Source organism: Nonomuraea sp. NPDC003804 (genome assembly GCF_040610675.1).
Lineage (GTDB): Bacteria > Actinomycetota > Actinomycetes > Streptosporangiales > Streptosporangiaceae > Nonomuraea.
On the sequence record NZ_JBEXMT010000004.1, the window covers coordinates 264,392 to 318,713 of the forward strand.

The 54,322-nt window shown below is 72.1% G+C and carries 60 protein-coding genes (2 of these 60 cut by a window edge); 29 read left to right on the forward strand and 31 right to left on the reverse strand.

Annotated features, from left to right (window positions below; genetic code table 11):
- Both ABZX22_RS07380 and ABZX22_RS07385 read right to left on the reverse strand, forming a co-directional pair.
- A protein-coding gene (locus tag ABZX22_RS07380; RefSeq protein WP_354906732.1) for a pentapeptide repeat-containing protein crosses the window boundary here: on the reverse strand, positions 1-421 show its 5' portion. 392 nt of this gene lie to the left of the window's left edge; the window shows 421 of its 813 coding nt (coding positions 1-421); its start codon is at positions 419-421; its stop codon lies beyond the left edge, outside the window.
- A gap of 17 nt (positions 422-438) precedes the next feature.
- Complete coding sequence (locus ABZX22_RS07385; protein ID WP_354906845.1) at positions 439-1,401, reverse strand: bifunctional riboflavin kinase/FAD synthetase; 963 nt, start codon at positions 1,399-1,401, stop codon at positions 439-441.
- 113 nt (positions 1,402-1,514) lie between these two features.
- On the opposite strand from ABZX22_RS07385, the gene ABZX22_RS07390 reads away from it, so the two are divergent.
- Positions 1,515-2,501, forward strand: coding sequence for an SAM-dependent methyltransferase (locus ABZX22_RS07390; protein WP_354906733.1), 987 nt, complete (start codon positions 1,515-1,517; stop codon positions 2,499-2,501).
- A gap of 19 nt (positions 2,502-2,520) precedes the next feature.
- Here ABZX22_RS07390 and truB read toward each other — a convergent pair whose 3' ends face one another.
- From truB to rimP, 8 genes are all read right to left on the reverse strand, one after another.
- Positions 2,521-3,381 (reverse strand): tRNA pseudouridine(55) synthase TruB, encoded by an 861-nt coding sequence (truB, locus tag ABZX22_RS07395; protein ID WP_354906734.1) that lies wholly within the window; start codon positions 3,379-3,381, stop codon positions 2,521-2,523.
- Positions 3,363-4,505: a bifunctional oligoribonuclease/PAP phosphatase NrnA gene (locus tag ABZX22_RS07400; RefSeq protein WP_354906735.1), complete on the reverse strand. Its 1,143-nt coding sequence runs from the start codon at positions 4,503-4,505 to the stop codon at positions 3,363-3,365. The genes truB and ABZX22_RS07400 overlap by 19 nt, the downstream gene beginning before the upstream one ends.
- Positions 4,502-4,978, reverse strand: coding sequence for a 30S ribosome-binding factor RbfA (rbfA, locus tag ABZX22_RS07405; RefSeq protein ID WP_354906736.1), 477 nt, complete (start codon positions 4,976-4,978; stop codon positions 4,502-4,504). The genes ABZX22_RS07400 and rbfA overlap by 4 nt, the downstream gene beginning before the upstream one ends.
- 21 nt (positions 4,979-4,999) lie before the next feature.
- Entirely contained in the window at positions 5,000-5,296 is a 297-nt protein-coding gene (locus tag ABZX22_RS07410; protein WP_354906737.1) for a DUF503 domain-containing protein, read from the reverse strand.
- Between the two features lie 497 nt (positions 5,297-5,793).
- Complete coding sequence (gene infB, locus ABZX22_RS07415; RefSeq protein WP_354906738.1) at positions 5,794-8,886, reverse strand: translation initiation factor IF-2; 3,093 nt, start codon at positions 8,884-8,886, stop codon at positions 5,794-5,796.
- Between the two features lie 125 nt (positions 8,887-9,011).
- Entirely contained in the window at positions 9,012-9,308 is a 297-nt protein-coding gene (locus tag ABZX22_RS07420; RefSeq protein WP_354906739.1) for a YlxR family protein, read from the reverse strand.
- Positions 9,292-10,296: a transcription termination factor NusA gene (gene nusA / locus ABZX22_RS07425; RefSeq protein ID WP_354906740.1), complete on the reverse strand. Its 1,005-nt coding sequence runs from the start codon at positions 10,294-10,296 to the stop codon at positions 9,292-9,294. Before nusA ends, ABZX22_RS07420 begins: the two co-directional genes overlap by 17 nt.
- Before the next feature lie 11 nt (positions 10,297-10,307).
- Positions 10,308-10,811 carry a ribosome maturation factor RimP gene (gene rimP / locus ABZX22_RS07430; RefSeq protein WP_354906741.1) on the reverse strand — a complete coding sequence of 168 codons (504 nt, stop codon included), beginning with the start codon at positions 10,809-10,811 and terminating at the stop codon, positions 10,308-10,310.
- Between the two features lie 310 nt (positions 10,812-11,121).
- On the opposite strand from rimP, the gene ABZX22_RS07435 reads away from it, so the two are divergent.
- The 4 genes from ABZX22_RS07435 (at position 11,122) to ABZX22_RS07450 (ending at position 12,771) form a co-directional block, all read left to right on the forward strand.
- Positions 11,122-11,556, forward strand: a complete 435-nt coding sequence (locus tag ABZX22_RS07435; protein ID WP_354906742.1) for a hypothetical protein — start codon at positions 11,122-11,124, stop codon at positions 11,554-11,556.
- A 178-nt stretch (positions 11,557-11,734) separates the two neighbouring features.
- A complete protein-coding gene (locus ABZX22_RS07440; RefSeq protein WP_354906743.1) occupies positions 11,735-12,193 on the forward strand; it encodes a ferritin-like domain-containing protein in 459 nt (152 codons plus the stop codon).
- Positions 12,194-12,291: 98 nt separating this feature from the next.
- Positions 12,292-12,498: a DUF4236 domain-containing protein gene (locus tag ABZX22_RS07445; protein ID WP_354906744.1), complete on the forward strand. Its 207-nt coding sequence runs from the start codon at positions 12,292-12,294 to the stop codon at positions 12,496-12,498.
- 66 nt (positions 12,499-12,564) lie between these two features.
- Positions 12,565-12,771 carry a DUF4236 domain-containing protein gene (locus ABZX22_RS07450; protein ID WP_354906745.1) on the forward strand — a complete coding sequence of 69 codons (207 nt, stop codon included), beginning with the start codon at positions 12,565-12,567 and terminating at the stop codon, positions 12,769-12,771.
- On the opposite strand, the gene ABZX22_RS07455 is transcribed toward ABZX22_RS07450, so the two are convergent.
- The 3 genes from ABZX22_RS07455 to ABZX22_RS07465 form a co-directional block, all read right to left on the reverse strand.
- Positions 12,768-13,622, reverse strand: a complete 855-nt coding sequence (locus tag ABZX22_RS07455) for an alpha/beta hydrolase (protein ID WP_354906746.1) — start codon at positions 13,620-13,622, stop codon at positions 12,768-12,770. The two genes, ABZX22_RS07450 and ABZX22_RS07455, sit on opposite strands and share 4 nt — an antisense overlap.
- 176 nt (positions 13,623-13,798) lie before the next feature.
- Entirely contained in the window at positions 13,799-15,544 is a 1,746-nt protein-coding gene (locus ABZX22_RS07460; protein WP_354906747.1) for a proline--tRNA ligase, read from the reverse strand.
- 57 nt (positions 15,545-15,601) lie between these two features.
- Positions 15,602-16,162 carry a hypothetical protein gene (locus ABZX22_RS07465; protein WP_354906748.1) on the reverse strand — a complete coding sequence of 187 codons (561 nt, stop codon included), beginning with the start codon at positions 16,160-16,162 and terminating at the stop codon, positions 15,602-15,604.
- A gap of 172 nt (positions 16,163-16,334) precedes the next feature.
- Between ABZX22_RS07465 and ABZX22_RS07470 the strand changes: the two genes are divergently transcribed.
- On the forward strand, positions 16,335-17,255 hold the full coding sequence (locus ABZX22_RS07470; RefSeq protein WP_354906749.1) for an acyl-CoA dehydrogenase family protein: 921 nt from the start codon (positions 16,335-16,337) through the stop codon (positions 17,253-17,255).
- Here the strand turns inward: ABZX22_RS07470 and ABZX22_RS07475 are convergent.
- Positions 17,252-17,725: a hypothetical protein gene (locus ABZX22_RS07475; protein ID WP_354906750.1), complete on the reverse strand. Its 474-nt coding sequence runs from the start codon at positions 17,723-17,725 to the stop codon at positions 17,252-17,254. The two genes, ABZX22_RS07470 and ABZX22_RS07475, sit on opposite strands and share 4 nt — an antisense overlap.
- A gap of 160 nt (positions 17,726-17,885) precedes the next feature.
- On the opposite strand from ABZX22_RS07475, the gene ABZX22_RS07480 reads away from it, so the two are divergent.
- From ABZX22_RS07480 to ABZX22_RS07505, 6 genes are read left to right on the forward strand one after another with little or no spacing between them, the layout of a single operon-like run.
- Positions 17,886-18,932, forward strand: coding sequence for an LLM class flavin-dependent oxidoreductase (locus ABZX22_RS07480; protein WP_354906751.1), 1,047 nt, complete (start codon positions 17,886-17,888; stop codon positions 18,930-18,932).
- A complete protein-coding gene (locus ABZX22_RS07485) occupies positions 18,929-19,921 on the forward strand; it encodes a hypothetical protein (RefSeq protein WP_354906752.1) in 993 nt (330 codons plus the stop codon). Before ABZX22_RS07480 ends, ABZX22_RS07485 begins: the two co-directional genes overlap by 4 nt.
- A 51-nt stretch (positions 19,922-19,972) precedes the next feature.
- Positions 19,973-21,433: an AMP-binding protein gene (locus tag ABZX22_RS07490; protein WP_354906753.1), complete on the forward strand. Its 1,461-nt coding sequence runs from the start codon at positions 19,973-19,975 to the stop codon at positions 21,431-21,433.
- A gap of 32 nt (positions 21,434-21,465) precedes the next feature.
- Complete coding sequence (locus ABZX22_RS07495; protein ID WP_354906754.1) at positions 21,466-22,611, forward strand: long-chain fatty acid--CoA ligase; 1,146 nt, start codon at positions 21,466-21,468, stop codon at positions 22,609-22,611.
- A gap of 21 nt (positions 22,612-22,632) precedes the next feature.
- Positions 22,633-23,943: an FAD-dependent oxidoreductase gene (locus ABZX22_RS07500; RefSeq protein WP_354906755.1), complete on the forward strand. Its 1,311-nt coding sequence runs from the start codon at positions 22,633-22,635 to the stop codon at positions 23,941-23,943.
- 32 nt (positions 23,944-23,975) lie between these two features.
- Positions 23,976-25,121 (forward strand): aldolase, encoded by a 1,146-nt coding sequence (locus ABZX22_RS07505; RefSeq protein ID WP_354906756.1) that lies wholly within the window; start codon positions 23,976-23,978, stop codon positions 25,119-25,121.
- Positions 25,122-25,223: 102 nt separating this feature from the next.
- Here ABZX22_RS07505 and ABZX22_RS07510 read toward each other — a convergent pair whose 3' ends face one another.
- The 3 genes from ABZX22_RS07510 to ABZX22_RS07520 all read right to left on the reverse strand — a co-directional run bounded on the left by ABZX22_RS07510 (position 25,224) and on the right by ABZX22_RS07520 (position 27,464).
- Positions 25,224-25,901: a copper homeostasis protein CutC gene (locus ABZX22_RS07510; RefSeq protein WP_354906757.1), complete on the reverse strand. Its 678-nt coding sequence runs from the start codon at positions 25,899-25,901 to the stop codon at positions 25,224-25,226.
- Between the two features lie 74 nt (positions 25,902-25,975).
- Complete coding sequence (locus ABZX22_RS07515; protein ID WP_354906758.1) at positions 25,976-26,554, reverse strand: GNAT family N-acetyltransferase; 579 nt, start codon at positions 26,552-26,554, stop codon at positions 25,976-25,978.
- Positions 26,555-26,741: 187 nt separating this feature from the next.
- Positions 26,742-27,464 carry a GntR family transcriptional regulator gene (locus ABZX22_RS07520; RefSeq protein WP_354906759.1) on the reverse strand — a complete coding sequence of 241 codons (723 nt, stop codon included), beginning with the start codon at positions 27,462-27,464 and terminating at the stop codon, positions 26,742-26,744.
- 291 nt (positions 27,465-27,755) lie between these two features.
- On the opposite strand from ABZX22_RS07520, the gene ABZX22_RS07525 reads away from it, so the two are divergent.
- Positions 27,756-27,953 carry a hypothetical protein gene (locus ABZX22_RS07525; RefSeq protein ID WP_354906760.1) on the forward strand — a complete coding sequence of 66 codons (198 nt, stop codon included), beginning with the start codon at positions 27,756-27,758 and terminating at the stop codon, positions 27,951-27,953.
- Between the two features lie 162 nt (positions 27,954-28,115).
- Here ABZX22_RS07525 and ABZX22_RS07530 read toward each other — a convergent pair whose 3' ends face one another.
- The gene (locus tag ABZX22_RS07530; protein WP_354906761.1) at positions 28,116-28,466 is read right to left on the reverse strand and encodes a zinc ribbon domain-containing protein; all 351 of its coding nucleotides are present in this window, start codon (positions 28,464-28,466) and stop codon (positions 28,116-28,118) included.
- A complete protein-coding gene (locus ABZX22_RS07535; protein ID WP_354906762.1) occupies positions 28,463-29,602 on the reverse strand; it encodes an acetyl-CoA acetyltransferase in 1,140 nt (379 codons plus the stop codon). Before ABZX22_RS07535 ends, ABZX22_RS07530 begins: the two co-directional genes overlap by 4 nt.
- Positions 29,603-29,719: 117 nt before the next feature.
- Between ABZX22_RS07535 and ABZX22_RS07540 the strand changes: the two genes are divergently transcribed.
- The 7 genes from ABZX22_RS07540 to ABZX22_RS07570 are packed head-to-tail and all read left to right on the forward strand — an operon-like array spanning position 29,720 to position 35,702.
- Entirely contained in the window at positions 29,720-30,343 is a 624-nt protein-coding gene (locus tag ABZX22_RS07540) for a flavin reductase family protein (RefSeq protein ID WP_354906763.1), read from the forward strand.
- Positions 30,340-31,440: an acyl-CoA dehydrogenase family protein gene (locus ABZX22_RS07545; protein ID WP_354906764.1), complete on the forward strand. Its 1,101-nt coding sequence runs from the start codon at positions 30,340-30,342 to the stop codon at positions 31,438-31,440. The genes ABZX22_RS07540 and ABZX22_RS07545 overlap by 4 nt, the downstream gene beginning before the upstream one ends.
- Positions 31,437-32,195 carry an SDR family oxidoreductase gene (locus tag ABZX22_RS07550; protein WP_354906765.1) on the forward strand — a complete coding sequence of 253 codons (759 nt, stop codon included), beginning with the start codon at positions 31,437-31,439 and terminating at the stop codon, positions 32,193-32,195. The genes ABZX22_RS07545 and ABZX22_RS07550 overlap by 4 nt, the downstream gene beginning before the upstream one ends.
- Before the next feature lie 29 nt (positions 32,196-32,224).
- On the forward strand, positions 32,225-32,581 hold the full coding sequence (locus ABZX22_RS07555; RefSeq protein ID WP_354906766.1) for a PadR family transcriptional regulator: 357 nt from the start codon (positions 32,225-32,227) through the stop codon (positions 32,579-32,581).
- Entirely contained in the window at positions 32,578-33,579 is a 1,002-nt protein-coding gene (locus ABZX22_RS07560; RefSeq protein WP_354906767.1) for a hypothetical protein, read from the forward strand. Before ABZX22_RS07555 ends, ABZX22_RS07560 begins: the two co-directional genes overlap by 4 nt.
- Positions 33,580-33,610: 31 nt before the next feature.
- Positions 33,611-34,912, forward strand: coding sequence for a DUF2252 domain-containing protein (locus tag ABZX22_RS07565; protein ID WP_354906768.1), 1,302 nt, complete (start codon positions 33,611-33,613; stop codon positions 34,910-34,912).
- A gap of 43 nt (positions 34,913-34,955) precedes the next feature.
- Complete coding sequence (locus tag ABZX22_RS07570; RefSeq protein ID WP_354906769.1) at positions 34,956-35,702, forward strand: SDR family oxidoreductase; 747 nt, start codon at positions 34,956-34,958, stop codon at positions 35,700-35,702.
- A gap of 3 nt (positions 35,703-35,705) precedes the next feature.
- On the opposite strand, the gene ABZX22_RS07575 is transcribed toward ABZX22_RS07570, so the two are convergent.
- The 6 genes from ABZX22_RS07575 to ABZX22_RS07600 all read right to left on the reverse strand — a co-directional run bounded on the left by ABZX22_RS07575 (position 35,706) and on the right by ABZX22_RS07600 (position 39,565).
- Positions 35,706-36,047: an RNHCP domain-containing protein gene (locus tag ABZX22_RS07575; RefSeq protein WP_354906770.1), complete on the reverse strand. Its 342-nt coding sequence runs from the start codon at positions 36,045-36,047 to the stop codon at positions 35,706-35,708.
- Positions 36,048-36,276: 229 nt separating this feature from the next.
- Positions 36,277-37,074: a hypothetical protein gene (locus ABZX22_RS07580; RefSeq protein ID WP_354906771.1), complete on the reverse strand. Its 798-nt coding sequence runs from the start codon at positions 37,072-37,074 to the stop codon at positions 36,277-36,279.
- 87 nt (positions 37,075-37,161) lie between these two features.
- Entirely contained in the window at positions 37,162-37,419 is a 258-nt protein-coding gene (locus ABZX22_RS07585; protein WP_354906772.1) for a hypothetical protein, read from the reverse strand.
- A 62-nt stretch (positions 37,420-37,481) separates the two neighbouring features.
- Complete coding sequence (locus ABZX22_RS07590; RefSeq protein WP_354906773.1) at positions 37,482-37,739, reverse strand: hypothetical protein; 258 nt, start codon at positions 37,737-37,739, stop codon at positions 37,482-37,484.
- Between the two features lie 162 nt (positions 37,740-37,901).
- Complete coding sequence (locus ABZX22_RS07595; protein WP_354906774.1) at positions 37,902-38,807, reverse strand: SDR family oxidoreductase; 906 nt, start codon at positions 38,805-38,807, stop codon at positions 37,902-37,904.
- A 14-nt stretch (positions 38,808-38,821) separates the two neighbouring features.
- Positions 38,822-39,565, reverse strand: coding sequence for an SDR family oxidoreductase (locus tag ABZX22_RS07600; RefSeq protein WP_354906775.1), 744 nt, complete (start codon positions 39,563-39,565; stop codon positions 38,822-38,824).
- Positions 39,566-39,610: 45 nt separating this feature from the next.
- On the opposite strand from ABZX22_RS07600, the gene ABZX22_RS07605 reads away from it, so the two are divergent.
- The 4 genes from ABZX22_RS07605 to ABZX22_RS07620 are packed head-to-tail and all read left to right on the forward strand — an operon-like array spanning position 39,611 to position 42,819.
- On the forward strand, positions 39,611-40,342 hold the full coding sequence (locus ABZX22_RS07605; protein WP_354906776.1) for an enoyl-CoA hydratase family protein: 732 nt from the start codon (positions 39,611-39,613) through the stop codon (positions 40,340-40,342).
- Between the two features lie 8 nt (positions 40,343-40,350).
- Positions 40,351-41,124, forward strand: a complete 774-nt coding sequence (locus ABZX22_RS07610) for a CoA-transferase (protein WP_354906846.1) — start codon at positions 40,351-40,353, stop codon at positions 41,122-41,124.
- Complete coding sequence (locus tag ABZX22_RS07615; protein ID WP_354906777.1) at positions 41,111-41,794, forward strand: CoA-transferase; 684 nt, start codon at positions 41,111-41,113, stop codon at positions 41,792-41,794. The genes ABZX22_RS07610 and ABZX22_RS07615 overlap by 14 nt, the downstream gene beginning before the upstream one ends.
- Positions 41,791-42,819: a nitronate monooxygenase gene (locus ABZX22_RS07620; RefSeq protein ID WP_354906778.1), complete on the forward strand. Its 1,029-nt coding sequence runs from the start codon at positions 41,791-41,793 to the stop codon at positions 42,817-42,819. The genes ABZX22_RS07615 and ABZX22_RS07620 overlap by 4 nt, the downstream gene beginning before the upstream one ends.
- Before the next feature lie 86 nt (positions 42,820-42,905).
- Here ABZX22_RS07620 and ABZX22_RS07625 read toward each other — a convergent pair whose 3' ends face one another.
- The 3 genes from ABZX22_RS07625 to ABZX22_RS07635 all read right to left on the reverse strand — a co-directional run bounded on the left by ABZX22_RS07625 (position 42,906) and on the right by ABZX22_RS07635 (position 45,678).
- On the reverse strand, positions 42,906-43,577 hold the full coding sequence (locus ABZX22_RS07625; RefSeq protein ID WP_354906779.1) for a pentapeptide repeat-containing protein: 672 nt from the start codon (positions 43,575-43,577) through the stop codon (positions 42,906-42,908).
- Between the two features lie 4 nt (positions 43,578-43,581).
- Positions 43,582-45,090 carry a glycoside hydrolase family 3 N-terminal domain-containing protein gene (locus tag ABZX22_RS07630; protein WP_354906780.1) on the reverse strand — a complete coding sequence of 503 codons (1,509 nt, stop codon included), beginning with the start codon at positions 45,088-45,090 and terminating at the stop codon, positions 43,582-43,584.
- Between the two features lie 174 nt (positions 45,091-45,264).
- Positions 45,265-45,678, reverse strand: a complete 414-nt coding sequence (locus ABZX22_RS07635; protein WP_354906781.1) for a DoxX family protein — start codon at positions 45,676-45,678, stop codon at positions 45,265-45,267.
- Between the two features lie 88 nt (positions 45,679-45,766).
- On the opposite strand from ABZX22_RS07635, the gene ABZX22_RS07640 reads away from it, so the two are divergent.
- Positions 45,767-46,237, forward strand: coding sequence for a MarR family transcriptional regulator (locus ABZX22_RS07640; RefSeq protein ID WP_354906782.1), 471 nt, complete (start codon positions 45,767-45,769; stop codon positions 46,235-46,237).
- Here the strand turns inward: ABZX22_RS07640 and ABZX22_RS07645 are convergent.
- Positions 46,234-47,370, reverse strand: coding sequence for an acetyl-CoA C-acetyltransferase (locus ABZX22_RS07645; protein ID WP_354906783.1), 1,137 nt, complete (start codon positions 47,368-47,370; stop codon positions 46,234-46,236). The two genes, ABZX22_RS07640 and ABZX22_RS07645, sit on opposite strands and share 4 nt — an antisense overlap.
- A gap of 97 nt (positions 47,371-47,467) precedes the next feature.
- Here ABZX22_RS07645 and ABZX22_RS07650 point away from each other — a divergent pair, with 97 nt between their 5' ends.
- Complete coding sequence (locus ABZX22_RS07650; protein WP_354906784.1) at positions 47,468-48,133, forward strand: TetR/AcrR family transcriptional regulator; 666 nt, start codon at positions 47,468-47,470, stop codon at positions 48,131-48,133.
- Entirely contained in the window at positions 48,130-48,855 is a 726-nt protein-coding gene (locus tag ABZX22_RS07655) for a DNA alkylation repair protein (protein WP_354906785.1), read from the forward strand. Before ABZX22_RS07650 ends, ABZX22_RS07655 begins: the two co-directional genes overlap by 4 nt.
- On the opposite strand, the gene ABZX22_RS07660 is transcribed toward ABZX22_RS07655, so the two are convergent.
- A complete protein-coding gene (locus ABZX22_RS07660; RefSeq protein ID WP_354906786.1) occupies positions 48,797-49,630 on the reverse strand; it encodes a LysR family transcriptional regulator in 834 nt (277 codons plus the stop codon). The genes ABZX22_RS07655 and ABZX22_RS07660 overlap by 59 nt on opposite strands.
- 45 nt (positions 49,631-49,675) lie before the next feature.
- On the opposite strand from ABZX22_RS07660, the gene metE reads away from it, so the two are divergent.
- Positions 49,676-51,814, forward strand: a complete 2,139-nt coding sequence (gene metE / locus ABZX22_RS07665) for a 5-methyltetrahydropteroyltriglutamate--homocysteine S-methyltransferase (RefSeq protein ID WP_354906787.1) — start codon at positions 49,676-49,678, stop codon at positions 51,812-51,814.
- Here the strand turns inward: metE and ABZX22_RS07670 are convergent.
- Complete coding sequence (locus ABZX22_RS07670) at positions 51,780-53,723, reverse strand: ATP-binding domain-containing protein (RefSeq protein WP_354906788.1); 1,944 nt, start codon at positions 53,721-53,723, stop codon at positions 51,780-51,782. The genes metE and ABZX22_RS07670 overlap by 35 nt on opposite strands.
- Positions 53,724-53,936: 213 nt before the next feature.
- Here ABZX22_RS07670 and ABZX22_RS07675 point away from each other — a divergent pair, with 213 nt between their 5' ends.
- Positions 53,937-54,322: the start of a LysR family transcriptional regulator gene (locus ABZX22_RS07675; RefSeq protein ID WP_354906789.1), read on the forward strand. 565 nt of this gene lie beyond the right edge of the window; the window shows 386 of its 951 coding nt (coding positions 1-386); it begins with the start codon at positions 53,937-53,939; the stop codon falls past the right edge of the window.

Here is a 54,322-nt window from a genome sequence, read left to right on the forward strand (position 1 = left end):
CGCCGATGAGCTCCTCGATCTCGTCGGCGGCCCGGCCCAGCTCCCCGTGGACGGCCTCGGCCGCCGGCCAGCCCAGCGCCTCGGTGACGTAGTAGAGCAGCTCGTGCAGGTCGCGCATGACGGGGAAGACCTCGCCGGCCCGGCCCGCCAGACCCGCCTGGGTGACCTGCTGGCCGGCGCCGAAGCAGTCGTAGACGGTGCAGCCGGGGAAGCCCTTGTCCCTCAGCCGGGCGTGGATGCCGCAGCGGTGGTCGGCGCGCAGGTTCGGGCACGCCGTCCCGGCAGGCTTGTCGATCGCGAAGTCGGCCGAGGCCGCGAACGCCGGCACGACGCAGCACAGGCCGGCGCAGCTCGCGCAGTCGGCACGCAGCGACGCCAGGGCCCGGCGGCCGCCGGCTCCCTCGTCCCCATGGTGTCCCACAGATGTTCCTCAGGTGCTCAGGCGGGGTGCGGCCGTCCGCCGGTCAGGCGGCGGACCTCGGCCACGTCGGCATGGATCTGGTCGATGAGCGCCTCGATGGAGTCGAACCTGGTGTTGCCGCGCAGGCGTGCGCCGAAGTCGACGGCCACGTGCATGCCGTACAGGTCGAGGTCGTCCCGGTCGAGCGCGTAGGCCTCCACCGTCCGCGGCACGCCCTCGAAGGTGGGGTTGGTGCCGACCGAGATGGCGGCGGGCCAGACGCAGCCGTCGTAGCCGGCCGGCAGGTTGCCGACCGCGACGCACCGCAGCCAGCCCGCGTAGACGCCGTCGGCGGGGATGGCGGTGTTGGGCGCGGTCTCGACGTTGGCCGTGGGGAAGCCGAGCTGGCGGCCGCGCTGGTAGCCGCGCACGACGACGCCCTCCACCCGGTGCGGGCGGCCCAGCGCCTCGGCCGCGGACTCGACGTCGCCCGCGGCGACGAGCTCGCGGACCAGAGTGGATGAAACACCGGACACCAGGGGGATCTCCTCGACCGTGAAGTCGTACTTGTCGCCCAGCTCGCGCAGGGTCGCGGGGTCACCGGCGGCCTTGTGGCCGAAGGCGAAGTTCGCGCCGACCACGACCGCCGCCGCGCGCAGCCGTTCGGCGAGCACGCTCTGGGCGAAGTCGGCGGGGCTGAGGCGCGACAGCTCCATCGTGAACGGCACCACAAGCACCTCGTCGACGCCCAGCGCGGCCAGCAGCTCGGCCCGCTGCCGCGCGGTGGTCAGCCGGGGCGGCTGGGTGCCGGGCCTGACGACCTCGGCGGGATGCGGCTCGAACGTCAGCGCCACGCACGGCAGACCGAGCGAGCGGGCGACGGCCACGGCGCGCTCGACCACCCGCCGGTGACCGAGGTGCACGCCGTCGAACACGCCGACAGTGACGACGGATCTTCCCGACTCCTGCACGCCCGCGCCCCATTCGCTCTCGTGGCGGATCAACCACCCTCAAGCGTGCCATGCCGCGCGGGGTGTTTCGCAACGGGGTGACGGCGGGTGCCGGTGTTCCGACCGGGAGCAGGCGAAACAGCCCAGGCGGTACCATCCGCTGCATGTCCCGATACGCCTTGCTGATCCTGCCCGCCTTCAACCGGGTCTACGGCGAGAGCGCCGTCCGCCTGACACGCAGCGAGCTGGAGGTCTTCGCGGCCGTCTCCGACGTGGAGGAGACGCGGATCGGCGGCGTGCCGTACGTGACGTTCGAGGCCGACGAGCCCGACCTCGGGCTGCTGTCGAACCTGTCGTCCGTCTACGCGATCTTCGGCATCGAGGGCGACCTGCTGCGGCCCCTGCAGATGCGCCCGCTCGACCGGCTCTCCAGCGACCTCATCACCATCCAGAAGTACGCGGGCAAGACCAACGAGCACTTCACCAAGCTGCTGCTCAACGTCACCGTGCTGGCCTCCGACTTCCCGCTGGACGGCCACCTGTCGGTGTTCGACCCGATGTGCGGCCGCGGCACCACGCTCAACCAGGCCCTCATGTACGGCTACGACGCCTACGGCATCGACGTCGACGGCAAGGACTTCGACGCCTACAGCGGCTTCCTCAAGACGTGGCTGAAGAACAAGCGGCTCAAGCACACCGCCGAGACCGTGCCGGTCAGGCGGGAGCGGACGCTGATCGGCCGGCGGCTCAACGTGTCGTTCGGGCTGTCGAAGGAGGCGTTCAAGGCGGGCGAGACGCAGCAGGTGGCCGTGGTCAACGCCGACACCCTGCGCGGCCGCGAGTTCTTCAGGCCGCGCTCGTTCGACGTCGTCGTGACCGACGCGCCGTACGGCGTGCAGCACGGCAGCAAGGGCGCGACGGGCCTGTCCCGCAGCCCGCTCCAGCTCATCGCCAAGGCGGTGCCGGTGTGGGCGGAGCTGCTACGGCCGGGCGGGGCGATCGGCATCGCCTGGAACACCTACGGCGGGTCGCGCGACGACCTCGCCGCCATCCTGGCCGCGCACGGGCTCGAGGTGTGCGACTACCCCGACTTCGCCCACTGGGTGGACCAGGCGATCGTCCGCGACATCATGGTCGCCCGCAAGCCGTAGCCGGCTGCTGGGGAGCCGGTCAGCCGGCGAAGACCGCCAGGGGGCGAGCGGTTCGCCCCTGCTCCTCCACCAGCGCCAGCAGCTCCCCGTCCGGCCCGAACACCCCGATCGGCCCCTTGCCGAGCCCGGCCGACGGCAGCCGCCCGCCGTGCGAGACCACCCGCGCCTCCTCGGCGGTCACGTCCCGCCGGGGGAAGGCCGCCGACACGGCCGCGCCGATCGGCAGCACCACGCATTCACCGGCCAGCTCCTCGATCGTCCTGGCGAGGGACAGGTCGTACGGCCCCACCCTGGTGCGCCGCAGCGACGTCAGGTGACCGCCGACCCCGAGCGCCGCCCCCAGGTCCCTGGCCAGGGCCCTGATGTAGGTCCCGCTGGAACACCTGATCGTCGCCCTGATGTCGGGCCCGTCGATGGACTCGACGGCGAAGTCGTACACGGTGACCGGCCGGGCGGCCAGCTCGACCTCCTCGCCGGCCCGCGCCCGCTTGTAGGCGCGCTCGCCGTTCACCTTGATCGCCGACACCTGCGGAGGCACCTGCATGATCCGTCCGGTCAGCGCCTCGATGCCCTTGCGCACGGCCTCGGCCGTCACACCGTCCGTCGCCGCGGTGGCGATGACCTCGCCCTCGGCGTCGTCGGTGTTGGTGGTGACGCCCAGCCTGATCGTCGCCTCGTAGACCTTCTCGGTCAGCGCGAGGTGTCCCAGCAGCCGGGTCGCCTTCTCCACGCCGATCACCAGCACGCCGGTGGCCATCGGGTCGAGCGTGCCGGCGTGCCCGACCCGCCGGGTGCCCGCGATGCGCCGCATCTTGCCGACCACGTCGTGGGAGGTCCAGTCGGCGGGCTTGTCCACGATGATCAGACCGCTCTCGGCCATCTACTCTTCCTCAGCAGTTCTCGAAACCGGTCCATCGTCACGTCAACGCCGTCGTGGGAGGTGAATCCCGCCGCGTACCGGTGGCCGCCGCCGCCGAGCGCCGTGCAGATCGCGCCGACGTCGACCCCGCCCTTGGAACGGGTGGACACCTGCCACACGCCGTCGTCGTCCTGTTTCAGCACCACCGCGACGTCGGCCTCGTCGGTGCGGCGGATCACGTCGATGATCGCCTCCACCTCAGAGTACGGCAGGCCGTAGGCGGCCCTGTCGGTGTGGGTGACATACGTCCACACCAGGTCGTCGTCCAGCACCACGCGGTCGAGGGCCGCGCCGAGCACCTTCAGGTACCCGAACGGGGAACGGTCCCACAGCTCGCGGGCGATCTCGTCGGTGCGCAGCCCGGCCGCCACGAGCCTGGCCGCCATCAGGTGCGCGGCAGGCGTCGTCGAGGAGTGGCGGAACGAGCCGGTGTCGGTCACCAGCCCGACGTACAGCAGCGTCGCCATGTCGCGGTCGAGCGGCTGCCCGAGGCGCCGGATCAGCTCCTCGGTGAGGACGGCCGTCGCCGCCACACCGGGGTCGATGAGGCTCACGGTGCCGAAGCCGTCGTTGGAGGCGTGGTGGTCGACGACGATCACCTCCCGCGCCTTGCCCGCGTTGGCCGCCAGCAGCCCGAGCCGGTCGAGCGTCGAGGAGTCGAAGGTGATCATCACCTCGGGCTCGGCGGGGAAGGCGGAGGGGACCGTGAGCAGATCCTGCGCGGGCAGGAACCGCAGCAGCCTGGGAACCGCGAACCTGCGCTCGCCGAAGGAGGCGACCACCCGCTTGCCCATCGCGACCAGTGCCTTGGCCGCGGCCAGCATCGAGCCGAGCGCGTCGCCGTCGGGCGAGATGTGGCAGGCCAGCGCCACCTCGTCGGCGTCGCGGATCAGCTCGAGCGCCCGGTCCCACACCGCTTCGGGGATCGCCTGCGGTGCTCCCGCGACCGGACCGCCCGCCTGCGTGCTCAGGCCCGCACGTTCGGGGGCGCCGGCGGACGCGGGGCGCGCCGAACCGCCGCCCGCCGTACCCGGAGGAGGTCCGGCGGACCGGCGGCGGGTCTCGTCACGCACGTCCGGCGTCACGTCGCGGAGTATCCCGCGCGATCGGAGACTTCGTCCTCGTCCTCGTCCTCGTCGAGCTCCGGCTTCTTGTACGGGTCGGCCTCACCCGCGTAGGCGGCGCCCTCGGCCCGCCTGGCCACCTCCGCGTCACGCTCCTTCGCCGCCGCGAACAGTTCGTCCATCTGGCGGGCGCTGTCGGGCAGCGGGTCGTGCTTGAACGTCAGCGTCGGAGTGAAGCGGACGCCGGTCTGCCTGCCCACCTCCGAGCGGATGATCCCCTTCGCGCTCTCCAGCGCCGCGGCGCTGTCGGCGCGCTCGGCCTCGGAGCCGAACACCGTGTAGAAGACCGTCGCCTCCCGCAGGTCAGCGGTGATACGTGTGTCGGTCACGGTCACGAAGCCCAGGCGCGGGTCCTTGATCCGGCGCTCCAGCATCTCGGCGACGACCTGCTGGATGCGGTCGGCGAGCTTGCGTGCCCGTGCGGCGTCCACCATCTTGATCCCCCTAGTGTTCGGTCAGTCTTCGTCGTTGTAGAGCCGCTGCCTGGCCGACAGCAACTCGATATCGGGGCGGTAGGCCACCAGCCGCTCGCAGGCGTCCATCACCTCGCCGCAGTTGCCCGCGGTGGCGGAGACGACGGCGATGCCGATCTCCGCCCTGCGGTGCAGGTCGAGATGGCCGGTCTCGGCGACGGCGACGCTGGGGAAGCGCCGCTGCACCTCGGCGACGATGGGACGCACCACGGATCGCTTCTGCTTCAGCGAGTGCACGTCGCCGAGCAGGATGTCCAGGGTCAGGGCACCGACATACATCGTTGGCAACCACCGCAGGTCCGATGTCCGGTCGCGGGCGAGGCCGTCCGGGCGGGCCGCGGTGGAGAGCCCTGTCCGGTTCCTCGCACGCTCCGCGCGCCCGGGCCGTCCCCTGGCGTGCGGCGGTGCCGTCCGTGCGGACACGATCGGCACCAGTATCGACAACGTACCCGTACGAGCGGTTAGTCCGGTTCGTAGGGGTGAGACTGCACACCTCGCCGGCTCGTCCGGCTTCCGCCCTCGGGCGACGCCCGCCGCGGAGCGCGGCGGGCGCGTCGGGTCCGCCTGCGGCCCGGCGGCACCGGGCACGGCGGCCCGGACTCGGGCCGCACCCTGCCGGCGGGCAAGCCCCGCGGCCCAGGGACACGCTCGTCCACGACGGCCGCTCAGAGCCGCGGCGCCCGGGAACAGGTCCCGGGGCCAGGGTGGGAGAGCCGCAAGAACGCCGGCGTGCGAGGGGCGCCCGGCGAAGGCCTCGCCGGGCGCCCTACCGTGCGTCACACGCGCGGCTTCTCCCGCATCTCGTACGTCTCGATGACGTCGTCGAGCTTGATGTCGTTGTACCCGACACCGATACCGCACTCGAAGCCCTCGCGGACCTCGGTCGCGTCGTCCTTGAAGCGACGCAGCGACGACACGGTGAGGTTGTCGGCGATGACGACACCGTCCCGGATGAGCCGGGCCTTGCTGTTGCGCACGATCGTGCCCGTGCGGACCAGCGAACCGGCGACGTTGCCGATCTTCGGCACCTTGAAGACCTCGCGGACTTCGGCGGTGCCCATCTGGACCTCTTCGAACTCGGGCTTGAGCATGCCCTTGAGCGCCGCTTCGATCTCCTCGATCGCCTGGTAGATGACCGAGTAGTAGCGGATGTCGACGCCCTCGCGCTCGGCCAGGTCGCGGGCCCGGGGCTCGGGCCTGACGTTGAAGCCGATGATGACCGCGTTGTCGTCGGCGACGGCCAGGTTGACGTCGTACTCGGTGATCGCACCGACGGCGCGGTGCAGGACACGGAGCCTGACCTCGTCGCCGACGTCGATCTTGAGCAGGGCGTCTTCCAGGGCCTCGACCGAACCGGACACGTCACCCTTGATGATGAGCTTGAGCTCGTCGACGCGGCCCTTCTCGAGATCGCTGAACAGCTCCTCGAGGGTGCGGCGACGGCTCGACTTCGCCATGTCGGCGCTGCGCTTGCGCGCCGCGCGCTGCTGGGCGATCTGCCTGGCCATCCGGTCGTCGGAGACGACGATGAAGTTGTCTCCGGCGCTCGGCACGGCCGTCAGACCCATCACCAGGACGGGGAAGGACGGCGTGGCCTCGTCCACCGGGTCGCCGTTGTCGTCGAGCATCGCCCGGACGCGGCCGAAGGCCTCGCCACAGACGATCGAGTCGCCGACGCGCAGCGTGCCGCGCTGGACCAGGACGGTCGCGACGGGGCCGCGGCCCTTGTCCAGGCGCGCCTCGATGGTGATGCCCTGGGCGTCCATCGACGGGTTGGCCCGCAGGTCGAGCTCGGCGTCCGCGGTGAGCAGGATGGCCTCGAGCAGGTTCTCGATGCCGGTCCCGTTCTTGGCGGAGATGTCGACGAACAGGGTCGAGCCGCCGTACTCCTCGGCCACCAGGCCGTACTCGGTGAGCTGGGCCCTGACCTTGTTGGGGTCGGCGCCCTCCTTGTCGACCTTGTTGACCGCGACCACGACGGGCACGTCGGCCGCCTGGGCGTGGTTGAGCGCCTCGATGGTCTGCGGCTTCACACCGTCGTCGGCCGCGACCACCAGGACGGCGATGTCGGTGGCCTTGGCACCACGGGCACGCATGGCGGTGAACGCCTCGTGACCGGGGGTGTCGATGAAGGTGATGCGCCGGTCTTCGCCCTCGTGCTCGGTGGAGACCTGGTAGGCACCGATGTGCTGGGTGATGCCACCGGCCTCGCGCGCCACCACGTTGGTGTTGCGGATGGCGTCGAGCAGCTTGGTCTTACCGTGGTCGACGTGACCCATGACGGTCACCACCGGCGGACGCGCCGCGAGGTCGCCCTCGTCGCCCTCGTCCTCGCCGAACTCGATGTCGAAGGCCTCGAGAAGCTCGCGGTCCTCCTCCTCCGGGCTGACGACCTGGATGTTGTAGTCGAGCTCGGCGCCCAGCAGCTGCAGGGTCTCCTCGTTGACCGACTGCGTGGCGGTCACCATCTCGCCGAGGTGCAGCATGATCTGCACCAGCGACGCGGGGTTGGCGCCGATGCGGTCGGCGAAGTCGGACAGCGACGCACCACGCGGAAGCCTGATCGTCGCGCCGTTGCCGCGCGGAACCTGCACGCCGCCGATCGACGGCGCCGACATGTTGTCGAACTCCTGACGCCTCTGGCGCTTGGACTTGCGACCACGCGCCGGACGGCCGCCAGGACGGCCGAACGCGCCTGCGGTACCGCCGCCGCGACCGCGACCGCCACCACCGGGACGGCCGGCGAAACCACCGCCGCCACCGCCACCACCGGTGCCGGTGCGCGGGCCTGCGCCGCCGCCGCCACCGGGACGACCGGCGAAACCGCCGCCGCCACCGCCGCCGGGACGACCACCGCCGCCACCGGGACGGCCGGCGAAGCCGCCGCCACCACCGGGACGCCCGCCACCGCCGCCGGGACGGCCCGCGCCGCCACCGGGAGCGGCAGGACGGCCCTGCGGCATCATCATCGGGTTGGGACGCGGACCACCGGGACGGGGACCACCCGCACCGGGACCGGGACGCGGACCACCGGCACCAGGACCGGGACGCGGTCCGCCGGCGCCGGGAGCGCCCTGGCCACGACCGGCGGGCGGACGCGGCATCGCGCCGTCGCGCGGACCGCCGTCACGCGGGCCACCGGGACGCGGGCCGCCCTCGCGGGGACCGCCGTCACGCGGGCCACCCGGACGCGGCGGGCGCTGGCCCATGCCGGTCGCGTTGGACGAGAACGGGTTGTTGCCGGGACGGGGGCCGGGACGCGGACCGGGCTTGGGACCGGGACGCGGGCCGCCGTCACGCTGGCCGCCGGGACCGGACTGACCGCCCGGGCGCGGCGCGCCCTGCTGCTGGCCACCAGGACCGGCGGGACGGCCGCCCTGCTGGCCGGGACGCGGACCGGGACGCGCGGCGGGGCCGGGACGAGGACCGGGCGTGGGGCGCGGACCCTCGAAGCGAGGCGCCTGCGGGGCCTCGCGCGGCTGCTCGGTGCGCGCGGCCTCCGGCTGCGTCTGGTGAGGCATCGGAACCGGCGGACGCGGGGTGCCGCCGGCGGGACCGGGGCGCGGCCCCGGCTTCGGAATCGGGCCCGGACGCGGGCTCGACGAGACAGGCGCCTCAGGGGCGCCACTGCCGGCCTGGGCGTCGCCCGGCCGGGGGGCAGCCCTCGGCGGCTGCGGCTTGGACGGCGAACCGCCGCCCTTCGTGGGCTTGGATACGCCCAAAGCTTCGGTGAGCCTGCGGACTACCGGCGCTTCTATGGTCGAGGACGCCGAACGGACGAACTCTCCCATCTCCTGGAGCTTGGCCATCACGACCTTGCTCTCGACGCCGAACTCCTTAGCGAGCTCGTATACCCGGACCTTCGCCACTGCACTCCCTTACTCGGCCCGGGAGGCTGGCAGTGCCGTCCGGACCGTCGTTACCTTGACGTCTTCATCGCCGCGTGCTCATCAGGCGCTCATAGCAATCTGACTCCGCCCATCAACTCGGCGTCCTACATGACATGTGGTTCTCCCTCCAGGTGCGCTCGCAGTCGCGAGACGTCAAGCGGCCCCGGCACGCGAAAAGCGCGCGGAAACGCTCGGCGACGCTCGGCGAGCTCCAGACAGCTCAGGTCAGGATGCAGCGATGCACCCCGGCCAGGGAGCTGTCCGCGCAGGTCAGGGACCACATGGTCCTTGACCAGCACCAGACGGAGCAGCTCGGACTTAGCCGTGCGAACCCTGCAGCCCACGCACGTTCTCAGCGGGGCCGCCTGGCCACCATATTCCAGCTTACCGCTTGGACGCATCTACGGAACCGGCGGGATCATCCGCCTGGGTGTCCGGACGAATGTCGATCCGCCATCCCGTCAGCCGTGCGGCGAGCCGGGCGTTCTGCCCTTCCTTGCCGATGGCCAGGGAGAGCTGGTAGTCGGGCACGGTGACCCGCGCCACCCTGCCGTCCAGGTCGAGAACCTCGACATGAGAAACGCGCGCCGGCGACAGGGCATTCCCGACGAAGTCCGCGGGGTCCTCCGACCAGTCGATGATGTCGATCTTCTCGCCGTGCAGCTCGGTCATCACGTTGCGCACGCGCGAGCCCATCGGACCGATGCACGCGCCCTTGGCGTTGACGCCCGACTTGCGGGAACGCACCGCGATCTTGGTGCGGTGTCCCGCCTCGCGGGCGACCGCCGCGATCTCGACGGTGCCGTCGGCGATCTCGGGCACCTCCAGCGCGAAGAGCTTCTTCACCAGGCCGGGGTGGGTGCGCGACAGCGTCACCGAGGGGCCCTTGTGGCCCTTCTTCACCTGCACCACGTAGGCGCGGATGCGCTCGCCGTGGACGTAGTCCTCCCCTGGCACCTGCTCGTTGTGGGGCAGCACGGCCTCGATCTTGCCGAGGTCGACGAGCACCACGCGCGGGTCCTGGCCCTGCTGGATCACGCCGGAGACCAGCTCGCCCTCGCGGCTGGCGAACTCGCCGAAGTTGATCTCGTCTTCGGCGTCGCGCAGCTGCTGCAGGATGACCTGCTTGGCGGTGGTGGCCGCGATGCGGCTGAAGTTGCCGGGGGTGTCGTCGTACTCCCTGACGATGTCGCCGTCGTCGTCGAGCTCGGCGGCGTAGATCGTGACGTGCCCGGTGGCACGGTCGAGCTCGGCCCTGGCCTTCGCCGCGGCGCCCTCCGTGCGGAAGTAGGCGATCAGCAGCGCGTCCTCGATCGCCTTCACGACCAGGTCGAAGGAGATGTCCTTCTCCCGCTCAAGGCTGCGCAGGACGCTCATGTCGATGTCCACGAGGCTCCCCCTTAGCCCTCGTCGCCGTCGTCGTCGAGGTCGTCTTCCTCGTCCTCGAACCGGCGGAATTCCACCTGCACCCGTCCTCGGGCCAGGTCCTGATAGTCGATCCTGCGCAGCGCGCCCGCGACGTCGATCTCCACACCGTCGTCGTCGGCGCCGAGGACGCGGCCCTCGACCAGGCCGCCGTCACGCAGCTCCGCCTTGACCAGGCGTTTGGCCGCGCGGCGCCAGTGGCGCGGCTCGGTGAGTGGGCGGTCGACGCCCGGCGAGGAGACCTCGAGCGTGTAGGGCGCCTGGCCCATCGTGTCGTCGCCGTCGAGCGTGTCGGACACGGCCTGGCTGACCTCGGCGATGTCGTCGAGCGTCACCCCGCCGTCCTTGTCGACGACCACGCGCAGCACGCTTCGCCTGCCCGCGCGGGTGATCGTCACGTCCTCCAGGTCGAGACCTGCGGTGGCGACGACGGGCTCCAGGAGCTTCATCAGGTGGTCGCGGGATGATGCGCTGCCCATATCGACCTCCCTATTGTGTTGCGATCCATGACCGCCCGTGGTGGCGGCCGCTCAGTCGACGACTGCTCATACCCTATCCGTACCAGGGCACGGAAAGAGCGCCACTCGACACGCTCGAGCGGCGCGGGCTCACGAGAGCGAGACCCTACCGCACCTCGGCATCACACCTCGGCATCGCACCGCGGCACGACAGGCGGAACGCGCCAACGGCCCGCCCCACCCCTTACGATGCACTGTGCCTTCCTCATCCGACCGGAGGTCGTCCTCACCTCCCCTGTCCCGGCGCGCCGTGCTCGCCGGGAGCGCGGCGATGGCGGCGCTCTCCGGCTGTACGGCCGGCACCCCCGAGCCTGCCGCCCCGAAGGCGCCCGACCCTGAGCATCTCCTGCTGCGCGAGCTGATCGCCGGCAAGGAGCGCACGATCGATCTCTACACCGTCCTGGTGAAGGCCGGCGAGACGAAGCTGGCGCCGTTCCTGGCCCGGCACGAGGAGCACCTGGCCGAGCTGCGCCGGCGGCTGCCCGCCGAGCCGGCGCCCGCCGTCTCGGCCACCCCTTCGGCGCCGCCGTCGCCGTCGAAGAAACCGGCCAGGGTGTCGCTGAGCAGGCTGCGCGAGGCCGAGCGGAAGGCGGCCGCCACGCGCGCCCGCCAGCTCGGCGCCGCCTCCCCCGCCCTGGCCCAGCTGATCGCCAGCATCGGCGCCTGCGAGGCGCTGCACGCGCAGGCGCTGCCGAGGTCGCTGTGAGCGCCGCCGGATCCCCCGGATGCCCCGCCCCCGGCACGGCGCGGCGCATGCGGGTTCCGCAGGCGAGGCGCACGGGGCCTCTTCAGGCGAGGCACACGGAGGCTCTTCGGGCGAGGCACACGGAGGCTCTTCAGGCGGTGCTCATGGGGACGGCAGGCGAGGCCGGAGGGAGTCCGCGGTGACAGACGTGCAGGCCGTGAACAAGGCGCTGGCCGCCGAGCACGCGGCCGTCTACGCCTATGGCCTGATGGGCGCGCGCACGACGGGCGACCTGCGTGACAAGGTGACGGCCGCCTTCGACGCCCACCGGGCCAGGCGCGACCAGTTGCGCGCGCTCGTCTCGGCCGCGGGTGGCAAGCCCGCCGAGCCGGAGGCGGCCTACACGCTGACCTCCGTGCCCGGCTCCGCGGCGGCGGCCGTCCGGCTGGCCGTCCAGGTGGAGGCGGGGATCACGGCGGCCTACCTGGAGCTGGCCGCCGCGAGCGAGCCGGCGACGCGCCGCCTGGCGGCGCTGGCCATGCAGGAGTCGGCCGTCAGGTCGTACGGCTTCCGCCCCGCGGTCAGCACGGCCTTCCCCGGCATGCCCCCGCGCGCCGGGGCGCCGCCGGCGACCCCGGCGCCGACGCCGAGCCGCTGACACCCCGCTCGCCCCGGGCGGGCGCGTGAACCCTCTCGCCCTCGGGACAGGTTGGAAACGATCGTCATGGGTAGCCGGGGCGGGTCACATTCCCCCCGATGGAGGCATTCATGGGCTGGAGCTTCAAGAAGTCCATCAACATAGGCCCGTTCCGACTCAACCTGTCCCGTGGCGGGGTCGGCCACAGCTGGGGCGCCAGGGCCTTCCGCGTGACGAGGACCGCCGACGGGCGGCGGACGTTGTCGGTGAATCTGCCGGGCGGCTTCCACTGGCGCAAGACCCTGGGGCGCAGCGGTCACCGCTGACCTGGGAACTCTGCCGTGGTGCCGGTCGTTTTCCCGGCACCACGGACTTTTCCCCTAGGAGGATCGATGGGCTGGCACTACCGCAAGTCGATCAAGGTGGGACCGTTCAGGATCCACCTGTCTCGGCACGGGGTCGGGCACAGCTTCGGCAACCACAGGTTCCACGTGAGCACCACCCCTGACGGCCGCCGCCACCTCACGCTCCGGCTGCCGGGCGGCTTCCACCTCAGCAAGTCCCTCGGCGGTCGCCGGCACCGCCACTACCGCTACTAGCGCGGCAGGCGGGCCAGGAAGTCGCGGGAGAGGGCGATGATCTCCGTCAGGTTCGTCTCCAGCGCCCAGTGCCCGCCTTCCAGCAGGTGCAACTCGGCGTCGGGCAGGTCGCGCAGGTAGGCGCGGGCCGCACCCTCCGGCATGTAGCCGTCCTGCGGCCCCCAGACGATCAGCGTCGGGGGCCGGTGCTCCCCGAGATAGGCCTGGTAGCGGGGGAACCATTCGAGGTTCTCCTTCAGCCCCTCCATGAGCCCCACGGCGATCTCGCGCCGCGTGGGCGTGTCCATCAGCGGCCACGACAGCCGCCACAGGTCGGGGCTGATCCGCTCGACCAGGTGGTCGGCCACCTCGCCGACGAACTCGTCCATGAACCCCTCCTGGCTGACCGCCTGGCTGAGGCGGGCGCGGCCGGCGGGGGTGGGGCTGGCCCAGTGGTCCTGGAGCGGCTTGTACTTGGGGCCGAACTCGTCCTCGTAGATGTCGCCGTTCTGGATGATCAGACCGGTGACGCGCTCGGGCGCCGTCATGGCCAGCCGCAGGCCGATCTGCGAGCCGTAGTCGTGCAGGTAGAGGGCGTAGCGCCGGAGGTCCAGGAGGGTGGCGAACCGGTCGAGGAAGGTCGCGTAGCCGTCGAAGGTGTACGGGAAGTCCGCGGGCGTGGCGCTGTAGCCGAAGCCGGGATAGTCGGGCGCGACCAGCCGCCACCGGTCGGCCAGCGCGGGCATGAAGTGCCGGTACTGGAACGAGGACGACGGGTAGCCGTGCGGGAGGAGCACGACAGGGGCGTCCTCGGGGCCGTCCTCCCGGTAGAAGGTCCGCACCCCGTCCACGTCGATGTGTCGATGCTTCACGGGGACACAGCTGCCCGTGAGGTGGTGATGTAACGGCGGACGCCGAACCCGCGCCAGGGCGGGCGAGCCGGACAGACGGCCACCGGCGAGCCGGGCGGGCGAACGGCGGGACGCCGAACCCGCGCCGGGGCGGGCGAGCCGGACAGGCGGCCGCCCGCCGTACCGTCAGGGGCGGCTCAGCCGCGGCAGGCGGCGAGCACGCGCTCGGCGGCCTCGGCCAGCGGGATCTCCTCCTTGGTCCCCGACGCGCGGTCGCGCAGCTCGACGACGCCCTGGGACAGGCCGCGGCCGATGACCAGGATGGTGGGCAGGCCGAGCAGTTCGGCGTCCTTGAACTTGACGCCGGGCGAGACCGAGGGCCGGTCGTCGACCAGGACGCGCAGCCCCCGCGACTCGAGCTCCTCGGCGAGCTGGACGGCCACCTCGACCTGGTTCTCCTTGCCCGTGCCGACGATGTGGACGTCGGCGGGTGCCACCTCGCGCGGCCAGACCAGGCCGAGCTCGTCGTACTTCTGCTCGGCGATCACGGCCACGGCGCGCGAGACGCCGATGCCGTAGGAGCCCATCGTGATCCTGATCGGCTTGCCGTCGGGGCCGAGGGCGTCGAGCCCGGCGGCGTCGGCGTACTTGCGGCCCAGCTGGAAGATGTGGCCGATCTCGATGCCGCGGTCGATGGACAGCTCGTTGCCGCAGCGGGGGCAGGCGTCGCCCGCGCGGACCTCGGCGGCCTCGATGGTGCCGTCGGGGAAGAAGTCACGGCCGGCCACGACGTTGGCGGCGTGCCTGCCCTGCTCGTTGGCGCCGGTCACCCAGGAGGTGCCAGTGACCACGCGCGGGTCGACGAGGTAGCGGATGCCGAGGTCCTTGAGCACCTGCGGGCCGATGTAGCCGCGCACCAGGCCGGGGTGCCTGGCGAAGTCGTCGGCCTCGAAGATGGCGGGCTCGCCGGGGGCCAGGGCGGCCTCCAGGCGCTTGAAGTCGACCTCGCGGTCGCCGGGCACGCCGATGATCAGCGTCTCGGCCTTGTCAGAGCCGGGGGTGGTGACCTTGACGACGACGTTCTTGAGGGTGTCGGCCGCGGTGATGCCGAGGCCGTGCTCGGCGTTGACGAACGACACCAGCGTCTCGATGGTCGGGGTGTCGGGGGTGTCGAGCACCTGCAGCGCGGGCTGTCCCTCGAGCGGCCTGACGGCGGGCGCGGGCGTGACGACGGCCTCGGCGTTGGCCGCGTAGCCGCAGTGGTGGCAGTTGACGAAGGTGTCCTCGCCGGTGGGCGTGGGCGCCAGGAACTCCTCCGACGCCGAGCCGCCCATCGCGCCCGAGGTGGCGAAGCAGATCTTGTAGTCGATGCCGAGGCGGTCGAAGGTGCGGATGTAGGTCTCGCGGTGCTGCTCGTAGGAGCGCTTGAGGCCGTCGTCGTCGAGGTCGAAGGAGTAGGAGTCCTTCATGAGGAACTCGCGACCGCGCAGGATGCCCGCCCTGGGCCTGGCCTCGTCGCGGTACTTCGTCTGGATCTGGTAGAGCGTGACGGGGTAGTCCTTGTAGGAGGAGTACTCGCCCTTCACCATGTCGGTGAACAGCTCCTCGTGGGTGGGGCCGAGCAGGTAGTCGCCGCCCTTGCGGTCCTTGAGGCGGAAGAGCGTGTCGCCGTACTCGGTCCAGCGGCCCGTCGACTCGTAGAACTCGCGGGGCAGCAGGGCGGGGAAGAGCACCTCCTGGCCGCCCATGCGGTTCATCTCCTCGCGGACGACGCGGGTGACGTTCTCCAGGACGATCTTGCCCAGCGGGAGCCAGGAGTAGATCCCGGGCGCCACGCGGCGGACGTAGCCGGCACGGACGAGGAGCTTGTGGCTCGGGACCTCCGCGTCTGCCGGGTCGTCCCGCAGGGTGCGAAGCAACAACGACGACATGCGCAGCAACACGGCTACTCCTCGTTAGGGACTGGAGGTGAAGACCTACAGGCTACCGACTTTCCCCCGCTACAGGGCCAGGAGCGCGCCCGCCAAGGCTCCCGTGACCACGCAGGCGACCACGGCGGCGCGCAGCCTGCCGGCCGTGGTGCGCCGGAGCGCGATGAGGCTGAGGAGGGCGAGGCCGGCGAGGCCGAGGGCGGGAGCGGGCCAGAAGCCGGCGTGCCAGTCGAGCCCGCCGGGGGTGGCGCGGTCGATGATGTCGCCCAGCAGCAGGCCCGAGATGATGCCGGTGGCCAGGTCGCCCCACAGGTCGCGCCTGCGGGTGACGTAGGCGAGCAGGCCGAGCACCACCAGGTGGGCGACCAGGATGTTGAGCCCCACGGCGGTGTCGCCGATGGCGTCGAAGCCCAGGTCGCCGCGCAGCGCGCTGCCTCCCATGGCCGCCACCAGGGTGGTGACGACGGCGAGGAAGGTGGCCAGCAGGGCCCACCCGAACCCGCTCGCGGTCGCGCCCACCAGGATGGGCAGCGCGAAGTAGACGTAGGGGTCGTAGATCCCCGGGTCGATGGGCGCGACGAGCGCGCCGATGAAGCCGACCACCACTCCCCCGAGGAAGGCGGCCAGCACGTGGCGCTGAATGGCACGCTGTCGCCGATCATATTCGGCGAAATCAGCGTAATCAAGAGCAAACTTCTCCATAGTGCACTAATCAGACTATGCGGACTTACAGCCAAAGTAAATTTCGGTCAACCGGAGGTCACTGGCATAACAAGCAATTGCTTGGTTAGCATCGGCTCTCGTGAGCCTTTCCGAGCTGCGGGCGACCGTCCGGTCCTTTCTCGCCGCCCATCCGCACGCGCCGTGGGCGCGTTTCGCGGGCGAACTCGGGACAGCGGGGCTCGCCGTCCCCGAGGCGTACGGCGGAGCGGGATGCGGCATCCGCGAGCTGGCCGTCGTGGCCGAGGAGATCGGCAGAGCGCTGTCGCCGCACCCCTTCCTCCAGACGGCCGTCATGGCCGCCGCCGCCACCGACGATCCGGCGCTGCTCGGGGCGATCGCGGAGGGGACGCGCACGGCCACCGTCGTGCTGCCGGGCGAGCACTCCTGCGTCCTTGAGAGCGAGCGGCTCACCGGCCGGGCGCCCTACGTGCTCGACGCCGAGACCGTGCTCGTCTACGTGGGCGGACGGCTGGTCGAGGCAGAGCCGTCGGAGCGCGTGCCGTACGCGACGATGGACGAGAGCCGCCCGCTCACCGCGCTGTCCTTCGACCACGTCCCTGTACGGCGGGCCGGCGACGGCGCGACCTGGGAGCGGGTCCGCGACCTGGGGGTGGTCGCGCTGGCCGCCGAGCAGGTGGGCGGAGCGAGCAGGTGCCTGGAGGAGGCCACCGCCTACGCCAAGCTGCGCCACCAGTTCGGCCGCCCCATCGGCTCCTTCCAGGCGATCAAGCACCGGCTGGCCGACCTGCTGCTGGTGGTGGAGTCGGCGCGGTCGGCGGCGTGGGCGGCGGCGCGGGAGCCGACGAGGGAGAACGCGGCGATCGCGGGCTCCTACTGTTCGGAGGCCTACCTGAAGGCGGCCGGCGACGGCATCCAGATCCACGGCGGGATCGGCATCACGTGGGAGCACGCGGCCCACCGCTACTTCAAGCGCGCCACCTCCGACGCGCAGCTGTTCGGCCCGCCCCACGCGCACCGGGCGCGCCTGGAGATCGGCTAGCCGCCGAGCAGTTCCTCCCACGGCCGCCTGGCGTTGCCGCTGCGGGTGGTGTCGAGCGCCTCGGCCAGCCGCCAGAACTGCGGCCGTGCACCGGCCCTCGACTTGCCGAGCGGATCGACGGCGCGCAGCTCGAAGCGCACCCCCATCACCTCGAGCACGGCAGAGGAACGGGTGCCGGTACCGGCCGGGCCGACCAGGTCTCCGGCGCGGCCGTACGCACCCACGTCCTCGGCCACGTCCTCACCCACATGCTCGGCCAGGAGCGCGGCGACCTCGCCGGCGTAGGGGCCGTCGCGCCAGGAGATGTGCCAGCTGTGGTCGGCGCCGCGCCACCAGGTGAGGTCGCGGCACGACTCGATGAACTCCGCCTCGCTCGCCAGCGCCGCCATCACCCTGCCGAACGCCTCGAACCTGCGGGCCTCGACGAAGGCCGGCTCGTCGGGAGCCTCTCGGGCGCGACGCGCTCTCATCTCCGGGTGGGTGCCGTCCTTCGACCGCCTCAGCCCCTGCTTTCGCCGCTTCTCCGCGCTCACGGACACTCACTCTGATCTCCCCGCGCCCTTCCCGCAAGTCCGGGTCGACTGCTACGCTCAACCAAGCGAGCGCTTGGTTATCAAACGGGAGGCGTGGATGCGGATCAGCCTGGGATACGAGCTGGAGGTCCGCGGGCGGACCCGCGAGGTCGAACAGCAGGCGTTCGAGAACGTGATCGAGCAGGTCGTCCTGGGTGACCGCCTGGGCTTCGACACCGCGTGGTTCGTCGAGCACCACTTCACCCGCGGCTTCTCCCACTCCTCGGCGCCCGACCTGGTCCTGGCGGCGATCTCCCAGCGCACCACCCGCATCCATCTGGGGCTCGGCGTGGTGCTGCTGCCGTTCCAGTCGCCGATCAGGACGGCCGAGCGCGTGGCCACCCTCGACGTGCTGAGCGGCGGCAGGGTGGAGTTCGGCACCGGACGCGGGGCCTCGCCGCTGGAGTACCAGGCCTTCCAGCGGCCGTTCGAGAAGTCGCGCCAGATCTGGGAGGACAGCCTGGCCGCGACGCTGGACATCTGGCGGGCCGACGGCGAGCCGATCAGCAGGTCGAACGAGTTCTTCGAGATCCCCGACGTGGCGGTCTACCCGCGCCCCGCCCAGGTGCCGCACCCGCCGGTGTGGGTGGCGTCCACCTCGCTCGACGGCTATCTGGCCGCGGCCAGGCACGGCTACAACCTGCTCGGCATGACCATGCTCAAGGGCGTCGACGACGTGGCCGCCGACATCGCCCGCTACAAGGAGTGCCTGGCCGACAACGGCTTCGACCCCGCCACGCGGCGCGTCGCGCTGATGATCCCGTGGTACGTCGGCACCGCGCGCGACGAGGCCGCCGACGCGGTCCTGTGGTACATCCGCCGGCAGGTCAACCTGGTCACCCCGCCCGACTACTACGACGCCCGGCACGCCACCCACCGCGTGCTCGGCCAGCTGGCGGCCGGGATGCCACCCGAGGAGGCCATGGCGACGCTGCGCGAGCACCTGATGGTCGTGGTCGACGACGTGGAGGGCTCACGCAAGGCCGTGGCCCGCATCGCCGAGGCGGGCGCGACCGACCTGATCCTGCAGTGCCAGGTGGGCGGGCTGGCCCATGAGCTGGTCTGCGACTCGATGAACGCCTTCATGACCGAGGTGATGCAGTGACCCGGTGGCTGACCCGCGACGACCTGGCGCCGCGGAGCGCCACAGGGCTGCTCCACCTCGCGCCCGACGCCTCCTTCGCCTTCCCGCTGCGGCCCGAGCTGACCGCGCAGGCGCTCAGGGCGGCGGGCGTGGGAGAGCGCGACAGGGTGGTGGTGGCGCTGGCCGAGCCCGCGGGCGGGCTGTGGGCCGCGGCCGCCGCCGGCGTGGCCGAGGCCGCCGCCTCGGTGGGGCCGCGTGGCAGGATGCGGCTGCACCACGCGCTGCAGGCGCTCGGGGCCACGGCGCTGGTGGCCACCCCCACGGGCGCGATGGACTTCCTGGCCAGGCTGCACCTGGAGTTCCTGCTGGACCCGCTCGACCTGGGCCTGCGGACCATCGTCCTGACCGGCGAGATCGCCGGCCGCCGGACGCTCGGCCACCTGGCCGCCGAGTTCGCCGCCGAGGTGAGCGAGGTCTACTCCAGCCCCTTCTCCGGCGGCGCGCTGGCCTGGCGGGCCGGCGAGGCCGAGCCGCTGGTCCCGCTCGCCGACGGCGTGCTGGCGTTCGGCGCGCTGGACAAGGACGCCACGGTGACCGACGGCCGTGCCGAACTGATCGTCCCGTACGGCGAGACCGCGGTCCGCACCGGGCACGTCACCGTCGAGGGACGGCTCGCCCACACCGTCGGCGACCACGTGCTGGTGCGCGGCGTCTGGGTCTCGCTGCCGCGCGTCGAGAAGGCGCTGTCGAAGGTCGACGGGGTGTCGGGCTGGGAGCTGGCCGTCAGCAGGCAGGGCACGCTCGACTCCGCCACGCTCACCGTGACCTTCGCGCGGCAGAGCCTCGTCGCCAACCCGATGTGGCGCTCCCGCATCCAGCAGGCCCTGGCGGCCCTCACCCCCGTCTCCATCGCCGTCGAGGTCTCGCCCGAGGCGGTGGAGACCGCGACGCCCGGGATCCTCACCGACCACCGCGGCCACCACCTCGGCAGGGACCGCGCCCTCGTGTAGCAGGACTCGTGTAGCAGGACTCGTGTAGCAGGACTCGTGTAGGAGCACGTCATGCAGTGGGAAACCATCCCCCGGATGCTGCGCGAGCGGGCGAGGGAGCGTCCCGACGCGCCCGTCACCCTCGAGTTCGGCATGGCCGCGCTGCGCGAGCGCGCCCGGACGGTGGCCCGCGCGCTCATCGCCCAGGGCGTGCGGGCAGGCGACAGGGTGGCCGTCTGGGGGCCGAACGACCTGTCGTGGGCGGTCCACGCCTTCGGCGTGTGGGACGCCGGCGCGGTCCTCGTGCCGATCTCGGCCCGTGCGAAACGGCTGGAGGCGGCCGAGCTGGCCCGAAGGACCGGGGTGTCGATGCTGATCGGCGAGGACCGTCTGCCCGGCGTACGGCCCTTCGAGGGTGTCCGGGACGCGCTGGCGAGTGTGGCGGAGGCGGAGGCCAGGGCGCTGGCCGTCCGGGGGGACGACCTGTGCGAGATCATGTCCACGTCGGGCACGACGGGAACCCCCAAGGGCGTCATGCTCGACCACGCCCAGGTCCTGCGCGGCTACTGGGACTGGTCGGAGATCGTCACGCTGCGCGAAGGCGACCGCTACCCGGTGATCGCCCCCTTCGCCCACGGCTTCGGTCTCAACGCGGGGCTGCTGGCGTGCGTGATGCGCGGGGCGACGATGATGCCCGTCGCGGCCTTCAGCCCCGACGCCCTGACGACGCTCGTCGAGAGTGGCGGGATCACCATCCTGGCGGGGCCGCCGACGCTCTTCGCCCGCCTCCTGGAGGAGCTCGACCGGCGGCCGCGCGACGTGTCGTCGCTGCGGGTGGCCATCTGCGGGGCGGCGGCCGTGCCCGCCTCGCTCGTCACCCGGCTGGTCGAGCGCGTCGGCCTCGAACGCATGATCAACGCCTACGGCCTCATGGAGGGCACCGTCGTCTCGATGACCAGGCACGACGACCCCGTCGAGGTGATCGCGGGCTCGGCGGGACGGCCGGTGCCCGGCATCGAGGTGAAGATCGTGGACGCCATGGGCAAGGAGGTGCCGCAGGGCGAGCGCGGCGAGATCCTGCAGCGGGGCTACGGCGTGATGCGCGGCTACTGGGGCGAGCCCGACAAGACCGCCGAGGTGATCGACGCCGGCGGATGGCTGCACACCGGCGACATCGGGGTGCTCGACGCGGCGGGCAACCTGACGATCGTGGACAGGAAGAAGGAGCTCTACATCGTCAACGGGTTCAACGTCTCGCCCGCGGAGGTCGAGTCGCTGCTGCTGCACGAGGGGTCGCTGGCCCAGGCCGCGGTGATCGGCGTGCCGGACGACAGGTCGGGCGAGGCGGGGTGGGCCTACGTGGTGCCGAGGGCGGGCGCCGAGGTGAGCGAGGAGCGGTTACGCGCGTGGGCCAAGGCCAACATGGCCGACTACAAGGTGCCCCGCCGCGTGTTCGTCCTCGACGAGCTGCCGGTGAACGCCACCGGCAAGCTGGACAAGATCGCCCTGCGTGAGGCGGCACGGGGCGGGTAGGAATCTCGTGCGCCTTTTCGTCAGGAGTCGCCATGTTGCGCCTGCTGGCCGGGGAGGCCGCGCGCAGGTTCGGGGGGCGTGTGGCGGTCGACTCCGGCATCTCCCGACTGTCCTTCTCCGATCTCGACCGCCTCTCCGACCAGGTGGCCGCGGGCCTGGCCCACCGCGGGACACGCATCGGCGACGTGGTCGCCCTCGTGCTGCCCGACGGTCCCGAGTACGTCGTCTGTTACGTGGCCGCCGTCAAGATCGGCGCGGTCGCCGCGGGCGTCGACCCGCACCATCCCCTGAGGGTGCGCCTGCTCGCCCGGCTCGATCCGCTGATCGTCGTCACCGTTCCCGGCCTGCTGCCGGCCCTGCCGGGGCTCGACGTCGTGACGCTGGCCGGCACCGGGTTCGGCGGGCTGGCCAGGAACGAGGCGCCGCCGCCCCCGCTGCCGCCCGACCCCAGGCGCCCCGTCGTGATCACCCACACCTCGGGCAGGACCGGCCCGCCCAAGGCGGCGGTCTTCGGGGAGCGACAACTGGAGGCGATCAGAGCCCACGGGGCGGGTGCCCGCTGGGGCCAGGGCGACTCCCGCCTGCTGTGGCACCCGATGGGCCACATGGCCTTCGCCACCCGGCTGCCGGCGTTCCTGCAGACCGGCAGGACGACGCACGTGCTGCCGCGATGGGACCCCGAGGCGGCGCTGCGCCTGGTGTGCGAGCGGCGGCTGCGGGTGCTGCACGGCACGCCCGAGCAGCTGGCCGCCATCCTGGAGGTGCCGGGCGAGCCGCCCTCGCTCGACCTGGTCCTGTCCAGCGGGGGACCCGCCGAGCCCGAGCTGATCAGGCGGTTGCGGACGCGCTTCGGCGTGCCCGTCTGCAACCGCTACCTGTGCACGGAGGCGGGGCTCGGGCTCGGCACCCGCCCCGACGACCCGCCGCAGGACGCCGAGCTGACCGTCGGCAGGCCGCGCCCCGGCGTGGACGTGTCCGTCCGCGACCCCGCGGGTCACCCGCTTCCCGCCGGGGAGAAGGGCGAGGTGCTGCTGCGGTCGCAGGCGGTCATGAGCGGGTACGTCGGAGACGGGGACGCGAGGGTGTTCGCCAAGGACGGGTTCGTCAGGACGGGCGATACGGGATTCCTGGACGAGCTTGGCCGCCTGCGTCTGGTCGGTACACAATCACGAACATAGCGTCGCCACCGAGGAGGCAGCGTGTCGTTGCGCGTGGCAGTCGTCGGATCGGGCCCCGCCGGCATCTACACGGCTGAGGCGCTGGTGAAGCAGTCGAGGGAACCGGTCGAGGTCGACGTGCTCGAGCGGCTGCCCACGCCGTACGGGTTGGTGAGATACGGCGTCGCGCCCGACCACACCTCGATCAAGTCGATCGCCAACTACCTCAGGCGGGTCCTCGAGGACCCGCGTATCCGGTTTCTCGGCGGGCTGACGCTCGGCGCCGAGGTCTCCGTCGAGGACCTGCTGGCCTGCTACGACGCCGTCGTCTACTGCACGGGCGCGATGGTCGACAGGAAGATGGGCATCCCGGGCGAGCACCTGCGCGGCAGCGTCGCCGCCACCGACTTCGTGAACTGGTACTGCGGCCACCCCGACGTCTCGCCCGACATGTTCGAGCTCGACAGCCCCGAGGTCGCCGTGATCGGCGTGGGCAACGTGGCCGTGGACGTGGTGCGTGTCCTGGCCAAGACGGCCGACGAGCTCAGCGGTACCGACGTGCCCGACGAGGTGCTGGCCCGGCTGGCCGACAGCCAGGTCAAGGCGATCCACATGATCGGACGGCGCGGGCCCGAGCACGCCAAGTTCACCCTGAAGGAGCTGCGGGAGCTGGGCGAGGTCGGCAACGCCGACGTGTGCGTGCGGCCGGACGAGGCGGTGGTGCTGGGCGCCGACTTCCCTCGCCAGATCAGGGGCAACATCGAGGTGCTGCGGTCGTGGTCGGAGCGCCCGCCGGTGGGCCGCCCGCGCAGGCTGGACGTGCGCTTCTGGCTGCGTCCCGTGGAGATCCTGGGCACCAGCCGGGTGGAGGGCCTGCGCCTGGAGCGGACGCGCCTGTCCGAGGAGGGCAGGGTGGTGGGCACGGGCGAGTTCGAGACGCTGCCGGTCGGGATGGTGCTGCGCTCGGTCGGCTACCAGAGCGTGCCGCTGCCGGGCGTGCCGTTCTCCACCGAGACGATGACCGTGCCGAACGTCGCCGGCCGGGTGCACGAGCGCGAGTACGTGGCGGGCTGGCTCAAGCGCGGGCCGACCGGCGTCATCGGCACCAACAAGTCCGACGCCGCCGAGACCGTCCGTACGCTGCTGGCCGACGCCCCGTCGGGCGCGGTCGCCCGCATCGACGACCTGCTGGCCGAGCGCGGTGTCAGGCCCGTCACCTACGAGGACTGGCTGGCCATCGAGGCGGCCGAGGTCGCCCTCGCCAGGACGCTCGGCAGGGGCGAGCGGGTCAAGCTGGTCGGCCTGGAGGCGATGCTGGCCGCCTGCGGCCGGTCGGCCCCCGTACCGCCGTGACCATGACGCTCGGCGCTCGGTAGCGTGTGACGATGCGCATCACCGTCGCCGGTTTCGCGGACGTCCACCGGGTCCAGCAGGCCCGCTATCCCGCGCCGAAGCCGGGCTGGCAGCCCGTGCACACGGTCTACGTCCCCGCCGACCTGTTCTCCTCCTCGACACCCGCCTCGTGGGGCGGCCAGGCGCTCGACCTGATGAAGGACCACCTGCCCGACGCCGCCGCCATGGCCGAGGTGTTCGAGCTGCCCCCGGCGCTGGCGGCCGACGTGCACGCGCGGGTGGCCGCCAAGCTGGCCGCCGAGCCCGTCGAGGACCTGCGCATCGACTTCGAGGACGGCTACGGCGTGCGGCCGGGGGCCGAGGACGGCGACGCGGTCGCGGCCGCGGCGGCGCTGGCCCACCTGCACGCCGAGGGCGGCCTGCCGCGCCGGTGGGGGCTGCGGGTCAAGTCGTTCGCCGACGGCGACCCCGACCGCTCGATCCGCACGCTGGAGCTGTTCCTCGCCGAGCTGCTCGACCGGGCCGGCGAGCTGCCGCCCGGCTTCACGGTCACCTTCCCCAAGGTGCTGATGGAGGAGTACCTGCGGCAGTTCGCGCAGGTGCTGGGCGCCCTGGAGAACGAGCTCGGCCTCGCCGCCCCCCTGCGGTTCGAGATCCAGGTGGAGGCCCCGCAGACGGTGCTGTTCCTGCGCTCCGACCTGGCCGAGTCGCTCGGCGGACGGCTCGCGGCGGCCCACTTCGGCGTCTTCGACTACACCGCCGCGCTCGGTCTGCCGCCGCACGAGCAGCGCCTGGACCATCCCGCCTGCGACCACGCCCGCCACGTCATGCAGACCGCGTTCGCGGGGACGGGGGTCGAGCTGTCGGACGGCTCGCTGGCCGCCTCGCCCGCCTCGGCCGCGACGGCGGACGTGCACGCGCTGTGGCGCAGGCACGCGGCCCTGGTCAGGCACTCGCTGGCGCACGGCTACTACCAGGGGTGGGACATGCACCCCTCGCACCTGGTGTCCCGGTTCGCCACCGTCCATGCCTTCCACCTGGCGCACTACGACGCGTACGCCGCCCGGGTGCGGGCCTGGGAGGAGCGCAGCGCGGCGGGCGGCGGCGTGATGGACGAGCCGGCCACGATCAAGACCCTGGTCGCCGCCCTGCACCGGGCGGACTCGGCGCTCGGCTGACCGGCGCCACCGTCAGCGGTCCCTGTCGATTCAGCGGTCCCTGTCGATTCAGAGGTCCCTGTCGATTCAGAGGTCCCTGTCGATTCAGCGGGTCCTGTGGGTTCAGAGGTCCCTGTCGATGTGGGAGCGCCACTGGGCGACGCGGCGGGCCTCGACGGGGGCGGTCCACGAGGGGCGCACCGCGCTGCCCACGTGGAAGGCGCGCACGCCGTAGTCGAGCAGCGTGGGGATGTGGGGCAGCTTGAGCCCGCCGCCGGCGAGGATCAGGCCGGCGTCGCCGGCCTCCGCGCGCGCCTTGAGCACGGGCAGCCCCTCGGCGACGCCTGCGGGCACGCCTGAGGTCAGCACGGTCGCCAGGTTCGGCAGCAGCCGTACGGCCCGCCAGGCGGCCTGCACGTCGGCGGCGTGGTCGACGGCCCGGTGGAAGGTCCACGGCAGCGGTGAGACCGCGTGGATGAGCGCCTCGGTCGCCTCCAGGTCCACGGCGCCCTTGGCGGTCAGGAAGCCGAAGACGAACCCGGCCGCGCCCGCTTCGGCCAGTTCCTTCACCTTGGGGACGAGCTTGTCGAGCGACTCGGAGGTGAAGTTCGGGTCGGTGCGCAGCATGACCATCTGGGGCAGCGAGCACGCTCTGGCGATCGCCGCGACCGTCTCCGTCGCGGGGGTGAGACCGTCGGCCGCCATGTCGGCGACGACTTCGACACGGTCGGCGCCACCTTCTTCCGCGGCCACGGCGTCGCGCGCGTCGAGCGCGATCACCTCGAGCAAGGATCCGGTCATGAAAGAGAGGTTATCGCCTAATCTGCCCTCCTCTTGGCACAGAGGAGGGCAGCGGTCATATCTGACAAACCACGTCAGGCATCGACAAGATCCAAGGTCCGGAACAGGTCGTCGGCGACGCTGGTGCGCATGCCGGCGGGACGCTGGAACAGCGCGCCCGATGCCCGGTGCGGCAGGTCCACCGTGCGGAGGTGGCGGAAGCCGCGCCGCCGGTAGTACTGCTGGAGCCGCGGGTTGCCCTTCGCGCAGTCGAGCCTCAGCCAGTGGCGCCCCGACGCCGCGACGGCGCTTCCCGCCCAGTCGAGGAGCGCGTCGCCGAGACCCGTTCCCGCGGCGGCGCGGGAGACGGCGAGCTTGTGGACGTAGAGGGCCGAGCCGGGATCGTCGGCCGGGGCCCAGAACTCCTCGTCCGCGTGACCGTCGAGGGCGATGGTCGCGACGGTTTCCCCGAAGTGGCCTTCTAGCAGGTAGAGGACCTCTTCCTCGATCAGCGGCACGATCCGCTCGGGGCCGAAGCCGCCGCGCGGCCACTGCCGTACGCCCTGCGCGTGGAGCCACTCGGCGGTGTCGGCGAGGAGGGAGAGGACGCCGGGAAGGTCGTCGGGTACGGCACGCCGGAGGGTCAGCGGGGGAAGCAGGGTGTTGGAGTGCATGTTTCTGCCCTTCGTTCCGATGGGTGACGGAGTGAACACGGAGCGTGTTCGCCCGGTGGCGCACGGCTTTCATGGCGATATTTCAGGGAAAAATGCAATTTGGGGGAGTATGCACAACTCCACCGTGCCCAGCGCGGAACGACGACCCGCGCCGCACGGACGGGATCACCCCCAAGCGAGCGTGGTCCTAGCGGAGGCCCAGCTCGTAGCGAATCAGGTGCTTGTCGGCCGGGAGCACCGAGACGGCCACGCGCACCGGCGTGTCGGCGCTGTCGTAGCCGACCCTGATGTAGACGACGACCGGGGTCCCCAGCTCCAGCTGGAGGCGCTCGGCCTCCTCCTGGTTCGGCATCCGCGCCATGATGTCGTCGACCACCCGCACCTGCTTGTGGCCGAGCTCCTCGAGCACCCTGTTGGCCCCGCGGGCGATGTCTCCCGGCCTGGCGATCTCGGAGTCCTGCACCAGCGTCCGCGGGAAGTAGGAGTCGTTGGTGTTGTACGGCTGGCCGTCGACGAAGCGCAGCCGGCGCCTGACGACCGCCAGGTCGCGGTCGCCCAGCTGCAGCCGGCTGGCGATCTCCTCGACCGGGCTCACGATCTGCACCTCGATCGTCTGGCTCGGCTCGCGGCCCTCCTGGGAGACGGCGTAGGCGAAGGCCTCGCGCACCTCACCGCGCGGCTGCGCGGCGAGCTCCCGCTGCGGATACATCAGCAACGGCCGGCGGTCGCGGACGATCGTGCCGCGCCGGGGCGCGCGCGTGACGAGGCCCTCGTTCACCAGCTCGCCGAGGGCCAGCCTGACGGTGTTGCGGCTTACGCCGTACTGATCCTGAAGGTGGGCTTCTGTGGGCAATTGCGCCCCGGGGCCGAGGTCGCCGGAGTAGATGGCCCTTCGCAGATCCGAAGCCACCTGCTGATACAGCGACGACCGAGCCACTTTCACCCCTTTTGTTCCAACAATTTAGACGATCTGGTTCTATCTAGCTACAACCCCTTGACCGGACGGCATTGACAGCCGCATCATCCATTCGTTGGTACAAATCCATCGAAAGGTCGGGCGAGGGGGTGACGGCCGGTGCTGCCGGTCCGCGCGGGTACGCCGTACCTGCCCTGGCACGACCCCCGCGAGGCAACACGTTTACTGCGTTACGCGTTGCACCGCCAGGGGTTCACCCACACCTACCAGAGCAATGGGAATGGCATGTCCGTGCTGTCCGTACTGACCGAGTTGACCGTGTGGTGCAGGGACGGCTCGTTCGAATGGCACGAGGAGGGATCGACCGTCACGCACCCCATCGACGACCCGGTAGGCGCGGCACTCCGCATCGCCGAGCACTACCGGCACCCCACGACGGACGGTCACTCCCCCACCGGCTCCGTGCGCGAGCACTCGGCGTAGGACCCCATCCCTCGCCGGGGTCCTGGGTCGACGCGCACGGTACGGAGGCGCGTCCTGGCGGGTCCCCCACGCCCGCCAGGGCGCGCTCTCTTGGTAAGAGCACGCTCTCGTCGTCAGGCGGGGTCCGCCTCCCGCCACGCCGCCCACGCGGTCGGCGTCCCCTCAGGCGGTCCACTCGATCAGCGGCCCGTCCGCGAACAGCGCCCGCACCCGCTGTCCCCGCCGCGGCTCTTGCTCGCCCCGCCAGGTCCCGTACAGCACGCACCGCGGCGCCTCGGCCAGCCGCACGCGCACGACCGTGAAGGGCGCCGCGGCCCGCCAGTGGCTCACGATCCAGCTCTCCACCAGCCCCTCGGGCGCCACGGCCGCCCACGACCACCCCTCGGTACGGCACGCCGCGCAGAACGCCCTGGCCGGGAACCTGGCCAGGCCGCACGAGGAGCAGCGCTGCACCGCCAGAACGCCCTTGGCCACCAGGTCCCACCACTCGGCCGAGTCCCTGTCCACGCTCATCCCTTCCGCAGGACCAGTGCCGACGTGGCGGCCAGGATGTGCCCCGGCTGGGCGGTCGACAGCGCCACCTCGGCGCCCGGCACCTGCCGCTCCCCCGCCTCGCCGCGCAGCTGGGAGACGGCCTCGGCGACGTGGTTGAGCCCGTGGACGTACCCCTCGGACAGGAAACCGCCGTGGGTGTTGACCGGCGGCCCCTCCCCCGAGGCCGCGAAGGGCCCGCCCTCTCCCTTGGCGCAGAAGCCGTAGTCCTCCAGCTGGACGATCACCGAGTAGGTGAAGCAGTCGTAGAGCTCGGCCACGTCGATGTCGGCGGGGCCGACGCCGGCCATGCCGTACAGGCGGGGGGCGAGGGCGGCGGCGGCGGTCACGGTCGGCTCGCCGGGCGCCAGGAAGGAGTCGCCGCCGCCCCAGGCCGCGCCCGAGATCAGCACGGGCGGCCTGCGCAGGTCGCGGGCGCGTTCGGCGGTGGTGACGACCACCGCGCAGGCGCCGTCGGTCTCCAGGCAGCAGTCGAGCAGCCGCAGCGGCTCGGCGATCGGGCGGCTGCCCAGGTAGTCGTCGAGGGTGATGGGGGTGCGCATCAGCGCGCGCGGGTTGGCCGCCGCGTAGGAGCGCTGCCGGACCGCCACCTGCCCGAAGTGCTCGGGCAGGGTGCCGTATTTCAGCATGTGGGTCCTGGCGTACATGGCGAACTGCTGGACCGGGGCGCCGTAGCCGTACGGGGCCAGGTACTGGGTCTCGGGGCTCGGGTTCGGCGCGGTCCCCATGCGGAACTCCGACCTGGCGTTGATCGCGCGGTAGCACACCACCGTCTCGGCCAGTCCCGCCGCGACGGCGAGGGCCGCCTGCCCGACGACCGCGTGCGAGACGCTGCCGCCGCCGAAGTGGTCGAGGTACCAGGTGGGCGCGGCGATCCCGAGCGCGGGGCCGACCACGGAGGGCGCGGCCGAGTCGCCCACCCGGTGGGTGGCCAGGCCGTCCACGTCGTCGGCGGTGAGGCCCGCGTCCTCGAGCGCGGCCAGTACGGCCCGGCACGCCAGGGTCAGCGTGCTGACGCCCGAGTCCTTGGAGAACGGCGTGTAGCCGACGCCCGCGACGGCCGCGGCGTCCCTGAAATCAAGCAAGCGCTTGGCCACACAACCGACGCTATGCCGGGCCGGAAACGGCTGTCAACGCGTTGACAGCCTTCCGGGGAGACGCCTACCGTCCAAGCAAGCGCTTGGTAAGATAGAGTGGTGGACGAGGAGGCGCCCATGAGCACACACGCTGCCCGGCTGATCGCGCCGGACGGCTGTGACGGCAGGCCGCATGTCGCGCCGTACCAGCCCGGCACCGCCAACGGCACCCGCGAGCACCCCGCCGACCACGGAGCCGACCACGGAGCCGACCACCCTGCCGGCAACGCCGCCAAGCACTTCAGGTCGGTCCTGAGCAGGTTCGCCACGGGCGTCGTGGCCATCACCGCCCTGGACCCCGACAGCGGCGCGCCGAGCGGCCTGGCGGCCAACTCCTTCACCTCCGTCTCGCTCGACCCGCCGCTCGTGGCCTTCTGCGTCGCGCACACCAGCACCAGCTGGCCCCGGCTCAGGGCGGCCGAAACGCTGACCGTCAACGTGCTGGCCGAGCACCAGCAGCAGGTCTGCGCGCAGCTCGCGGCCAGGGGCGGCGACAAGTTCGCGGGCCTGGCCTGGAGCCGTTCCCCCGGCGGCAACCCGTTACTCGAGGGCGCGCTGGCCTGGCTCGAGTGCTCGATCGAGGCCGAGCACCCCGCGGGCGACCACGTGATCGTCGTGGCGCGGGTGCACCAGCTCGACGCCCACGCCGACGGCGGGCCGCTGCTCTTCTTCCGCGGCGGCTACGGGCGATTCGCCTCATGACGCTCAGGCACGAGATCAGGGACTGGCTGGAGTCGGCGCTGTCGGGCGAGTTCGCGCACGCCCGCGGGCTGGGCGGCCCCGGCCGCGAGCACGAGGGCCACGACGTACGGCACGCGTGGGAGCGCCACCTCGGCAGGGCGGGCTGGACGTGCCTGGCCTGGCCGAAGGAGTACGGGGGCCGCGACGCCTCCCTCGAAGACCAGATCGCCTTCCACGAGGAGTACGCGAAGGCGGACGCCCCCGCCCGGGTCGGCCACATCGGCGAGGGGCTGATCGGTCCCACGATCCTCGACTTCGGGACGCGGGAGCAGAAGGACCGCTTCCTCCCGCCCATCCGGCGCGGCGACGAGCTGTGGTGCCAGGGCTACTCCGAACCCGAGGCCGGCTCCGATCTGGCCAACGTCCAGACCAGGGCCGTGCTCGACGGCGACGCGTGGGTCGTCACGGGGCAGAAGGTGTGGACGTCGCTGGCCCACGTGGCCGACTGGTGTTTCGTGCTGTGCCGTACCGAGGAGGGCTCCCAGCGGCACCGGGGCCTGTCCTACCTGCTGGTGCCGATGCGGCAGGCCGGCGTGGAGGTGCGCCCGATCCGGCAGCTCACCGGCACCGCCGAGTTCAACGAGGTGTTCTTCGACGGCGCGAGGACCGCGAAGGACAACATCCTCGGCGCGCCGGGCGAGGGCTGGAAGGTGGCGATGGCGACGCTCGGCCACGAGCGCGGCGCCTCCACGCTCGGCCAGCAGATCGGTTTCCAGCGCGAGCTGGCCAAGGTCGTCGCGGCCGCGCGGCGGACGGGCGCGCTCGACGACCCGCTGATCAGGGACGAGCTGGCACGGTCGTGGCTGGAGCTGCGGATCATGCGGTTCAACGCGCTGCGGCCCGGCGCCGAGCCCTCCGTCGCCAAGCTCTACTGGTCGCAGTGGCACCAGCGGCTGGGCGAGCTGGCCCAGGCGGTGCTGGGCAAGGAGGGGCTGGTGGGCGAGCTCGGCGACCTGCAACGGCTCTACCTGTTCAGCCGCGCCGACACCATCTACGCGGGATCGAGCGAGATCCAGCGCACCATCATCGCCGAACGCACCCTGGGGCTGCCCAAGTGAAGTCACACGGCCTGCTCGAAGGAAAGGTCACGCTGGTCACCGCCGCCGCGGGCACCGGCATCGGCTACGCGACCGCCCGGCGGTGCGCCGAGGAGGGCGCGACCGTGGTCGTCTCCGACCGGCACGAGCGGCGGCTGCGGGAGGCGGCCGAGGCGCTGGGCGCGCTGACCGGGGTCGAGCCGCTGGCCGTACCGTGCGACGTCACCTCGGAGGACCAGGTGCGCGCGCTGGTCGAGGCGACGGTGACCGCGCACGGGCGGCTCGACGTGCTGGTCAACAACGCGGGCCTGGGCGGCACCGCGGAGCTGGCCGAGATGACCGACGAGCAGTGGCACGCGGTGCTCGACGTGACGCTGACCGGCACGATGCGCTGCACGCGCGCGGCGCTGCGGCACATGATCCCGCGCGGCGCGGGCGTGGTGGTCAACAACGCCTCGGTGGTGGGCTGGCGGGCGCAGCGCGGGCAGTCGCACTACGCCGCGGCCAAGGCCGGAGTGATGGCGCTGACCAGGTGCGCCGCCGTCGAGGCCGCCGAGCACGGGATCAGGGTCAACGCCGTCGCGCCCTCGCTGGCCATGCACCCGTTCCTGTCCAAGGTCACCACCGAGCAGGTGCTGGCCGAGCTGGCGGAGCGAGAGGCGTTCGGCAGGGCGGCGGAGCCGTGGGAGGTGGCCAACGTGATCGTCTTCCTGGCCAGCGAGTACTCCGGCTACATGACGGGAGAGGTCGTCTCGGTCTCGAGCCAGCGCGCCTGATATCTTGTCAGGCATGTTATGGTGAGTTCATGAATATGACGGAGCCCATGTTCCTGGCTCTGACGGCACTTCTCGACGAGCCGCGCCACGGCTACGGCATCGTCCAGGAAGTGGAGCGCCTGTCCGAGGGCAAGGTGCAGCTGAAGATCGGCACGCTGTACGGCGTGCTCGACCGGCTCGCCGCCGAGGACCTGGTCGAGCTCGACCACGAGGAGGTGCAGTCGGGGCGGCTGCGCCGCTACTACCGCCTCACCGACGCCGGCGAGGGCGCGCTCCAGACAGAGGTCGCCAGGCTGTCCGGCACCCTCCAGGCCGCCACCGCACGGCTCGACGCCCGCAGGCGCGCCTTCACCCCCCGACCGTCGGCCGCCGGAGGTCTCGCATGACCCTGCTGGAGCAGCGCTACCGCTTCGTGCTCAGGATGCTGCCCGCCTCCTACCGGGCCGAGCGCGCGGAGGAGATGGTCGACGCCTATCTCGACAGCGCCGGCGAGGTCCCGGACGAGGACAACCCGCGGCCGAGCTGGCGCGAGGTCGCCTCCGTGGCCGCGCTGGCGGTCAGGACCAGGGCCGGCGGGCTGGGCGCCGCTCCCCGCTACCGGGCGATGGGCGACGCGGTCCGGCTGGTCGCCCTGCTCGGCCTGGGCTTCCACGCCGTGCTGGGCTGGTACGGCCTCGTCGGCACGCTGTTCTCCCTCGGTGTCGTCGGCTCCCTCCCCTCCGAGTTCGTGATCACCGATCCGGCCGGGCAGGCGTGGCAGCTCGTGTCCGCGGCGACGGATCTCGTCGGGATCGCGGCCTTCGCCACGCTCGCGCTCGGCCGGGTGCGGGCGGCGAGGATCCTCACCTACGTCGGCCTGCTGTTCCTCGGGGTCACGCTCGCGCAGGAGCTGTTCGTCTGGGAGCGGCCGGCCGTCGACGAGCTGTCCTACCTGCTGGTGACGGCGGTCCCCGCCGTGGCGCTCCTGCTCGGCCAGCACCGGGACGCGCCGGTGCGCCGCTCGTCGCTGCTCGCGGTCCTGCCGCTGGGACTGGTCGTCCTGTACGTCGCCGCCGGATTCGGTATCACCCGGGACCTGGCCTTCTACACCGGCGCCGGTCTGGACTGGATGGCCGGGTGGATCGACCCGCACGGCCTGAGCGCGGTCGCGACCGTGGTGGCGGGCGTGGTCTGCCTCGCCCGGAAGGCCCCGCCGGCCTGGAGCCTGGCCCTGGCCGTCGTCGCGGCGCTGCTGGGCGTCCTGCGGGCGCCTGTCCGCTACGACGTCGAGGGCGTCTTCACGCAGCCCCTGGTGGCCACCTGGGCCGGTCAGGCCGCGGGGCTGCTGCTGCTGGCCGCCGCGCTCGCCGTCGTCAGCGTGCGGGCGCTGCCGCGCGCGACCTAGCCTGGAGGGGCGCGCGGGACTACGGTGAACTATGGCGACACAGAGCCGCGCGTCACACCTCCTCGAGGTGCTGACCACCGAGTTCGGCCCCTCCATCGAGCGTGACCCCGCCGCGTTCCTGCGCAAGTTCAGGAAGATGGCGGGGTCGGCGTTCGCCTTCTACCGCGGCAGCGCGGCCGTCTTCTACGCCGACATGACCGGCGACTTCGCCGACGACTCCTACCTCGACGGGCCCACCCGCCGGGTCTGGATCCACGGCGACCTGCACGCCGAGAACTTCGGCACCTACATGAACGCCTCCGGTGCCCTCGTCTTCAACGTCAACGACTTCGACGAGGCCTACGTCGGGCCCTACACCTGGGACCTGAAGCGCTTCGCGGCCAGCGTCGCCCTCATCGCGTACGGCAAGGCCCTGTCCGACGAGGCGATCTCCCGCCTGGTGAGCGACTTCGGCACCGCCTACCTGACCGAGCTGACCGCCATCGCCAAGGGCGGCGACGACGCGATCGGCTCGCTGACGCTGGGCACCACCACGGGCGTGCTCCACCGGGTGCTGCAGTCGGCGCGGCTGCACACGCGCGTGGCCCTGCTCGACGTCGAGACCGTGGTCGACGACTACGACCGGCGCTTCGCGCTCATCGACGGACGCGAGCCGGTCTCGGAAGGGACCAGGGCGGCGGTGGTGGCCGCCTTCGACGACTACCTCACCACGCTGCCCGGCCTCGCCGGCCCCGTGGAGCACGTCATCAAGGACGTGGCGCTGCGCAAGGGCGTCGGCATCGGCTCGGCGGGGCTGCCGTCCTACAACCTCCTGCTGGAGGGCCGCACCCAGGCGCTGGAGAACGACGTCATCCTCTACATGAAGCAGGCCCAGGTGCCCGCCGTGGCCAGGCACATCCACGACGAGAAGGTCGCCGCCTACTTCAGGCACCAGGGGCACAGGACCGCCGAGTCGCAGCGCGCCCTGCAGGCCTACGCCGATCCGTGGCTCGGCTACACCACGCTCGACGGGATCGGGCAGCTGGTGGCGGAGGTCTCGCCGTACTCGGCCGACCTCGACTGGGACGACGTCAACGAGCCCGGCGAACTGCGCTCGATCGTGCGCGATCTCGGGCGGGCGGTGGCCAGGATGCACTCGGTCGCCGACGACGAGTCCGCGCACGACCTGGTCGACTTCTCCACCGAGGAGGCGATCGTGTCGGCCATCGACGGTGACACGACCGGGTTCGTCGGGATGCTGGTGGACTTCGCCCACGCCTACGGCGCGCAGGCCCGCCAGGACCACCAGACGTTCGTCGACCTGTTCAGGAACGGCCGCATCCCCGGCCTGTGACCACCCTGAAAACCGACCGGTCGGTATGGCATGCTTCCCCACCATGACGCTGTTCTCGGTGGAAGGCAAGAAGGTCGTCGTCACGGGCGGCTCCAGGGGCATCGGGCGGATGATCGCGGCGGGGTTCGTCGCGGCCGGAGCCACGGTCTACATCTCCGCGCGCAAGACGGCCGAGGTCGCCAAGGCCGCCGACGAGCTGGGCTGCGTGGCCGTGCCGGCCGACCTGTCGACGCCCGAGGGCGTCGACAGGCTGGCCGAGGCGGTCGAGGGGCCGCTGCACGTGCTGGTCAACAACGCGGGGGCGACCTGGGGCGCCCCGCTGGAGGAGTATCCCGAGCACGCCTTCGACAAGCTCTGGGGCATCAACGTGAAGGGCGTCTTCTTCCTCACGCAGCGCTTCCTCCCCCAGTTGCGCGCGGCGGCGGACGCCGACGACCCGGCCCGGGTGATCAACATCGGCTCCGTCGACGGCCTCAGGGTTCCGGCGATGGAGAACTACGCCTACTCCGCGGCGAAGGCGGGAGTCCACATGCTGACCAGGCACCTGGCCAGGCAGCTCGCCCCCCAGCACATCACGGTCAACGCGATCGCCCCCGGCCCGTTCGACTCCAGGATGATGGCCTTCGCCCTCGACGATCCCGCCACCCGGGCGCTGGTCGCCGCCGGGGTGCCGCTGGGCCGGATCGGCCGCCCCGACGACATGGCCGGGGCGGCGATCTTCCTGTCCTCGCGGGCGGGCGCCTACCTGACGGGCGCGGTGATCCCGGTGGACGGGGGCATCACCGCCTGAGGCTCAGAGGCGGGCGAACCAGTCGAGCGGGAAGGGCGGCTGCGCGAGCGGGGCGACGGCCAGGCGCATCAGCGTGAGCGGGTTGTCGTCACCCGCGATGCGGTTGGCGTCGAGCTCGCCGCAGAAGGTGCAGCGGTGGATGATCTGCCACTCGCCGCCCTGGCGGACGTGGATGGCGATGGGCGCCATCCCCGCCGCGCAGTCGGCGGCGCGGTCGCCGGGGGTCCTGTCGACGTGGCGGGACCACAGGCAGGTCGGGCAGTGGTTGCGGTGACGGGTGCCGGGCGCGTCCATGGGAACGTCGAGCCGGCAGTTGACGCAGCGGAACGAACTCTTACGAGGCAACGGAGTAGCACTTTCGAGGCGTTGCGGACGGGACACCTGTGCCGCCGTCACGCCAGGCGGGATCAGCCCCGCGGGCCGCTCCGGCCAGGGGATGAGTCCGCTCGAGGGCGCGCGACGGCGACCTCGGTGGCCGCGGGCATCAACATTCCCCCTCGCGTCGCTCGTGTTCGTGCTCGTCGTGCGCAGTCAACCAACCCGCCGCCGCACCGCGCAACGGGTTTTCCGCCCCTCAGAGCAGCTCGGTGAGCGCCTGGGCGAGCCGGTCGGCCGCGCCGTCCATGTGGCTCAGATAGAGGTAGGGCTCGGTGAGCTCCAGCTCCATCAGGGCGGGGCTGCCGTCCGGGAGCCTGATCAGGTCGACCCTGGCGTAGAGCAGGTCGCCCGGCACCGCCGCGAGCACCTTCTCGGCCAGCTCGACCAGGTCGGGGGCCGGCGTACGCAGGTCGGCGCGGCCGTTGTCGGCGAGGGTCTGCCCGCCGGCGAGCATCGCGTTGCGCCGGACGGCGTGGCTGAAGGTCCTGTTGAAATAGAGCAGCGACGTCTCGCCCTCGGCCTCGACCATGTCGAGGTACGGCTGGACCATCGGGGTACGGCCCGCGTCCGTCAGCGCCTGCGCGTGCGCCCTCGCCACCGCCCTGTCGGTGGTCCTGATCGTGTCGCGCGCTCCCGCCGAGACCGCCGGCTTGACGACGTACTCGGGCCAGTCCGGCAGGTCGTCGGCCGACCAGTGCGTCGGCACGGCCGGCAGGCCCAGCTCGCGCAGGTACGTCTTGTCGGTGTTGGCGTCGAGGATCGGCGCCGGGTTGAGCAGCCGGGTCACGCCGGCGGTCGCCTTCGCCCACGCCAGGAACTCCGGGCGCCTGTCGACGTAGTCCCATACGGAACGGACCACGGCGGCGTCGAACACGCTCCAGTCGACACCGGGATCGTCCCACCGGACCGCCCTGCCCTCGATGCCTGCCGCGCGCCAGGCGGCCAGCACCGGATCACGCTCGTCGTCGCGGGACTCAGCGCTATCACATGTCACATATGCACAGATCGTCACCCGACGGATGTTACGCAACAGGCGCGAGCCGGGTCGTCGCCGACCCGGCTCGCACGCTGATGAGGCCGACTAGTCGACCCAGAACCTGACGCCGACGCCGCTGCGGTTGGTGGCGGTGATGGCGTTGCCGTTGATGTTGTTGACGTTGGTCGCGCCACGGGTGCCGAAGTTGCCCGCGAACACGTTGCCGAAGTTGTTGCCCGACTGGACGGCCCCGTGGTTGTGGCTGCTGTTGCGGATGTAGGTGTCGGCGCTGGCGGGGGCGCTCATGAGGGTGGCGCCCGCGGCGGCGACGACGATTCCGGTGACGCAGAGCTTCTTGAGCATGTCGGCTACCTTCCAGGTCAGGTTGTTGTGGAACGTTCCATCCGTGGGGGAGGACGTGGTGGCTAGTAGAAGATGTACGTCACCACGATGCTGCCGTTGGAGGCCGTGTTCGCGATGCCGTTGATGTTGTTGACGTTCGTGGACCGACCGGCGCCGACGTTGGCGGCCCGCACGTTCCCGAAGGTGTTGCCCGACAGCCAGGCGTCGCTGTTGTGGCTCCAGTTGCTCGTCCACGTGTCGGCGTGTGCGGGGGGCGCCAGCAGCGTGGCGCCCGCGGCCGCTGCCACGAGGGCACCGGTTGCGCACAGCTTCTTGATCACTTCAGCTCCTTCGCCAGTTGGGGTCGCGGACGGCGGCACGCATGGGCCCGTAGCGCGCGGCCGTCCCGTTGACTCCGCTTGACCGGGTGGGTCAAAGCCAAAGCGATCATATAGCTGAGTGCAGTTGATGGGTAGCTCTTAGTAATCAGAAGATTGTTCTGCTCACGAGCCGTAGACCGGCTCGGGTTCGGGCGCCTCGGCCAGCAGGGCGTCGACCGCCTGGCCCACCTCGGCGGGATCCCACCGGCCGCCCTTCTCGGCCGCGGGCCCGTGCCGCCAGCCGGTGGCCAGTCCGATCCGCCCGCCCTCCACCTCGAAGACCCGGCCGGTCACGTGGCCGGAGGCGACCGAGCCGAGCCAGGCCACCAGAGGGGCCACGTTGGCCGGGTCCATGGGATCGAATCCGTGCTCCGGCCTGGCCATCGTGGCCGTGAACACCTCCTCGGTCATCCTGGTCCTGGCGGCGGGCGCGATGGCGTTGACCGTCACCCCGTAGCGGGCCAGTTCCGCCGCCGCGACCTGGGTGAGGGTGGCGATGCCGCCCTTGGCCGCCGCGTAGTTGCCCTGCCCGACGCTGCCGAGCAGGCCCGCCCCCGACGAGGTGTGCACGACGCGGGCCGCGACCCGATCGCCGGCCTTCGACCGCTCCCGCCAGTGGGCGGCGGCGTGCCGTAACGGGAGGAAGTGGCCCTTGAGGTGGACCCTGATCACCTCGTCCCACTCGTGCTCGGTCATCGAGACGAGCATCCGGTCGCGCAGGAAGCCCGCGTTGCTGACCAGCACGTCCAGCCTGCCGAAGGCGCTGACCGCCATCTTGATCAGCCTGGCCGCGCCGTCCCAGTCGGCCACGTCGTCACAGTTGGCCACGGCCTGGCCACCCAGGTCGCGGATCTCCTCGACCACCTCGAGGGCGGGGGCGCCCGACCTGCCGCCGCCGTCGCGCCCCGTGCCGAGGTCGTTGACGACGACCTTGGCACCCTGCCGGGCGAACTCCAGCGCGTGCGCCCTGCCGATGCCGCGCCCGGCACCCGTCACGATCACGACCCGGCCTTCACAGATCCTCGCCACGCGACCTCCTTGGGTTATCGGGAGATTTCATCAGATGCCAGCCACTTCCAGGCAGGGGTCTCGCCGCCCCCGTGCACGAGAACCTGCGCCCCCGTGACGTAACGGGCACCCGCCAGCCAGAGGCACACCTCGCCGACGTCGTCCGGCTCGGCCATCCGCCCGGCCGGGATGGTCGCACTGAGGACCTCGATCCTGTCCCTGTAGTGCTCGCCGGCGTTCTCGGTCCTGGCCAGGCCGACCACGACCGTGTTCACCCTGACCTCGGGGGCCCACTCGGCAGCCAGGCAGGCGGCCAGATGGTGCAGGCCCGCCTTGGCCGCGCCGTACGCGGAGGTTCCAGGGGACGGGCGGGTGCCGCTCGTGCTGCCGATCATGATCACCGCGCCGGCCGTGGCGGCGAGCAGCGGGTGCGCCCGCTGGGACACCAGGAGCGGCGCGGTCAGGTTGAGCTCGATGACGCGGGCGTGCAGGCGGGGCGAGGTGCCGGCGACCATCGCGTACGGCGCGCCGCCGGCGTTGTTGACCACCACGTCCAGCCGGTCGAGCCCGTCGAACAGCCGTTCCAGGTCCTCGGGGTCGCGCACGTCCGCCCGGACGAACCGGACACCGGCTCCGTCGACGGGTTCGTCCGGCGGGGTCCTGGCGCAGACGACCACCTCGGCGCCCGCCGACCGGAAGGCGCGGGCGATCCCCCGCCCGAGCCCCTTGGTGCCGCCCGTCACCAGGACCACCTTGCCGGTGTAGTCGTAGGAGATCACGGATGCTACGGTACCAAGCAAGCGTTAGGTAACAACAGGAGCGTCATGGGAATCACGCTGCGGGCGGGGCCGATCGCCGAGGTGGTCGTCGACGTCCCCCCGGTCAACGCGCTGCGGGTGCGGGACTGGCACGACCTGGCGCGGGCCGTCCACGCCGCGGGGCAGGACCCCGGGACCAGGGTCGTGGTGCTGAGAGCCGAGGGCCGCGGATTCAACGCGGGCGTGGACATCAAGGAGATGCAGCGGAGCGCGGGCCACTCCGCGCTCGTCGGCGCCAACAGGGGCTGCTACGAGGCGTTCGCCGCCGTGTACGACTGCGCGGTGCCGGTGGTCGCCGCGGTGCACGGCTTCTGCCTCGGCGGCGGCGTCGGCCTGGCCGGCAACGCCGACATCGTGGTCGCCAGCGACGACGCCTACTTCGGCCTGCCCGAGGTCGACAGGGGCGCGCTCGGCGCGGCCACCCACCTGGCGCGGCTGGTGCCGCAGCACCTCGTGCGCGCCATGGTCTACACGTGCAGGAACGTCACCGCGCAGGAGCTGCACGCCTTCGGCTCCGTGCTGCGGGTGACGGCCCGCGACAAGCTGGTCGAGGTCGCCATGGAGGTGGCGGACGTGATCGCCGACAAGGATCCCTACGTCATCCGGCGCGCCAAGGAGTCGCTCAACGGCATCGACCCGATGGACGTCAAGCACAGCTACCGCTTCGAGCAGGGCCTCACCTTCGAGCTGAACCTGATGGGGGCGGGCGACGAGCACAGGGAGAGGTTCCTGCGGTGACCAAGGTGATGACGGCCGACGAGGTCGCGGCCAGGATCGAGAGCGGCATGACGGTCGGCGTGGGCGGATGGGGCTCGCGCCGCAAGCCGATGGCGCTGGTCGGCGCCCTGCTCAGAGCGCCCGCCACCGACCTGACGATCATCTCGTACGGCGGCGCCGACGTCGGCATGCTGTGCGCCGCCGGCAAGGTGCGCAAGGTCGTGGCCCCCTTCGTGACGCTCGACACCATCCCCCTCGAACCGCACTTCAGGACCGCCCGCCAGCAGGGCGCGATCGAGTTCACCGAGTACGACGAGGGCATGTTCATGTTCGGCCTGCTCGCCGCCGCGCACCGGCTGCCTTTCCTGCCGACCAGGGCGGGGCTCGGCTCCGACGTCATGCGCGTCAACCCCGAGCTGCGGACCGTGCGCTCGCCGTACACGGAGGAGGACCTGGTCGCGGCGCCCGCGCTGACCATGGACGTGGCGCTGGTGCACCTCAACAGGGCCGACAGGCGCGGCAACGCGCAGTATCTCGGCCCCGACCCCTACTTCGACGACCTCTACGCCAAGGCCGCCACGAGCTGCTACGTCTCCTGCGAGCGGCTCGTCGACAGCGCCGACCTGCTGAAGGAGGGGCCGGTGCAGTCGCTGCTGATCAGCAGGTCGTTCGTGACCGGCGTGGTGGAGGCCCCCGGCGGCGCAGGCTTCACCTCGTGCGAGCCCGACTACGGCAGGGACGAGGCAGAGCAGCGCCGTTACGCGACGACCCCGTGGCAGGAGTATCACCATGAGCAGGGCTGATGTGTGCGTGGTCGCCTGCGCCGAGGCGTTCAGGGGCGACGGCGAGATCGTGGCTGCCGGGATCGGCGGGCCGATCACGATGCTGGCCGCGCGCCTGGCCAGGATGACGTTCGAGCCCGACCTGATCACGACCGACGGCGTGTGCCTGCTGACCGGCGACGCGCCCGGCGTGGTGGAGGGCTGGCTGCCCGTGCGCGACCACCTGTGGCTGGCGCTGAACGGCAGGCGGCACGTGTTCCTCGGCGCCTCGCAGATCGACAGGCACGGCAACACCAACATCTCCTGCATCGGCCCGTGGGAGCGGCCGAAGGCCCAGCTCCTGGGCGTGCGGGGGGCGCCCGGCAACACCGTCTGCTGCCCCACCAGCTACTGGATCCCCCGGCACGGCCCGCGGGTGTTCGTCGAGAAGGTCGACATGATCTCCGGCGTGGGCGGCCCGATGGTCCGCAGAGTGGTGACGAACCTGGCGGTGCTCGACCTGGGCGCCCCCGACGGGTCGATGCGGCTGGTCTCGGTCCATCCGGGCGTCAGCGTGGCCGAGGTGGTGGCGGCGACGGGCTTCGAGCTGGCCGTTCCGCCCGACGTGCCGACGACCCGCCTGCCGACCGACGAGGAGCGCCGCATCCTGGAGACGCTCGACCCCGGCGGCCTGCGCGGCGAGTCGCTGTGAGAACCGCACTCACCGACCTGGTCGGCTGCCGGTACCCAATCGTGCAGACCGGCATGGGCTACGTGGCGGGCGCCCGGCTGGCCGCGGCCACCTCGGCGGCGGGCGGCCTCGGCGTCATCGCCGCCTCCACCATGTCCCTGGACCAGATGACGACCGCGATCCGCGAGGTGAAGAAGCGCACCGACGCGCCCTTCGGCGTCAACATCCGCTCCGACGCCGCCGACGCGGACGAACGGGTCGAGGTCATGATCCGCGAGGGTGTCAGGGTCGCCTCCTTCGCCCTCGCCCCGCGCCGGGAGCTGATCGCCAGGCTGAAGGAGGCGGGCGTCGTCACCGTCCCGTCCGTCGGCGCGCGCCGCCACGCCGAGAAGGTCGCCGCGTGGGGGGTGGACGCCGTGATCGTCCAGGGTGGCGAGGGCGGCGGGCACACCGGGCCGATCCCCACCACCCTGCTCCTGCCCCAGGTCGTCGACTCCGTCGACATCCCCGTCGTCGCCGCGGGCGGCTTCTTCGACGGCCGCGGCCTGGTGGCGGCCATGGCGTACGGCGCGGCGGGCATCGCCATGGGCACCCGCTTCCTGCTCACCTCCGATTCCCCGGTACCCGACCAGGTGAAGCGGCTCTACCTGGAGGCCACCGACACGCTCGTGACCCGCAAGGTCGACGGGGTGCCGCACCGGGTGCTCGCCACGCCGTTCGTCGCCTCGCTCGAACGCGCCCGCCTGCTGCGCGCGGTCGTCAACGCCGCCCGCTTCAAGCGGCTGTCGGCGCTGTCCTGGGCGCACCTGCTGGCCGAGGGCCGCGGGATGCGGAAGGGCAGGGACCTGACCTGGTCCCAGGTGCTGCAGGCGGCCAACACCCCGATGCTGTTGCGGGCGGCCATGGTCGACGGCCGTACCGATCTCGGCGTCATGGCGGCGGGGCAGGTGGTCGGCGTGCTCGACGACCTGCCCTCGTGCGAGGAGCTGATCGGGCGGATCATGGCCGAGGCGGACGAGACGCTGCGGCGGCTCACGCCGCGCTGAGCCGGCACGGGCGCACGCCGTCCGGTGCCGGGGGCGGGCTCACACCACGGTGAGCTCGCACGGGCGCACGCCGTCCGGTTGCGGGCTCACACCACGGTGAGGCCGCGTGCGGCGAGGATCGCGTTGGCCTGCGCCTGGTTGATGATCGCCCCGGACAGGGCGCGCAGCTTGGCGTCGTCGGGCTGGCCGAGGTCGGCGCCGCGCAGGTCGGCCTTGGCGAAGACGGTCTGGAGCACCCTCGTGCCGACCAGGCGGCAGTCGCTGAGGACGGCCTCGGTGAAGTCGCACCCCGACAGGTCGGCGTCGTCGAACCTGATGCCGTCGAGCCGCTGACCGCGCAGGGAGCAGCCGCCCAGGTTGGCCATGGTCAGGTTCGAGCGGGCGAGGGTGAACCCGGTGCCCCTCGACCCGGTGAGCGACGCGCCGATCATCCGGCAGCCGGTGAAGGCGGCGTCGGTGAGCAGCGCGCCGCCGAAGTGCGCCGAGGACAGGTCGACGTCGGTGAAGACGGCGTCGAGCAGGTCGGCGTCGGCGAACCTGGTCCGCAGCCCTCCCCCACCGGTGAACACCGCGCCGTCGAGGTCGGCCTTGCGGAAGTCGGTCTGCTCCAGCACGCACGACTCGAACCTGGCCCCGGCCAGCGACGCGCCCCAGAAGTCGGTCGCGGTGAGGTCGCAGTCACGGAAGACGTGCGGCTCGTCCGCGGGGAGGCGGTCGGTCATCGAGAGGTGGGAGAAGTCCTCGCCGTCGAAGTCCACGACGTCAGAGGGTACCGGTGATCACCTCCGCGGCGGCCTGGCCGCAGACCCTGGCCGAGCCGTACGTCGCGATGTGGACCGCGCCGAGGTCGGCGCGTTCGGGCAGGCCCATCTCCACCACCACCGCGTCGGCGCGGGCGGTGAGCAGGTGGCTGATCGCCTCGGCCTGCCACGGGTGGCGGTGGGCGTCGCGGGCGACGATCACCAGCGGGCGGTCCGTGGCGGCCCTGATCAGGTTCTCGAGGACGGCGGCGCGCGACTCCTCGGCGGTGAGCCTGGTGACGGTGGTGCCGGGCAGGAGCTTGCTCAGCGGCTCGCCCACACCCCACGGCGTGCCCTTGTCGATGGCCAGGTTCATCTCCGGGGAGAACTCGACGACCTGGGGCGCGACGGTCAGCGGCAGGACGCGCGCGGCCGTCCTGCGGGTGACCCTGACGGCGCGGCGGGCGGCGATGAGGCCGATCTCGCCCTCGACCGCGCGCCCTTCCTCGGCCCCGCCGCGGGCGCGCTGCGCCGCCCTGGTCGCGGCCGACCACGCGCCGAGGCCTGTGACCCTGCGCGCGGCCTCGGCGAGGCGCTCCTCGGGCAGCCTGCCCTCCAGGACGGCGTGGGCGATCGCGTCGCGCACCTCGACGGCTGTCGCCTCGTCCGACCGTTCCCCGCCGACGCAGATGGCGTCGGCGCCCGCGGCGATCGCCATGGCCGACGCGCCGCCGACGCCGTACGCGCCGGAGACGGCCGCCATCTCGATCCCGTCGGTGATGACCACGCCGTCGAAGCCGAGCTCCTCGCGCAGGAGAGCGGTCAGCACGTGGGGGCTGAGCGTGGCGGGCCGCTGATCGTCGTAGCGGGGGACGAGCAGGTGGCCCGTCATGATCGCCCGCACGCCCTCGTCGATGGCGGCGCGGAAGGGCGACAGGTGCTCCTCGATCTCTCCGGCCACGACCGGCACACTGTAATGGGAGTCGACGGCGGTGTCGCCGTGGCCGGGGAAGTGCTTGGCACAGGCGGCCACGCCGGTGGCCTGCAGCCCTCTGACGAAGGCCCGGGTGTGCCTGGCCACCAGTTCGGGGTCGGCGCCGAAGGCGCGCAGGCCGATGACGGGGTTGCCGGGGTTGGAGTTCACGTCGGCCGAGGGGGCGAAGTCGATCGTGATCCCCGCCGTGGCGAGGTCACGCCCGAGGTCGCGGGCGAGTTCCTCGGTGAGCGCGACGTCGTCGACCACGCCGAGCGCGTAGCTGCCCGGCCGGCTGCTCCCCTGGGCGGCCTCGAGCCTGGTCACCTCGCCGGACTCCTCGTCCACGCCCACCAGCGCCGCGGGGTTCTCGGCGTGCAGCGCCGAGGTCAGCGCCGCCACCTGGGCGGGTTCGGCGATGTTGCGGGAGAAGAGCACGACCCCGGCCAGGCCGCCGGACAGCCGGCGGCGGAGCCAGTCGGGGGGCGTCGTCCCCACGAATCCGGGCAGGATGACGGAGTCGGCAAGGCGAAGCAAGTCGCGGCCAGGGTTGGGCATGACTCGAAATCTAATAGGAAAGTTTCCTATTTTCTAGACTCATTTTCGGACGTCAGCGCGTCCGGCTCCGCGACCCTCCGTGACGAACCCGGCAAGTGTACGGACCACTTCCGTCCGGCGGGATCCGCCCCCCGTCGAACGCGGCAACCCTGCGGGGGTGCGTGCGCGCAGGCCTCACGCCGCGACGGTCTCCTTGCGGCGCTGCCACAGGCCGTCGGCCGCGAGCGCTCCCCCGCCGGTGAACGCCAGCGCGAGGCAGGCCGCGCCGAGGACGAGCGGGAGCTCGATGCCGCCCTTGTCGGCGAAGAAGCCGTTGGACAGATGGACGAAGACGATCGCGCCGACCATGTCGAGGGCCAGCAGGGCGCCCACCACCGGCAGCGCGGCGCCGGCGATGAGCGCGACGCCGCCCGCCACCTCCAGCAGGGCCACGGCCGGGGCGGCCAGGGACGGCAGCGGGACACCGGCCTGCTCGAACATGGCGCTGACGCCCGAGATGCCGATGGAGGTGAACTTCGCCCAGCCGTGCAGCAGGAAGGTGACCCCGATGGCCAGCCTGGCGAGGAGCAGCGTGATTGATCGGGCCATGGTGGATGCCTCCGTCATTGTTGTTCGGATTTGAACAACCCCATCCTAGGCAGTCGTTCAAATCCGAACAACTCATAGACTGGCGAACGTGAGCGAAACACGATGGCTGAAGGCGAAGGAGATGGCCGCCTGGAAGGCCTTCCTGGTCGCCTCACACCTGCTGGAGAGGCGCATCGAGGAGCAGCTGAAGAGCGCGGCGGGCCTCACCCACCCGCAGTACGAGATCCTCACCCTGCTGGCGGCCACCCCCGAGCGGCGGATGCGGATGACGGAGCTGGCGCGCGGGGTGGTGGTGTCGAAGAGCGGGCTGACCTACCAGATCGCCCAGCTGGAGAAGCGCGGCCTGGTGGAGCGCACCACCTGCCCCGCCGACGAGAGGGGCGTGCTCGCGGTGCTCACCGAGGCGGGCGCGGGGCTGCTCGAGGAGATCGCGCCAGGACACGTCGAGGTGGTGCGCAGGTTCCTCATCGACCTGCTCACCCCCGAGGAACTGGAGGCGATGACGGCGGCCATGGGCAAGGCCCGCCAGGCGATGCGCGGGCCTTCCCTGCCCTCCTAGAGGCGCTCGACGATGGCGACGTTGGCCTGGCCGCCGCCCTCGCACATGGTCTGCAGGCCGTAGCGTCCGCCGGTGCGCTCCAGCTCGTGCAGCAGCTTCACCGCCAGCACCGCGCCCGTGGCGCCCAGCGGGTGACCGAGGGCGATGGCGCCGCCGTTGGGGTTGACGATCGCGGGGTCGGCGCCGGTCGCCTTCAGCCAGGCCAGCACCACGGAGGCGAACGCCTCGTTGATCTCGACCGCGTCGAAATCGCCGATGGACATGCCCGCCCTGGCCAGCGCGTGCTCGGTGGCGGGGATGGGCGCGTCGAGCATGACGACGGGGTTGGCGCCGCGTACCGACAGGTGGTGAACGCGGGCGCGCGGCCGCAGCCCGTGCTCGCGTACGGCCCGCTCCGAGGCGACCAGCAGCGCGGCGGCCCCGTCGGAGATCTGCGAGGACAGGGCGGCCGTCAGTGACCCGTCGGGCAGCAGCGGGCGCAGCGCCGCCATCTTCTCCGGCGAGGTGTCCCTGCGCGGGCCCTCGTCCACCGCGACGCCCTCGTACGGGACGATCTGCCCGGCGAACCGTCCGGTGTCGATGGCGCGCAGGGCCCGCTCGTGCGAGGCGAGGGCGAAGGCCTCCATCTCCTGGCGGGTGATGCCCCACGAGGCGGCGATCCGCTCGGCGCCGGCGAACTGGGAGATCTCCTGCGAGCCGTACCGCGCCGCCCAGCCCTTCGAGCCGGAGAACGGCGTGTCGAATCCGGGGAAGGTCATGGCCGACGAGATCGGGACCATGCTCATGTTCTGCACGCCGCCCGCCACCACCAGGTCGGCCGTGCCCGAGAGCACCGCCTGGGCCGCGAAGTGCAGCGCCTGCTGCGAGGAACCGCACTGCCGGTCGACGGTCACCCCCGGCACCTCCTCCGGCAGACCGGCCGCGAGCCAGCAGGTGCGGGCGATGTCACCGGCCTGGGGGCCGACCGTGTCGACGCAGCCGAAGATCACGTCGTCGACCGCCGCAGGGTCGACGCCGGACAGGACCGCGGTGATGACGTGGGCGCCGAGGTCGGCGGGATGCGCCCCGGCCAGGCCGCCGTTCTTGCGCCCCACGGGGGTCCTGACCGCGCCGACGATGTAGGCCTCACTCATGACCGAATCCTAGCAAGCGCTTGGTTCGTATAGGAACCGCCGGTGAGCTGCGGGTGTTCGGTGAACAAGCGATTGCGCAAAGGCCCATAATGGAGGCGTGACAACGCGAAAGAACCCGACCGCCGCGCCGCCGAAGACCAAGCGCGCCGCCGCGTCGGGATCGGCCTCCGAGCGCCGTGACCACCTCGTGAAGCTCGCCGCGGAGATCTTCGCACGCAAGGGCTTCCAGGCGACGACCGTTCGCGAGATCGCCAACGAGGCCGGCATCCTCTCAGGAAGTCTCTACCACCACTTCGACTCCAAGGAGACGATCGTCGACGAGGTGCTGTCCACCTTCCTCGACGACCTGATCGCCCGCTACCGGGCGGCCCAGGAGAGCGGCGGCGACCCGCGCACGGTGCTGTCGGAGATGGTCCGCATCGGGTTCGGCACGCTGGAGCCGCACCGGGCCGCGATCACCGTGATGCAGAACGACTGGAACTACCTGCGCCAGTTCCCCCGCTTCAACTACCTCGTCAAGGCCGAGGACGACGTGGAGCAGATGTGGGTGCGGCAGATCAAGGCGGGGCAGGCGGCCGGGCAGTTCCGCGCCGACGTCGACCCGAAGCTGACCTACCGCATGATCCGCGACACGATCTGGGTGGCCGTGCGCTGGTTCCGGCCCGGAGGCAGGCTCAACACCACGGGCCTGGCCGAGCACTACATCACCGTGCTCTTCGACGGCCTGGCCACCGGCGAGCGGACCACCCAGTCCCAGGCATGAGCCTCGCCAAGGCGGTACGGCTGGCGCTGCGGGAGATCGCCGAGCCGAACAAGGCTCCGGCCATGCAGGCGTACATGAAGTCGGAGATGCCCTTCCTCGGCGTGCAGTCCGTGCCGAGGAAGGCGGCGCTGAAGCGGGTCTTCGCCGAGCACCGCGTCGAGAGCGCGCCCGAGTGGCGGCGCACGGTGCTGGAGCTGTGGCGGGAGGCGGAGTTCCGCGAGGAGCGCTACGCGGCGATCGAGCTGTCGGGCTCCCGCCACTACCGGGAGTACCAGACCCTCTACACCGTCCCGATGTACGAGGAGATGGTCGTCTCGGGGGCGTGGTGGGACCTGGTCGACGAGATCGCCACCCACCGGGTGGGCGGGCTGCTGGCCGCCTACCCCGGCGCGATGCGGCCGCTGCTGCTGGAGTGGGCGCACACGGAGAACCTGTGGAAGCGCCGCACCGCGATCCTGGCCCAGAACAGGTTCAAGGAGCGCACCGACACGGCGCTGCTCTACGCCTGCATCGAGCCGAGCCTGTCCGACATCGACTTCTTCGCCCGCAAGGCGATCGGCTGGGCGCTGCGCGAGTACGCCAAGACCAACCCCCGTGAGGTCGTCCGTTACGTCGAGGCCAAGGGCATCAGCGGGCTGAGCCGGCGCGAGGCGTTGAAGAACGTCACCGCGTCCACAACGCCTGCTGCACCGCCTGGACGAGGGCCATCAGCTCCGGCGTGACCGCCTCCCCCGCCCACGCCAGCGTGTAGGTCAGGCGCAGCTCCCCCGCCTCCAGCGGGACGAACCTGATGTCGTCGCGGCGCACGGTCCTGGCGACCAGTTGCGGGATGGGCAGCAGCCCCGCTCCCGCGGCGACCAGGTCGAGCGCCGCGGCGAAGTCGTCGTCGGCCACCTGCCGGTGCCTGCCCGGCAGTCCCGTCCAGCGCCCGCCGGGGATCAGCACGTCACGGCCGCCCAGCTCGGCGGCCGTGACCCTGGACCGCCACGCGTGGTCCACCGGTACGGCCAGCCGGTCCACGCTGACGTGGAACCGGGCGCCCGTGACGAACCTGGGCGGCGCGGGAACGGCCACGATGGCCGCCGACGCCTCGCCCGCGTCCAGTGCCTTCGCCGCCGCGCCACGCCCGGCCGCCAGGAGCTCGACCGCGATCCCGCGTCCCGCGAGCCTCCGGGCGATGCGCGCCACGAGCGGCCCCGCCAGCGGTGGATAAGCCAGATGGATGACCGGCCTGGCCAGCCGTGCCGCCTCATGGCCGAACGACCGCACGCTGTCGAGCACCTGGTGCGCGGGGCCGAGCAGCGCCGTGCCCTCGGGAGTCAGCCGTACCGCCCGGGCCGACCGGTCGAACAGCCGCATGTTCAGCGCCTTCTCCAGGCGGGTGACGGCCTGGCTGACCGCGGGCTGCGACATCCCCAGCTCGGCGCCCGCACGGGAGAAGCTCCGCAGCGCGGCGACGCGCTCGAAACACTGGATCTCCCGAAGCATAAGCAGCATCAATTCATGATGCACCCGGACCGGCCGTCCGTGTTCGGTGGGCCCATGACTTCTTTTCCTTCGTCCACCGTCCTGGGCTATCCGCGGATCGGGCCGAACCGCGAGCTGAAGCGCGCCCTCGAGGCGTACTGGGACGGGCGCACCGGCCGCGCGGAGCTGGAGCGGGTGGGCGCCGACCTGCGCGAGCGGACGTGGCGGCGGCTGGCCGAGCTCGGGCTGGAAGGGCTGCCCTCCAACACCTTCTCGCTGTACGACCAGGTGCTCGACACGGCGGTGCTGCTCGGCGCGGTGCCCGAGCGCTACCGGGACGCCGAGGATCCCTATTTCGCGATGGCCCGCGGCACCCGGGACCTGGCGCCGCTGCGGATGACCAAGTGGTTCGACACCAACTACCACTACATCGTGCCGGAGATCGGGCCCGGCACCGTCTTCAAGCTGGACGCCGCCAAGCCGCTCGACGAGGTACGGCAGGCCAGGGCGCTCGGGTTCGAGACGCGGCCAGTGGTGGTCGGCCCGGTGACCTTCCTGCTGCTGGCCGGGGCGCTCGACCGGCTCGACGAGGTGCTGGACTGCTACGAGGAGCTGCTGTCGGCGCTGGCCGCCGAAGGGGTGGCGTGGGCGCAGCTCGACGAGCCGGCGCTGGTCGGCGACCGGACTCCGGCCGAGCTGGCGGCGGTGCGGGCCGCCTACGACCGTCTCGGGTCGGCGGCGGCCAGGCCCGGCCTGCTGGTGGCGAGCTACTTCGGCGACCTCGGCGAGGCGCTGCCCGTGCTGGCGGCCACGCCCGTCGAGGCGATCGGGGTGGACCTGGTGCGCGGCGGCCGGGTGCCCGTGCTGCCGGGCAAGACGGTCGTGGCCGGCGTGGTGTCGGGGCGTGACGTGTGGCGGACCGCTCCGGCCGGGGCGCTGGAGGCGCTGCGTGCCGTACGGGCGGAGCGGGTGGTGGTGAGCACCTCGTGCTCGCTGCAGCACGTGCCGTACACGGTGGCGGTGGAGGACGAGCTGGCGCCCGAGCTGCGCGAGCGGCTGGCGTTCGCCGAGGAGAAGGTGGCCGAGGTGGTCACGCTGGCGCGGCTGTTCGCCGAGGGCGCCACCCCGGCGGCCGAGAAGAAGGCGGCGCCGCCGCGCCGGGAGAGCGCCGCGCCGCCCGCCCGCAGCCCCTACCCGGTGCGGGCCAGGGCGCAGGCCGAGCATCTCGGCCTGCCGCCGCTGCCGGTCACCACGATCGGCTCCTTCCCCCAGACCGGCGAGCTACGGGCGGCCCGCGCCGACCGGACGCTGCCGGTGGCCGACTACGAGGCACTGGTGGAGAAGGAGATCGAGCGCGCGATCAGGCTCCAGGAACGGCTCGGCCTCGACGTGCTCGTCCACGGCGAGCCCGAGCGCAACGACATGGTGCAGTACTTCGCCGAGCACCTCGACGGGTTCGCCGTCACCAGGCACGGGTGGGTCCAGTCGTACGGCTCGCGCTGCACCAGGCCGCCGCTGCTGCACGGCGACGTGCGCCGGCCCGCCCCCATCACCGTGCGGTGGGCGGGCTACGCGCAGTCGCTGACCGGCAAGCCGGTCAAGGGCATGCTGACCGGGCCGGTCACGATCGTGGCGTGGTCGTTCGTCCGCGACGACCTGCCGCTGCGCGAGGTGACCTGGCAGGTCGCCGACGCCATCGCCGAGGAGGTGCGCGACCTGGAGGCGGCGGGCATCTCCGTCATCCAGGTGGACGAGCCGGCGCTGCGCGAGCTGCTCCCGCTGCGTGCGAGCGGCCAGGCGGACTACCTGGAGTGGGCGGTGGCCGCCTACCGCAGGGCCACCTGTGTGGCCGCCGACCGCACCCAGATCCACACCCACCTGTGCTACTCGGACGCCGACCAGATCCTGGCCGCGATCGACGGCCTGGACGCCGACGTGACCACGATCGAGTCGGCCAGGTCGGGAGCGCGCATCCTGGGCGGCGTGGGCGGCTACTCCCGCGGCCTGGGGCCGGGCGTGTACGACATCCACTCCCCTCGCGTGCCGGCCGAGGACGAGGTGGCCGCGCTGCTCAGGGCCGCGCTCGAGGTGCTGCCCGCCGAGCGGCTGTGGGTGAACCCGGACTGCGGCCTGAAGACCCGCACCTACGAGCAGGTCGAGGCGTCGCTGGCCAACGTGGTCAGCGCGGCCCGCGCGCTGCGCCGGACCGGGTGACCGGCAGCGGCCCGACCACGTCGAGCCGCGAGACCGCCCGGGTGAGGGCCACGTAGAGGCGGTTCAGGCCGCGCGGCTCCGCGGCGACGATGGCCTCGGGCCCGACGACCACCACGTGGTCGTACTCCAGCCCCTTGGCCATGCTCGCCGGCACCGCCGTGACCCTCGCGCCGGGCTGGTCGACCGGCGCGAGGTCCACGCCCGCCGCGCGCAGCCGCGTCACCAGGCCGGGCAGGTCGCGGTCGGCCGCGATCACCCCGATCGAGCCCTCGTGCGCCATGGCCGCGGTGACGGCCGCCGCCGCCTGGCCGGCCGGCCGCAGCAGAAGCTGTCCCTCCGTCCGGAAGGAGCGGGTGCGCGGCACGTCGGCGCCCAGGTCGTCGAGCAGCCCGTTGGCCAGCTCGACGACCGCAGCGGGCACCCGGAACCCGGTCGTCAGCGCGATCACCGTGGCGTCCGGCTTGCCCAGGTTCTTCAGCTGGTCGGCCCAGTCGGCCGCGGCCCACGGCGTGGTGCCCTGGGCCAGGTCGCCGAGCACGGTCAGCGAGCCGTACTCGCTCCTGCGGGCGATGGCGCGGCACTGCATCGGCGACAGGTCCTGCGCCTCGTCCACGATCACGTGCCCGTAGCCCTTCGGACGGTCGAGCAATCCGTCGAGCTCGTCGATCAGCACCGCGTCCGCCGCCGTCCAGCGCGTGCGCGCGCGGGTGATGACCTGCTGCTCCCCGGCGGTGAGGATGCCGTCGGCGGGGCCGCTCGGGTCGGCGAGCAGCCCAGCCAGCACCTCCTCCGCCTTCACGTTCGGCCACACGGCGTCGATCGCGGCCGTCACCCCTCTGGTCATCGCGCGCGTCCAGGCCGCGGTCGCGGTGCGGCCGCGCAGCTCGGCCTGGCGTCCGACCAGCGCGACCGTCTGCGACAGCACCCGCTCCCGCCCCGTCCGGTACGGCAGCGCCGCCCGCCGCGCGTCGTCGACGATCCGCCGCAGGTCCTCCTGCTGGACCCGCCACACGAAGGCCCCGTCGCGCACCGCCACCGGCTCGGCCGGCTTGGCGATCCGCCCGTACAGCGCCTTCCTGAGCACCGCCGCCATGCGCTCGTCGTGCTTGACGGTCGCGGCCTCGACGGAGTCGGTGCCCGTCACGCGGACCCGCTGGAGCAGGTCGTCCACCGTCGTCTGCTCGACGTCGACCTCGCCGAGGGCGGGCAGCACCGCGCCGATGTAGCCGAGAAAGGCCCTGTTGGGGCCGAGGACGAGCACGCCGTGCCGGTCGAGCCGCTGCCGATGGGCGTAGAGCAGGTAGGCGGCCCGGTGCAGGCCGACGGCCGTCTTGCCGGTGCCAGGGGCGCCCTGCACGCAGATCGACCGGTCCAGCTCGGCCCTGACCAGCTGGTCCTGCTCGGGCTGGATGGTGGCGACGATGTCACGCATCGGCCCGACCCTGGGCCGCTCGATCTCGGCGGCGAGGATCGCGCTGGCGGCCTGGGGGCGGCCGTCGAGGTGCTCGTCCTCGAAGCCGGTGAGGGTCAGGTCGGCCCAGCCGTACCTGCGGCGCATGCGGACGCCGCGTCTGTCGCCCGCGTGCGCGCGGTAGAAGGCGGTGGAGACCGGCGCCCGCCAGTCGATCACGAGGGGCGGGTGGCCGGTCTCCCCCGAGATGTGGCGGCGGCCGATGTGGTGGCGGCGGCCGTCCTCGAGGTCGAGGCGGCCGAAGAAGGGAGGTCCGTCGGGGGCCTCGCTCAGCTCCTTGGCCAGGCTCTTGAGGTGGCGGCCGAGCCGCTCGGCGCTGTAGCGGTCGCCCGCGACGGTCTCTCCCCCGATGACGGTGTCGCGGGCGCCCTCGAGCATCCGCTGGAGCCCTTTCCTGCAGTCGCCGACGTAGGCGCGCTCGGTCTCGAGTTCGGTCATCCCATAAGTGTAACTCAGTTACGTTTTTAACTCGGTCACGGAAGCCAGGGGCCGCCCTGCGGCAGCGAGAGGAGCGTGAAGGCCTGTGCCGGGGCGAGCCCGAAGGAGCGGAAGAAACGGAGAACCATGCCCTCCAGGCTTCCGCCGAACCGCATAGGGCGTCCAACACCTTTGCCGTCCGGATTAACGCCTTTCTGTGGTTAATCTTGGGCGATGGACATCAACCCCCGACTCCTGCGGGTGTTCGTCGCGGTCGCCGAGGAGCTCCATTTCGGCCGTGCCGCGGCCCGGCTCTACCTGGCGCAGCAGGCGCTCAGCCGCGACGTCCGCCGCCTGGAGGAGCACCTGGGCGTGGTGCTGTTCACCCGGTCGACCCGGCAGGTCCAGCTGACCGAGGCGGGCGTCAGACTGACGCCGCTGGCCAGGCGGCTGCTGGCCGTCCACGACGAGCTGGTCAGCGCGATGCGCGGGGCCGCGGGGCCGCTGCTCGTCGACCTCAACAGCCCCGGCGCGGCGCTGCCCCGCTACCTGGTCAGGGCGCGCGAGCTGGCGCCCGAGGCGGAGATCGTGGCGCGCTTCCACGGCGGGCTGTCCGCCGG

Bases quoted from the DNA above. Each gene is read 5' to 3' on its own strand.
- ABZX22_RS07390 (WP_354906733.1), top strand. From the start codon at position 1,515: ATGTCCCGATACGCCTTGCTGATCCTGCCCGCCTTCAACCGGGTCTAC.
- truB (WP_354906734.1), bottom strand. From the start codon at position 3,381: ATGGCCGAGAGCGGTCTGATCATCGTGGACAAGCCCGCCGACTGGACC.
- rbfA (WP_354906736.1), bottom strand. From the start codon at position 4,978: ATGGTGGACGCCGCACGGGCACGCAAGCTCGCCGACCGCATCCAGCAG.
- ABZX22_RS07410 (WP_354906737.1), bottom strand. From the start codon at position 5,296: ATGTATGTCGGTGCCCTGACCCTGGACATCCTGCTCGGCGACGTGCAC.
- ABZX22_RS07420 (WP_354906739.1), bottom strand. From the start codon at position 9,308: ATGCGTCCAAGCGGTAAGCTGGAATATGGTGGCCAGGCGGCCCCGCTG.
- rimP (WP_354906741.1), bottom strand. From the start codon at position 10,811: ATGGGCAGCGCATCATCCCGCGACCACCTGATGAAGCTCCTGGAGCCC.
- ABZX22_RS07435 (WP_354906742.1), top strand. From the start codon at position 11,122: ATGGCGGCGCTCTCCGGCTGTACGGCCGGCACCCCCGAGCCTGCCGCC.
- ABZX22_RS07445 (WP_354906744.1), top strand. From the start codon at position 12,292: ATGGAGGCATTCATGGGCTGGAGCTTCAAGAAGTCCATCAACATAGGC.
- ABZX22_RS07450 (WP_354906745.1), top strand. From the start codon at position 12,565: ATGGGCTGGCACTACCGCAAGTCGATCAAGGTGGGACCGTTCAGGATC.
- ABZX22_RS07475 (WP_354906750.1), bottom strand. From the start codon at position 17,725: ATGAGAGCGCGTCGCGCCCGAGAGGCTCCCGACGAGCCGGCCTTCGTC.
- ABZX22_RS07480 (WP_354906751.1), top strand. From the start codon at position 17,886: ATGCGGATCAGCCTGGGATACGAGCTGGAGGTCCGCGGGCGGACCCGC.
- ABZX22_RS07490 (WP_354906753.1), top strand. From the start codon at position 19,973: ATGCAGTGGGAAACCATCCCCCGGATGCTGCGCGAGCGGGCGAGGGAG.
- ABZX22_RS07495 (WP_354906754.1), top strand. From the start codon at position 21,466: ATGTTGCGCCTGCTGGCCGGGGAGGCCGCGCGCAGGTTCGGGGGGCGT.
- ABZX22_RS07505 (WP_354906756.1), top strand. From the start codon at position 23,976: ATGCGCATCACCGTCGCCGGTTTCGCGGACGTCCACCGGGTCCAGCAG.
- ABZX22_RS07510 (WP_354906757.1), bottom strand. From the start codon at position 25,901: ATGACCGGATCCTTGCTCGAGGTGATCGCGCTCGACGCGCGCGACGCC.
- ABZX22_RS07515 (WP_354906758.1), bottom strand. From the start codon at position 26,554: ATGCACTCCAACACCCTGCTTCCCCCGCTGACCCTCCGGCGTGCCGTA.
- ABZX22_RS07525 (WP_354906760.1), top strand. From the start codon at position 27,756: ATGTCCGTGCTGTCCGTACTGACCGAGTTGACCGTGTGGTGCAGGGAC.
- ABZX22_RS07530 (WP_354906761.1), bottom strand. From the start codon at position 28,466: ATGAGCGTGGACAGGGACTCGGCCGAGTGGTGGGACCTGGTGGCCAAG.
- ABZX22_RS07540 (WP_354906763.1), top strand. From the start codon at position 29,720: ATGAGCACACACGCTGCCCGGCTGATCGCGCCGGACGGCTGTGACGGC.
- ABZX22_RS07545 (WP_354906764.1), top strand. From the start codon at position 30,340: ATGACGCTCAGGCACGAGATCAGGGACTGGCTGGAGTCGGCGCTGTCG.
- ABZX22_RS07555 (WP_354906766.1), top strand. From the start codon at position 32,225: ATGAATATGACGGAGCCCATGTTCCTGGCTCTGACGGCACTTCTCGAC.
- ABZX22_RS07560 (WP_354906767.1), top strand. From the start codon at position 32,578: ATGACCCTGCTGGAGCAGCGCTACCGCTTCGTGCTCAGGATGCTGCCC.
- ABZX22_RS07565 (WP_354906768.1), top strand. From the start codon at position 33,611: ATGGCGACACAGAGCCGCGCGTCACACCTCCTCGAGGTGCTGACCACC.
- ABZX22_RS07570 (WP_354906769.1), top strand. From the start codon at position 34,956: ATGACGCTGTTCTCGGTGGAAGGCAAGAAGGTCGTCGTCACGGGCGGC.
- ABZX22_RS07585 (WP_354906772.1), bottom strand. From the start codon at position 37,419: ATGCTCAAGAAGCTCTGCGTCACCGGAATCGTCGTCGCCGCCGCGGGC.
- ABZX22_RS07605 (WP_354906776.1), top strand. From the start codon at position 39,611: ATGGGAATCACGCTGCGGGCGGGGCCGATCGCCGAGGTGGTCGTCGAC.
- ABZX22_RS07610 (WP_354906846.1), top strand. From the start codon at position 40,351: ATGACGGCCGACGAGGTCGCGGCCAGGATCGAGAGCGGCATGACGGTC.
- ABZX22_RS07615 (WP_354906777.1), top strand. From the start codon at position 41,111: ATGAGCAGGGCTGATGTGTGCGTGGTCGCCTGCGCCGAGGCGTTCAGG.
- ABZX22_RS07630 (WP_354906780.1), bottom strand. From the start codon at position 45,090: ATGCCCAACCCTGGCCGCGACTTGCTTCGCCTTGCCGACTCCGTCATC.
- ABZX22_RS07635 (WP_354906781.1), bottom strand. From the start codon at position 45,678: ATGGCCCGATCAATCACGCTGCTCCTCGCCAGGCTGGCCATCGGGGTC.
- ABZX22_RS07645 (WP_354906783.1), bottom strand. From the start codon at position 47,370: ATGAGTGAGGCCTACATCGTCGGCGCGGTCAGGACCCCCGTGGGGCGC.
- ABZX22_RS07655 (WP_354906785.1), top strand. From the start codon at position 48,130: ATGAGCCTCGCCAAGGCGGTACGGCTGGCGCTGCGGGAGATCGCCGAG.
- ABZX22_RS07660 (WP_354906786.1), bottom strand. From the start codon at position 49,630: ATGCTGCTTATGCTTCGGGAGATCCAGTGTTTCGAGCGCGTCGCCGCG.
- metE (WP_354906787.1), top strand. From the start codon at position 49,676: ATGACTTCTTTTCCTTCGTCCACCGTCCTGGGCTATCCGCGGATCGGG.
- ABZX22_RS07670 (WP_354906788.1), bottom strand. From the start codon at position 53,723: ATGACCGAACTCGAGACCGAGCGCGCCTACGTCGGCGACTGCAGGAAA.